Below are 57671 nucleotides of genomic sequence, written 5' to 3'. Positions count from 1 at the left end.
GCTGGAACCCAATGGGTTCCGGCCGTTGGCGCGGGCGATGCACGGCGAACGGGCACTGGGGCCGCTGCTTGCCAATCTGGTGAAGGTAGGAGCACCGCTCGAAACCATCCTTACCCTGGCGCGCGGTGCGCCTGAAAGCGACGATCCCGAACAGACGGTGTGGCGCAAGCTCTTGCTACAGCGTCTGGTCGGCGAAGGCCGCTACACCGAGGCGCGACGCCTTTGGGGCGATTTCGCGAACCTGCCTGCCGCCGCGCGGAACCGTCCGTTGTTCAATCCGGGGCTTTCGCCTTCGCCGGCACTCGAACCGTTCAACTGGGGATTTGCCGGTGAAACCATCGGTGCGGTCGACCTTATGGGCCGGGGAACCGCATCGGTCGTCTATTTCGGTCGTGAAAGCGGACCGCTACTGACCCAACTCCTTACCCTTGCGCCGGGCAAATACCGGTTCCGCTACGCTGCGGAATCCGGGCGCAGCGCCGAAGGTGATGCGTTGATCTGGCGCATACGATGCGTCACCCCGGGCGGTGCCTCCGAAGGCAATTCTTTAGCAGAAAACCCGGTCCGGGCCGACAAGGCCGGCAAGAGGGCTTCGACCATGCAATTTACGGTGCCGCAGGCATGTCCGGCCCAATGGTTGTCGCTAAACGGCGTTTCGACCGAGTTCCCGACATCGCGCAACGTCGAGATCAGCGGCCTGACGCTCGTACAGGACCAGGGATCATGATGACGTTGTCGAGCAAGCGGCGTACCCAGATCCTGCAGGCCGTCATTCCAGCCTATCTGGTGCTGTGCGTCATCTTCGGCGGCAGCAGCATCGTCGGGCCGCTGGCCAACGGTTTCTTGCAATTGCTTGCCATTCCGTTGCTTTACGTCGCGTTGACGGTGCGGATGAACACCCCGTTGACTGCATCGGGGCGGCAGATGACATTGTTCGTTCTGCTGGTCCTGTTGCTGTTTGCGATCCAGCTTATCCCGCTGCCCGCATCGCTATGGACCCGGCTTCCGGGGCGCGAGACCTTTGTCGAGGGCTATCGGCTTCTCGGCATTCCTCTACCGTCCGCTTCGATCTCGTTGATGCCGAACCGGACGCTTGCCGCGTTGTTGTGGCTGCTACCATCGTTCGCGGTGCTGTTCGGCATGCTGCGTTGGGGCGCGTTCAATACGCGGACGTTGATCCTGTCGCTTGGCGCGGTCGCCTGCACGTCGGTCCTGCTGGGAGCGGTGCAGTTGGCAGGCGGTGACCAGTCGCCTGCCTATCTATACGAACAGAACAGCACCGGCGTTGCGACGGGGTTCTTTACCAACCCCAACCATTTTGGCACGTTGATGCTGATGGTCATTCCGATGTTGGCAGCCTTGCTGGCCGATGAGTTCGACCGGCGCGGCAACCGCAAACAGGCTTCCGCAACCGTCGTCGTCGTGATCGCCATGATCGTGTTGCTGCTGGTCGGTATCGTGATCACGCGGTCTTTGGCTGCCATTGGTCTGGCAATCCCCGTTGCCGCCGCCAGCATATTCATCATCCATTGGCGCAAGCGTCGCATGCCGATCTGGATTGCGCCGGCAGTCGGCGCAGTCGTCCTTGCGGTGCTGGCGACAATCGCCATGCAGCCCTCCAATAATGATCTGACGTCGTCGGGCGCACGGACCGACCAGCTGTCACGCTACACAAAATATGTGACCACGTTGCGGGCTATCGGCGACTTCATGCCCGTCGGGACCGGCATGGGTACCACACCCTTCGTCTACCACCTGTATGAAAATCCGACCACGATCATTCGGACACACGCCAGCCATACCCATAGCGATCCGCTGGAAATTGTACTCGATGGCGGCATCGCGGTGCTGATCCTGACCGGACTGTTCCTGATCGGTTGGGGCTGGCGGGCGATGATGATCTGGCGCGCGCCGGAAGCGGACGGTTTTGCTCGGGCAGCCACGATCGCCTCCGCGGCCGCGATGGCGCACAGCCTGGTCGACTATCCGCTGCGTACTGCAGCGGTCGGCGCGGTGTTCATGGCGACGCTGGCGCTGATGGCAGGCGCACGGGAACGCAGTGCCGCAAGTCGCCAGCACAAGCGCGACGCCGTTCGCCACCTCGCTGTCTGAACCGGCGGTCGGATCTTTCCATGAAAATTCTGCATATCATTACCGGCCTTCGTACCGGCGGCGCCGAGATGATGCTGCATCGCCTGGCAACCGCACCTACCCCCGGCACGGTGCACGAGGTCATTTCGTTGCGCGGGTGGGGCACGGTGGGGGCACGGCTTCAGGAAGCGGGCGTACCGGTGACCAGCGTCGACATGTTTGGTGCATCGACCCCGTTGGCGTTCCTGCGCCTGGTCGCGGCAATTCGGCGCAGCAAACCCGACCTGGTCCAGACCTGGCTGTATCATGCCGATGTCATGGGCGGGCTGGCGGCCAGGCTGGCCGGGGTGAAGCGGATCGTCTGGGGCATCCGTACCGCCGATATCCGTGTCGGCATCGGCCTGTCGCGTGGTGCGGGACTGATGTTGCGTGCCGCCGCCCGCATGTCGCGCATCCTGCCCGAACGGATCGTCTACGTCGCCGAAGCCGCTCGTATCGCGCACGAGGCCTGCGGCTATGATCCGGCGAAATCGCTGGTCATTCACAACGGTTTCCGACTGCCGGACCCCGCCGACTGCGCCCGTGGCCGCGCATCGGTCCGCCAGGAGATCGGCGTGTCGCCCGATGCCCTGCTGCTGGGAACTGCCGGGACCTTCAACGCGCAGAAAAACCAGGTCGGCTTCGTCGCCGCCTGCGCGCCGCTACTCGCCAGGCGGGCGGATCTACACGTCCTGCTGATCGGGCGCGGCAACGATGCCGCCAGCCCCGAACTGGTCGACGCGGTCCGTGCCACCGGCCATGCCGACCGAATCCACTTGCTGGGTGAACGCCGCGACGTGTCCGACTGCCTCGCCGCGCTCGATATTTTCTGCCTGGCCTCACGCGGAGAAGGCTTTCCCAACGTGGTCGGCGAAGCGATGGCGGTCGGCACCTCCGCCGTCGTCACGGATGTCGGCGATGCGGCGCTGCTGGTCGCTGATACCGGAACCGTCGTTCCGGTCGACGATCCGGCGGCGCTAGCCGCGGCACTGGCGGGGCAAATCGACCTGCCGCGCACCATACTCGCGGAACGCGGGCAGGCGGCGCGCGACCGCATCGCCCGCGATTTCACCATGGATCAGGTCAAGGACCGCTATCACATGCTATATCATTCCCCCTCCATCCGCGGGATCCATAGCTGATGTGCGGCATCGTCGGATTCCTTCGCCGCAATCCGGTTGCGGATGCTTCCGCCGAGAACGCGGTCGTGGGCCGCATGGCAGCCTGTATCCGTCGCCGCGGCCCGGATCACCAGGCAACCTTCGTCGATCCCGCGATCGGCCTCGCACTCGGGCATCTCCGCCTCGCGATCGTCGATCTGTCGCCATCGGGCGAGCAGCCGATGCGGTCGGCCGGGGGACGGTTCACGATCGTCTACAACGGCGAAGTCTATAACCACATGGCGCTGCGGCGCGAACTGACGGCGGCCGGGCTGGCCCCGGAATGGCGCGGCCATTCGGATACCGAGACGCTGCTTGCCGGGTTCGAGGCATGGGGTATCGAGGCGACGTTGCGCCGGGCGATCGGCATGTTCGCGTTCGGCGTATGGGATCGTGCCGAGCAGGCGCTGTTCCTTGGCCGCGACCGGATCGGTGAGAAACCGCTATATTATGGCTGGCAGGGGCGCGGCGGCGACCGCACCTTCCTGTTCGCGTCCGAACTCGACCCGTTGACCCGACATCCGCAGATGACGGCCGAGGTCGATCGCCATGCGCTGGCTGCCTATTTGCGGACCGGCTATGTGCCCGCCCCGCAATCCATCTATCACGGCATCGCCAAGCTTCAGCCGGGTACCGTGGCGCGCATCGCCGCCGATCGGGACGAGGTTCGGATCACGCCCTATTGGCGGGCGATGGACGCCGTCGCCGCCGGCAAGCGCGATCCCTTTACCGGCAGTCCGACCGAGGCTGCCGACGCCCTCGAAACATTGCTGCGCGATGCGGTCGGGCAGCAAATGATGGCGGATGTCCCGCTCGGAGCCTTCCTGTCGGGCGGGGTGGATTCCTCCACTATCGTCGCGTTGATGCAAGACATGTCGACCCGACCGGTCCAGACCTTCACCATCGGTTTTAACGAAGCCCGGTTCAACGAAGCGGACCATGCCAAAGCGGTCGCCGCGCATCTCGGCACCGAGCATACCGAACTATACGTCACGCCGGCCCAGGCGCGCGACGTTATCACGCAGCTGCCCGGCATCTATTCCGAACCGTTTGCAGATTCGTCGCAGATCCCGACGTTCCTCGTGTCGCAGCTTGCCCGCAAATCGGTAACGGTGTCGTTGTCGGGTGATGCCGGCGACGAGCTGTTCGCAGGCTATACGCGCTACGACATCACCCAGAAGTTGTGGCACAAGCTCAGCCGCATACCGCAACCGATGCGCGCCGCCGCCGCGCGGCTGCTGACCACGCTGTCGCCGATGGCGTGGCAGCGCATCGCGGACTCGGCCAAGCATATTGTGCCGCCGCTCGGAAGATTCTCCAATATCGGCGACAAGATTCACAAGGGCGCCGCGGTCCTGCCGAGCCGCGACGGCGATCAGCTATATCACGGACTGACATCCTACTGGCTCGATCCGGTATCGGTCGTGCGCGGCGCGGGTGCCGAAACGACATCGCCCTATGCGGCACTCGACGTCCCGGCGGGACTCAGCGACGTCGAGCGGATGATGGCGTTCGATCTGGTCACCTATCTTCCCGACGATATCCTGACCAAGGTCGACCGGGCCGCGATGGCGGTTTCACTGGAAACGCGCGTGCCGATGCTCGACCATCGCATCATCGAATTCGCCTGGCGCCTGCCGCTATCGATAAAGACGCATTGCTCCAGCCCCAAATGGCCGCTGCGGGAAGTGTTGTACCGCCATGTGGCGCGGTCGTTGATCGAGCGGCCCAAGACCGGGTTCGGCGTTCCCATCGGCGAATGGCTGCGCGGACCATTGCGCGACTGGGCCGAACATCTGCTCGATCCGACGCGTTTGAAGGCGGAAGGCTATCTGAACGCCGCCGCGATCCGTCAGGTCTGGGACCATCATCTGTCGGAACGGAGCAACCGCCAATATGAGCTTTGGAGCGTGTTGATGTTCCAAGCCTGGCGCGAGGCGCAGCCTTCGGCGGACACGCCCCGATAACGACGAAAGGGCGACCCGATCGGATGATCGGGCCGCCCTTTCGCTGCCGGGACTGCGCCGGGTGCGGATCAGTTCAGGCCGTGATACGACTTGTACCATTCCACGAACCGCGGCACGCCGTCGTCAATGGTCGTGGTCGGCATGAACCCCAGGTCGCGCTGGATCGCGTCGATATCGGCGAAGGTCGCGGGAACATCGCCATCCTGGATCGGCATCAGGTTACGCTGCGCCTTCTTGCCGCACGCCGCCTCGATCAGGTCGATCATGTGGCCCAGTTCCTCGGACCGGTGATTGCCGATATTGTAGATGGCGTGCGGCCCGAAACTGCCGCCCGCCTTTTCGGAACCGTTGTCGGCCGGCGGATTGTCCAGACAGGCCACGACCCCCGTCACGATGTCGTCGACATAGGTGAAGTCGCGCTGCATCTTGCCGTAGTTGAAGACGTCGATCGGACGCCCTTCGAGGATCGCCTTGGTAAAGATCCACATCGCCATGTCGGGACGGCCCCACGGGCCATATACCGTGAAGAAGCGCAACCCGGTCTGCGGCAGGCGATAGAGATGGGCGTAGGTTTCGCTCATCAACTCGTCCGCCTTCTTGGTGGCGGCATAGAGCGAAATCGGATGATCGACCCGGTCGTCGACCGAAAACGGCGCCTTCTTGTTGCTGCCATAGACGGACGAGGACGATGCATAGACGAAATGGGCACTGCGACGGTGGCGCGCTACTTCCATCATGTTCAGATGCCCGACGAGGTTCGACTGGACATAGGCGCGGGGGTGTTCGATTGAATAGCGGACGCCGGCCTGCGCCCCCAGATGGACGATGCGGTCGAAGTCGACGGGCGCCAATGCCCGCTCCAACGCATCATGATCGGCGAAATCGACCTTCAGGAACGTGAAGCCTTCACGCCCGGTCAGGCGCGCGAGCCGGTCCTGCTTCAGCTGGACCGAATAATAATCGTTGATGTTATCGATGCCGATGACCGTATCGCCCCGGTCGAGCAACCGATGCGCCAGGGTCGATCCGATGAACCCGGCGACGCCGGTGACCAATATCTTCATGAAATCGAAATCCTTACAGTCGCCAGTAATTGGCGATGTGCGAAGGCATCGCCGTATTCGGGAAACAGTTCTTGAAATCGGCGAACGTGCCGCCTTCGGTGACCAGTGCGCCCAACCGGTCCACGCCCATATTGCGATAGACCTGATGCGGTACGGCCAGCACGACCAGCGCATATTGCCGGTCCAGCGCGGCACCATCCAGGGTCAGGCCATATTCATGGGCAGTTTCCGCCGCATCGGCATGGGGATCGTGCACGGTCACGTCGTGGCCCAGATGCGACAGCCGCGCCACCAGGTCTGCGACCTTCGAATTGCGGATGTCGGGTACGTCTTCCTTGAACGTCAGCCCCAGCACCAGCGCCTTGCCCGCCTTGCCGCCGGCGGCGGCATGGATGACGTCGCCGGCCCAATCGGCCATGCCGTCATTGGTGGACCGCCCGGCCAGGATCACCCGCGGATCATGGCCAAGCTCCTCCGCCCGGAAGCTGAGATAATAGGGATCGACGCCGATACAGTGCCCGCCGACCAAGCCGGGCTGGAACTTCAGGAAATTCCATTTCGTCCCGGCGGCTTCCAGCACGTCCCAGATCGAAATCCCCATCCGGGCAAATATCTGGGTGATCTCGTTCATGAAGGCGATGTTGATGTCGCGCTGCGCGTTCTCGATCACCTTGGCCGCTTCCGCGGCCTTGATCGATGTCGCACGGAATGTCCCGCCGGTCGTCACCGCGTCGTACAGCTTCGCCACCTTGTCGAGCACTTCGGGCGTCTGGCCCGACACCACCTTGGTGATCCGGTCGATCGTATGTTCGCGGTCACCCGGATTGATGCGCTCGGGCGAATAGCCGACGAAGAAATCCTTGCCGCAGACAAGGCCGGACAGCTTTTCCAGTTCGGGCGCGCAAATCTCTTCGGTCACGCCGGGATAGACCGTGCTTTCGTACACGACGATCGACTGGCGCTGGGCCTGCAGCATCGCCGCCACCGTCCGCGTGGCGCTCATCACCGGACGAAGGTCGGGCCGATTGTCGTCGCTGACCGGGGTCGGGACGGTCACGATGTAGAAATCCGCCGGCGGACAGGCGCTGGCATCCGACGTCAGGGCGAGCGACGACGCGGTCAGCCGGTCGCGATCGATCTCACCGGTCCGATCATGGCCATCCTTGAGCTCGGCAATACGCCCGCCGTCAATGTCCACGCCCCATGTCGGGAACGTCTTCGCCAGCGCTACCGCAAGCGGCAGTCCGACATACCCAAGTCCGATAACGACCACCGTTGGCGCTTGCGCTTCCACACTTCACTCCCTGTTCCCGAACATCGGGATATGCATTGTGCGCCGAATGCTGGAGCGGATTTGACCTGACAGGTCAACCGCAGCAGCGTCAGCGCGCGCCGAACCCGTTCAACATCGTGCTGATGGTCCGCAGCGTGATGAGTACATCGATCCAGGCGGAAAAATTCTGAATGTAATAGAAATCATAGCCGAGCTTGTCCGAGACGGACTCGATGTCGCTCACATGCCCCTGATTGACTTGGGCCCATCCGGTAATCCCCGGACGCACGATGTGTCGGTAAAAGTAGAATGGTATTTCCTGTTCGTACCATACCGATAGCGGTACCGCCTCTGGACGCGGGCCGATCCAGCTCATGTCGCCGGCAATGATGTTCAGCATCTGGGGCAGTTCGTCGATCCGGCTGTGCCGCAGGAAGCGGCCCAGCTTCGTAATGCGCGGGTCATTGTCGCCGGTCATCGCTGCTGTCCGGCTGTCCTCCGGAATGTCGACCTGCACCCGCATCGTGCGGAACTTGAAAATGCGGAACGGGCGTCCGCGATATCCCATCCGTTCCTGTCGGAACAGGATCGGTCCGCGGGAGTCCAGCTTGATGAGCAGCGCAACGACCAGCAGCAACGGCATCAACAGCGGCAGAGCGATAAACGCCGCGATCAAGTCGATGGCTCGCTTTACCTTGCGATAGGCGAGGTTGGGCAACAAGGATCCGAAACTGTTCTCGGAAATATGCTCGATCGATACGCGGCCCGTAAGGGATTCGCGCAACTGCTTGATGTGGTACACCGGGTAACCGGCGACCGCGGCATGGGCCAGCATCTGCTCCCATGCCTGTTCGTGGTCGAAGCGCAAATCGGCAACGATGATCGCCGATGGATCATCCGGGATGCGCGGCTCGTCCATCACGATCCATTCGGTACTCGGCGCACGAAAGGCGACCTGGTAGCGTCCGAACGGCACCAGATAGAACCGACGGCCCCCCCGCCGCAGTACGAGAAACGCCGAAACGATCGCGACCATGAGCGTCAGGGCGAACGACAAGGCCAGGAGCGGTCGATTATAATCGATCCGCATGGCCACGATCGCTGCCAATACAAAGGCGAACGCCCCGGAATAGGTCGGCAGAACGTATCGGAACGCCCGAATGCCCGGAAAGGAGGTGACGCGGCGATACATGACGATGGCGAGCACGACGGCGACCACCGCTGCAATCGCACTGCTCTGAATGCCTGCGATGGTAATCGCGTCGAGACGACGTGTAGGAATCACGATTACCAGCGGCAGTAACACGCCAATAATCAGACCAAGGACCAACTGGTACCGCATGCGCTCCAAGAGCAAAATGCGGGTTGCCGGGGTTGATGCGATACGGGTCAAAATCATATAGTCGCCGTGTAATCCAGTCGTTCCCTGCGGCACGATCCGTCGACCATAGCGCGTGGGACGCGCGGCCATGCCCGCTTTCAGCCGCCTTTAGCTTCCGAAAGCCGAAAGCACTATAGCAACCCGTTAGTAATTGTACGGCGTGCGCCGCCGGAACTGTCTGGCCGCCATGGCATAGGCCATGGCGGCGAAAGCTGACACAGGTGACGCCGGTCATCCGTCATCGCGCTGTGCGGGTCCGCGTCGATCAACCACGCTCGACGAAATGATAGCTGATCGCATACTCGGCCGGCGACAGCGCGATACCGGCGAAATAGACTCTGAAGAAGTTCGGTTCGATCATCGACCATGTCGGTTGCGGGATGGCTGCGACGGCATAGCCGGGTAGGAGCCGCCGGACGGCGATGGCGATATGCACCTTGCCGATGTCGGTCACGTTCACTGCCGGAAACAAATTGGCATATGTGTTACGGCCATCCACCTGCGGAATGACCTGCCCGACCGATTCCTGTGCGATACCGGGCCGCGTTGCCACCGGCACAGGCGAAAGCCGGACCATGGCCGACAGACGGACGTTGCCAAGGATCGTGCGCGACGACGACGGTCCCGATACGCTGATGCTCCCCCCGTTCCAGCGGACCGTGGCGTTCGACGTCTTGACTCCGATCGCCGCCGCGGACCCCGCAACAGGGCGCTGTCCGATCGCCGTGCAACCGGTGCATTCGACATCGCCTCCGGTGACTTCCATCGCCGTCGCACCATCGAACTCGGTCTGTACGAACGATCCCTCGACGTTGAACAGCGATGCGCCGATCCCGCCGGGAGCGGAAAAGGTCGAACGCGATACCCTCAGTCCCTTGACGAGCAGATTGCCGGCAGGCACTGCCAGGGCGACACCGCCCTCGTTCGTCAATGCATAATGGCAATCCTCGACCGTTATCGTGTCGAGCGGCGCGATATTGGCCGCGACATCCCACCCCGCCGGCGTGGCGCCGCGACCGCGGCAGCCACGATAGGAAATGTTGCGCGAACCCAGCAGGGGATGGACCCATGAAAGGCAGGGAATGTCGCCGTCGCCGTCTTCCTGCGTACAATCTTCGTAGACGCTGCCATCCGCAGCCTGCGCCTCAAGGTGAATCTGCGCATTGAACGTCGTCAGCCGGCGGTTGTTGCTGCTGGGCGGAGCCGAGAAATCCTCGTTGCCGCTGTCGTAGACCGCATAGCCGGTGCAGTTCCCGACCCGTACATCCTCGCGGATACAGTCTCGCGCACCGTTCAGGACGGTAATGCCATTGATGCGGTCCGTCGAGGCGCCGCCCAGCCCGACCTTGGCCGCGTCCACGGTGCCGCCAAACACGCCGGCGCCGTCGCCTTCGAGCAGAACGATATGGTTGCGCCCTTCCGTGATCGCGAAGGTCGGCAAGGCGCGCAGGACCGTGTCCGACCGCAGGACTAGCGATTTTCCCGCTGGAACCCTGACCGTATATCCGACCCAGACGATGCCGGGGGGCAGCAAGATGCGGGTCGCCGCAGGATCGAGCAATGCCGCGTTGAGGATAACCGACTGATCCTCCGGCACATCCGCCGCGACCGCCGCGATCAGACCATAGGTCGACAGGGCCGACACATCGGCAATCCGCGCCTCCACGACGGCATCATCCCCGACACGCCGGTACAGCGCCAGCGCCACCGGCCCGTCGCCTGCGACACTGAAATAGGCTCCGTCCGCCGATCCGGCGATCCCGTCCGCCACGGAGCCGAACAGCCGTCCGGTCGCGAGGGCGGCATCGCGCGCTGCCACCGCACGCGCCGCGGCGGCGGCGGCATCGATGGCCGCCTGTTCGGCGCGTTCCACCAAAGGCTCCAGATCGTCGCCGTCGCCATAGGCGATCGTCACTTCGCCGTCCGGCCCCACGACAATCGAAATGCCAGGGAACGGTGCCTCAACCCCCGGTGCCACGAGCGTCAACCAACCGCTGGCCATTGCTTCTCCCTCGACCAGCAAAGCATAGCCAAGGCGTGGCGTGGTGGTGCCCGGCGGCACCAGAGCGCCAATCGTATCCGCACGCAACTGCACACTTACGTCGTACAGTGGCGCGTCCGACTGTGTTCCCATGGAAATCGCGTACAGTCCGTCGACATTCGCATCCGTGACGGTCGTGAACACCGTCAAAGGAACGCCCGTGATATCGATCGTTTCATACAATGCCAGTGCAAGTGTAGAACCGATAATATCCAGCCCGGCAATACGCAGCACGATCCGGTAGATACTTTCGTCATCCTGCGGGGCAAGTAAGTCCAGGCGAGCATTGCCGACCATGTCCGTTCCTTCATTCAAACATCCATGAAGATGTCATGGATATTGAACACACTGGTCATGGAATGGCGGAATTATCTCCAACAAATTAATAAATAAGGATTTTATATTATATCCGGGATATGGTTACGTTCGGGAAATCGTCGTGCCGTTGACGACAAGGCTACCGGCGATGGTTGATCCACCGATGTCCACTTTGCCGCGCACGACGGACCGGCCCGACCATCTGCCCCGGGGATAGGCGGTCGTGGCGGATCGCTGTTCCATCGTGCAGGAATCATAGATGGCAGCGGTACTCCACGGCAGCCGCCCCGATCCGCGCAGGGTAAAGGTACATGTCGAGAAGCGTACATTGGGCGCGCTGGAAACATCGACGATCGGGCCGCCGGCGGGATCGCCCAGGAAGATGCGCGTCGGCCCGTCCGCCGGCGGCACGTCGGTGAACGTACACCCCTCGAACAGGGTAGCGTCGGCGGGCTTGCGATCACCGTAGCAGTTGCTGGTCGCGCCGATGAAGATGCAATCCTGGAACCGGTACCTGGGGGCGTTGGGCCACGCGGCCCATGCCGTCGTTCCGATGAACACCGACCCGACACAGGTCACGTCGCTGCTGCCTTGTCCGCCGGTCAACAGACCCGGACCGGCATTGTCGCTGAACCGGCATCCCGTGAACCGGAGATTTCGTACCCGGCTTTCGTTCTCGGGCTCGATATCCACGCCCGCACCGGGCGCGCTGCCGAGCGGACCGCGTCCGGTGCGGGAAAATTGGCAGTTCTCGAACACATAGCCGCCACCGCCAACGATGCTGCATCCCTGGCGACCATTACGGTCCATGACGACGTTGCGCAGCCGGCGGACGACATCGGGGGTGTAGGGCACCCCGTCGATCATGATCCCGTCGAGCGGATGATTGCGGCACACGACATTGTCGATGATTTCGGCACCGGCGTTGTTCTGCAAGACGATCCCACTTCCCGCGATCTGCCATCCGGTGTCGCCCCAGCGTCCGCCCAGGATCATGGTGTCGACATTGCCGTCGAGTACCAGATCGCGGATCACCACACGGCCCCGGCATCGCTCGGCTCGCACCATCGCTTCATAGGGCGCGGCCCGGGACTTGCGCTCGTAGAAGGGAAGCTTCGGGTTGAACGACCGACGCGTGTCGGGATCGAACACCCCGTACCGCAACCCGGATGCACTGCGCAGCGTCGCGCCATTTCCTTCGATCACCACGTCATCGGGACATCCGACGAATGCCAGAATCGGTTGAGGAGCCAAGAGATAGCCATCGTTGCCGGGATCGTGCCGCTGGGCGCCGACGACATACACCGTCTTGCGCAGCACGACCGTTCCCCCGCCGACGCGATTGAGCGCTGCCGACAAGGCCGCGAACGCGGCGGTATCGTTCGTCCGCCCATCGCCGCGTGCACCATATTCCTCGGGACGGAAAATCGGCGCATCGCCCGGCGACTGGGCATGACATGCGCTCGAAACGCCCACCGCCGCCAACATGGCCAATGTTTCGCGGCGGGACACTCCGGCGCCCCGACGGGTCGCCGATCCCATATCAGCAGTTGATCGTTTCGGTACCAACTGGCAACTCCGTGCAGCCGCGCATCAGTTCTTGGTGAAATAGGTGTAGTACGGAACCCAATATTCCGCGTGGGACGCGAAATTGAGCCATACGAACTGAATGAACGCCGAATAGACGATGACCGTACCTATCAGGAGGCCGTTCTGCCTGCCGTTCCGCGGAAATGCCAGGGGCAGCCGGGACAATACCACGATCTGCAGCGGCATCAGGTACAGCGAAACGCGGTCGATGATCGTCGACGACGAACTCACGGCTAGACCCACCACCATCAGCAGAGAAGCAATCGCAAAATTGCGCCACAACACCCGTTCCTGTTCGTTGATGACGAACCGGTTCTGCGCCAGCATGTAGATGAATGCGGGAATGGCGATCATGGCGACGCGGATGCCGGCACCGTCCGAATTCATCTCATGGTTGACGTAGTTGTCGACCATCGCATCCAAGAAGGTGCTGATGAACACGAGGAAGATGGCGCTGCCCATGGCGCCGGCGGTCGCCCAGATCAGGAACCGATGCCGCACTGTGGACAAGGCGATCAGGGGAATCGCCGCGACCACCGTCTTGTGAAACATCGCTGCGAAGATGATGTAGAAGAAGAAGGTGACGTATCTGCCGCGCTGGAATGCCGGGATCGCTGCCAGCATCAGACCGATCGCCACGCCTTGTCGCGTATATCCCATCGCGACCACGATCACCATATACGGTATCGCGATCAGCACTGCCAGCCATGGATTGGGCTGATCGTTGGCGAACTTTGCCAGTCCCCAGCAAAACAACGCACCACAAACCAGGTTTACCGGCCACATCTCGCCATTGAACGTGCCGCTGAAACGATTCAGCAGCATGTAGGCTGGATCGTTCTGAGCAAGTACATCCGACCAGTCCGCATCACGGACCATGTCGTACATTAACAGATATGGCTTCCAGTCACCGCCTACTTCGTACCGAAGCCCGATGAACATCACCAAGAATACCATGGCAACCAGGAACAACGGCGGCAGCGCAGTCGCGTTCCTTCTTAATTTGCCGATGCTTCCTACGGCAAAAATCGAAAATATAAGCCAGTAGGGAAACAAGAAACCTCCATCCGCAAACCTTGCGGTGATCGTGCGAATACCGTCAGGTCAGGGGAGTGGCAAGCTTGACAGCCCGGCACCTTGACGTGCTTAAGCCGCCCATGACCAGACCAACCATCGTCATTTCCGTGAATGCCGCATGGAACCTCGTCAATTTCCGCAGGTCGCTGCTACAAGGTCTAGTCGCGGGCGGATACCGGGTAGTGGCTCTCGCGCCCCCCGATGGCCGCGAGAGCGAACTCGCAGCGCTAGGCGTCGAATTCGAACCGATCACGATGAACGGTCGCGGCATGTCGCCGGCTGAGGACGCACGACTGCTGCTATCCTATCTGCGCATCCTGCGGCGGGTCCGGCCGCAGGCTTATCTCGGCTTTACGATCAAGCCGAACGTCTATGGCGGCCTTGCATGTCGCCTGCTGAACATTCCGCGGATCGCCAATATCGCCGGTCTGGGCACCGCGTTCCTGCACCGGGGGATGCTCAACCATCTGGTCCGTCGCCTGTATTCGACAGGGTTGCGGGGGGCGGACTGCGTCTTCTTTCAGAACCCGGACGACCGGCAACGCTTCTTGTCGGAAAGGATCGTCGATCCGGGATGTGCCCGGCTGTTACCGGGTTCAGGCGTGGACCTGACGCGCTTCGCGCCGCAGGAACGGGTGTCCGATGGCCGGACGGTATTTCTTCTAGTGACGCGACTGCTTTGGGCAAAGGGGGTCGCCGAATTCGTAGCTGCCGCACAGGAATTGCGCCGGGTTCATGGCACCTCCGTGGTCTGCCAGATTCTCGGCATCCGCGACTATTCCCCCGGCGGCGTCGACGCGGACACGCTGGAACGGTGGCGGTCCGAGGGCCAGATTGAACTACTGAACGCCGTAAGCGACGTCCGCCCCGCCCTCACCACCGCCGATTGCGTCGTTCTGCCGAGCTATTATCCTGAAGGTACGCCGCGATCGCTGCTCGAAGCAGCCGCCATGGGCAAGCCGATCGTCACGACCGACATGCCCGGATGCCGCGATGTCGTGGAAAATGGCGTGAACGGCTATATCTGCCAACCGCGCGACAGCGCCTCGCTGGTCGAGGCAATGACACGCTACCTTGCGCTAAGCGCCGAGGAACGTAGCGTCATGGGACAGAAAAGTCGCAGGAAAGCAGAGCGCGACTTCGACGAAAAGATCGTGATCGACGCCTATCTCGAAAGATTGTCACACGTCATCCGTACGAAATGATCGCACCACTGCATATTACCCTGTCCCGGAAAGGCCGCGACTGCGAAGGGGTTGCGGTCGTTCCCTCGACTGACTAGGGCGACACGGTCGGGAACTGACGTTTCGAACGTCTGCGGAGGGCGAATGCGTATTTTGGTTACCGGCGGGGCCGGCTTTATCGGCTCCAACCTCGTACAACGCCTATTGAACGCCAGCGATCACCATGTCGTCAACATCGACAAGCTGACCTATGCTGCCGATCCGGCGGTCGGCGCGATCGATCATCCGCGATATCATTTTATCCAGGCCGATATCTGCGACCTCGAAACAGTCCGCAATATTCTGTCGGATCACGATATCGATGCCATCATGCATCTTGCGGCGGAATCGCATGTCGACCGGTCGATCGATGGTCCGGGCGACTTCCTGCAGACCAACGTCGTCGGTACCTTCACGCTGTTGCAGGCGGCCCTGTCGCATTGGCGACAGTTGCCCGCCGATCGCGCGAGCCGCTTCCGGTTCCATCACATCTCGACCGATGAGGTATATGGCGATCTGGACGTCGACGATCCGGCGTTCACCGAAACCACGCCCTATCATCCGAGCAGCCCTTATTCCGCTTCCAAGGCAGCATCGGACCATTTCGTGCGCGCATGGCAGCGCACTTATGGGCTGCCGGCGCTGGTTACGAACTGTTCGAACAATTATGGCCCGCGGCAATTCCCGGAAAAGCTCATTCCGCTGATCATCCTGAACGCGATCTCCGGAAAGTCGCTGCCGGTTTATGGCGATGGCGGCCAGGTCCGCGACTGGCTGCACGTCGACGACCATGCCGATGCCCTCATCACCGTGCTGGAAAACGGCGTTCCGGGCGAGACGTACAATGTCGGCGGGCGCAGCGAGCGCCGGAACATCGACGTCGTCCACAGCCTGTGCCGGATCCTCGAGGACGAACATCCCGACAAGCCGGCGGGCGTGGCTCATTATACCGATCTGATCGTGCATGTGACCGATCGTCCGGGGCACGACCGTCGTTACGCGATCGACGATCGCAAGCTTGCCGCCGAGTTGCATTGGACGCCGGCCCGCACCTTCGAACAAGGGCTGCGGGAAACGGTCCGCTGGTATCTCGACAATCTCGACTGGTGCCGACGGGTCAAGGATGGCGGTTACGACGGCCAGCGCCTCGGCACGTTCGCCGCGGGAGCCGCACAATGAAGGGCATCGTCCTGGCCGGCGGGACCGGCAGCCGCCTCCACCCCATCACGCTTGCGCAATCGAAGCAGTTGCTGCCGATCTACGACAAGCCGATGATCTATTATCCCTTGTCCGTGCTGATGCTGGCGGGGATCCGCGAAATCCTGGTCATCACCACGCCGGAGGATGCCCCGTCCTTTCAGCGGCTGCTGGGAGACGGGTCGCAATATGGGCTGTCGCTGAGCTTCGCGACCCAGGACAAGCCCAACGGTATCGCCGAAGCATTCCTGATCGCCGAGCCGTTCCTGGCGGGCGAACCGGTCGCGCTAGTGCTGGGGGACAATATGTTCTTCGGCCAGGGCTTCACGCCCAAGCTGGTCAGTGCGGCGGCACGGCCCAGCGGCGCCACCGTCTTTGCCTATGAAGTACATGATCCCGAACGCTTCGGGGTCGTTGCGTTCGACCAGGACATGCGTGCGCGGTCGATCGAGGAAAAGCCTGCCGCGCCGCAATCCAACTGGGCCGTCACCGGCCTGTACTTCTACGATGGCGACGTCGTCGACGTCGCGCGGTCGATCAAGCCGTCCGCGCGGGGTGAACTGGAGATCACCACGGTCAACCAAGTCTATCTGGAACGTGGCGACCTGTACGTCGAGATTCTCGGCCGTGGCTTTGCCTGGCTGGATACCGGCACCCATGACAGCCTGATCGAAGCGTCGCATTTCGTGCAGACGGTCGAAAAACGACAGGGCTTCAAGATCGCCTGTCTCGAGGAAATCGCCTTCCGCGCCGGGTGGCTGGACCATGATGCGGTACGCCGGTCTGGCGAAGCGCTGGGCAAGACCGGCTACGGACAATATCTGCTGCGCCTGATCGAGGATCGACGCTAACGCGTCGATACGGATGACGTCGTGTTAAAAGCCGTTTTCGTAACGAGTGGCGCACGCGTCTATTCCGTCGCGGTGTCGATGATCGCGCTGGTCCTGACTGCGCGGTGGCTGGGTCCCGAAGGACGCGGTGCCGCAGTGGTTCTGGTGACTTGGGCCAATCTGTTCGCATCGGTCGGCTATCTCAGCCTTGGTCAGGCCTGCCTGCATCGTGCCAGCGTAGATCGCGACCTGACCTGGCTGGGCGAAGCGGTCGGCGCATTGCTGGTCATGACTCTGGCGGCGACCGGCCTGGGCTGGATCGTCGTCGCGCTGTTATGGCTGCTCGATGGCGAAACGATCTTCGGCACAGCCGACTTCACCCTTGCGCTACTTGCCTTCGCCGGCCTCCCCTTCTTGATCTGGGAGCAGTATAACAGTGCGCTGCTGACCATGGTCGGGCGGTTGAAGGTCTACAATATCAACCAGCTGGTGGGCCGTTCGGTCACGCTGATCCTGCTGGCGGCGACCATCCTTGCCTTTGGTTGGGGCATTCACGGCTTTCTGGTCGCGACCCTGGTCGGGCAGGCGATCGTCGCCATGGCGGGGATGGGCATTCTCCTGCGACGGGCGGGCAATGTCCGCACCTCGCTTCCGGCGATCGGCCGGCTCGTCTCCAATGGTGCGAAGCTGCACCTCAACGCGATCGGCGTCCTACTGTTCAGCAGTGCCGACATCCTGATGATTCAATATTTCCGCGGTGCCGCCGAAGCCGGTATCTTCCAGTTCGCCAGCCAGATCTTCATGGCGCTGCTCATCGTACCGCAAGCCGCGCTGCTGGTGCTGAACGGTCGCCTGACCGTGCTCGAACCACCCGCCTTCTGGCGGGAACATAGGCGCATGATCGGGATCATCATGGGGCTGATGGGACTGGTCGCCATCGTCGTGGCGCTACTGGCCAACTGGATCGTCCCGCTGGTCGCGACGCCCGCCTTTAGCCAGTCCGGCCCCATTCTGCAGATATTCTGCCTGGGATCGATCGCCGCCACGCTGAATACGATGATGGGGCTGCAGTGGATCGTGCAGGGGCGATTCCTGGCGTCGTCCTTCCTGACCCTGGCGACCGGGGTCGGCAACTGCCTGCTGAACCTGTTTCTCATCCCCCGGTTCGGCGCGATCGGTGCCGCCTGGGCGACGGTCATCGGAATCTACATGATCCCTTTCACGACCAATCTGATATTGATGCATCGGACGAACCGCCGATGGAGCGAGGCGCAATGAACCCAGTCTCTTCCTCCGCCACGCCGCGAGTCACCATTGTCATGCCGTCGTACAACCACGCCGGTTATATCGAACAGGCGATCCGATCGGTGCTCGACCAGGACTATCCTGATATCGAACTGATCGTCATCGACGATTGTTCGACCGACGGCAGCCAGGAAACCATCGCCGCGCTGCAGCGCGAACTCGGCTTCCGCTACGTCCAGCATGAACAGAATAGCGGACTTAATCCGACCCTCATGGAAGGTTACCGGACGGGTACCGGCAAATACACCACGATGCTGGCATCGGACGATGCGCTGTTGCCTGGCAAGTTGCGCAAGCAGGTCGCCTATCTCGAGCAGACCGGCAAGGACGGTGTCTATGCGAACGGCCTGAAACTATGGGACGATGGCAGGACCGAGGCCATTGATCTCGAACCCGTTGCCCGTCGCTTCCGCGAGGGCACGATGCGCGACTATGCCTATGTCAACGACGTCCAGGCACCGCTGTTTCAGTCCGGACTGTTCCTGCGCACCGCGATCCTCGATCTTTTCTCCTATCGCACCCGGTACAAGTCCGACGACTGGATCATCCTGATCCGCCTGCTCGAAGATTATGACGTCGGTTTCATCAACGAACCGATGTTCCTCTACCGGCAACATGGCAGCAACTCTTTCCGCCGCTATTGGGACATGTTCCCCGCGCGGATCGACATCGCCGCAACGGCGATCCCCGATGATTTCCGGGCGGAATCGCTGTCGAACATCATGTATTCGCAGGCCCAGTATCTTCTGGTCGATGGCCGCTACCTGATGGGCGGCAAGATGCTGCTCGCCGCATTCGCCCTGAAACCGCGATTGTCGATGATCTCGCAAACCACCGGCGCAGCGCTTCGTCGCGTCTTCCGTTCAAAGAAAAAGGCGAACTAGCGTTGGCTACGAAGCTGTGCATTGCAGGCAAGAACCAGATTGCGGTCGACGTCCTCGAAGCGGCGACCGCGCTTCCCGACGTCACGCTCCTGTGCCTGCCGACCGCCGTCGACAAGGGGTATGAAGGCTGGCAACCGTCACTGTTCGCCGCTGCGCAGCGGTTGAACGTGCCCGTGGTATCGCTCGAAGACCTCTATACACAGACCGACCTCGTCTTCCTGTCGGTGGAATATGATCGCATCATCAGACCCGATCGGTTCCATCCCACGGCGCGCCTGTTCAACCTGCACTTTTCGCTGCTGCCGAAATATCGCGGTTGCAACACCGCGATCTGGCCGATCCTGAACGGCGAGGTGGAACATGGTGTGACGCTCCACGTGATCGATCCCGGGGTGGACACCGGCGACATCATCGCTCAACGCTCGTTCCCGATGGGTGAAAAGACGGCACGCGATCTGTACTTCACCTGCATGTCGCTGGGCTATGAACTGTCCCGCGACTATCTGCCCCGGCTGCTGAGCGGAGACTATAGCGCGACCGCGCAGGATCCCGACGGCGGATCTACCTATAAGCGGCGCGATCTGGATTTTTCGAAGAAGTTCATCGATTTCGACCAAACGACCGTCGAGGTTCTTCGCCACATCCGCGCATTCACTTTCCCGGAATATCAGTTGCCCGTCGTCGACGGCCTGTCGATCGTCGGTGCCCGTGCGGTATCGCCGGACGACGCGCTCAACGGTGCGGACGATATCATCCGGCGGCAAACCGCGGACGGAATGGTCGAATTGAAGGTGACGGCAAATCCACCGCCGCCGATCGCGCTCCAGCAAAGCGGTTATTGAGATGACCCGCGCCATGGAGCAATCGCCGCCGCTCGTCAGCGTGGCCGTGATCGTCTACAATCAGGAAGAATATATCGAGGCCTGTCTCGATTCCATTCTGGCCCAGACGTATCGGCCGATCGAGATCGTCGTCGCCGACGATGGGTCGACCGACCGGACGCGAGAGATTGTTCGCCGGTATATCGACGCCCATCCGGGCATGATCGTGCCGGTATTCGCCGAACGCAATGCGGGCGTGACCGCCAACTCCACCGCCGCCCATCGCGGCTGCACGGGCAAATATATCGCGTGGCTGGGCGGGGACGACATCATGGCGCCCGACAAGATCGCACGGCAAGTCGCGGTGATGGAAAGCGACAACGACATCGCGCTTTGCTATCACGACCTAGACGTGTTCGATTCCGAAACCGGCCAGACATTGCGGCGGTTTTCCGAACTTAACCGGCCGCGCGAAGGCGATATCGGCACGGCGATCCGTTACGGGACGTTTAATGGCGGCAGCGCGACCATGGTGCGTCGCGATCAGGCGCCGGACGGCTATGATCAGCGCATTCCCGTAGCATCGGACTGGCTGTACTGGGTCCAATGCCTGCGCACCGGCGGACGGATCGTCTATATCGACGCAATCCTCGGTCGCTATCGCCGGCACGCGCGCAACGTGACGAGCGAGAACGCCGCTACCCGGCGCCTGTTGCTCGATCACCTGCTGACCTGTGCCATCATCCTGGTTGCCATGCCCCATCATGCCGGCGCGGTCAGCCACACCGCTGCGCGGCTGCTGGTCGGGATCGCCCGCCGCACCAAGGTCGGGCGATACCGGCTGCTGGTCCTGGCCGCCGCGACCCTGTCGGCATCGCTGATGATGTCGGCCATGGGGATGTTCACGAAGAAACGGGAACTGTTCCATGCATGACGGCCGCCCCCTTGTGCACACGCATGCGCTGGTCGAATCCGACGGGATCGGCGAACGCACCCGCATCTGGGCCTTTGTCCATATCCTGCCGGGCGCACGGATCGGGACCGACTGCAACATCTGCGACCATGTGTTCATCGAGAACGACGTTCGCGTCGGCGATCGCGTGACCATCAAGAGCGGCGTACAATTGTGGGATGGCGTCCGACTGGCCGATGACGTCTTTGTCGGTCCCAATGCGACCTTCACCAACGACCTGATGCCACGGTCGCGCAATCCGGACTTCATTCCGCTGGAAACCCATGTCGAGGCAGGCGCCAGCATCGGCGCCAACGCCACGATCCTGCCCGGACTGACCATCGGTGCGCGGGCGATGGTAGCGGCCGGGGCGGTCGTGACGCGCGACGTGCCGCCGGATACGTTGGTTGCCGGGAATCCCGCACGTATCCTTCGCACACTCGACAAGGATGCGGTCGCCTGAGGAATATGCCACAGGGCCTATCCTGTGGCAGAGCCGTCAGCGCACATCATCCGTATCGCACAGGAACCTGATCCGTGAACGACAAGCAGTGGTATTCGATCGAGGATTGCACGATCCTCCCGTTGAAGCAGTTCAGCGACGACCGGGGGTCGTTGGTGCCGATAGAGTGCGGCACGGACATGCCGTTCGTTCCGCAACGCGTGTTCACGACCTTTGCCGTTCCGGGGGGCACGACGCGTGGCGAACATGCCAATCTGGAAACGCACGAATTCATCGTCTGTCCGTCGGGCGCGCTGACCGTCTGGATCTATGACGGCACGCACGAGAAGAGCATTCGCCTCGACCGCCCCGATCAGGGGTTGATCGTACCGCCCACGGTATGGATCGAACTGCGCGAATTCGTCGCGGACAGCTGCATCGTCGTGCTCGCGTCGCATTCCTACAACGCGAAGGAATATATTCGCGACCTTCCCTCGTTCGAGGCATTTCGCAAGGGGCAGAACCAGTGAAGGTTCCTTTTCTCGACATCGCGGCCGCCCATGTGGAACTGCGCGGCGTCCTGGACGCCGCATGGCACCGGGTCGTCGACAGCGCCTATTTCATCACCGGTCCCGAAGTGACCGCGTTCGAGGCGGCCTTCGCGCAATATTGCGGCACCAAGCATTGCATCGGGGTAGGCAACGGGCTGGACGCGCTCAGCATCCAGCTGCGCGCCGCCGGCATTGGCGAAGGCGACGAAGTCATCGTTCCCAGCCATACCTTCATCGCGACCTGGTATGCCGTCAGCCATACCGGCGCGACGCCCGTTCCGGTCGAGATCGATCCGGCAACCTATAATCTGGATCCCGCACGGATCGAACGGGCCATCACGTCCCGTACCAAGGCGATCATGCCGGTCCATCTCTATGGCCAGCTGGCGCAGATGGATGCGATCATGGACATCGCACGCAATCACGGATTGCGGGTATTCGAGGATGCCGCACAGGCGGTCGGCGCGCGACTGAACGGCACTATAGCCGGACAGTTCGGCGACGGGGCCGGGTACAGCTTCTATCCGGGAAAGAATCTGGGCGCGTTGGGCGACGGCGGTGCCATCGTCACCAATGACGACGAACTGGCGGAACGTGCCCGCGTGATCCGCAACTATGGTTCGCGGCAGAAATACCACCACGAACTCATCGGGTATAATACCCGTCTCGACGAACTCCAGGCGGCGTTGCTGCACGCCAAGCTGCCAGTCATCGACGCGTGGAATGCGCGGCGGCAACAAGTGGCCGCGACCTATCTGGATCGCCTTTCCGATCTCGATATCGTGCTGCCGACGGTACCTGCGGGACATGCGCCGGTGTGGCATTTGTTCGTGATCCGCCATCCGCGTCGCGACTGGCTACGCGAACAATTGCTGGCGGAAGGCGTTGAGACGATCATCCATTATCCGATCGCTCCCCTCCAGCAACCTGCCTATGCCGATATGGTCGCCCACAGCGCCCCTGTCGCCGAACAGGTGGCCGGGGAGGTGCTGAGCCTGCCGATCGGTCCCCATATGAGCGACGCACAGGTCGATCATGTGGTCGCATCGTTGCGAAAGATTCTGTCCTGACCGTGGACATGTCGAACGACATCCTCCAGCGAATCCGGCTTGCCGGGTGATGTTTCCGTAGCTGCGGGGACAAAGGGCGGCATCGGATAACGTTACCGACAAAGTATTGTCATTCAGCGCGATCCGCAAAAAAACGCCGGCCACGGGCTCCCTCCCGTGACCGGCGTCCCTGTTCAGGACGGAGTGCGTTACTCCGCCTGATCCTTCGCGGCGCGCTTCACCTGGCCCTCGCCCATCGCCGACACCAGCACGCCGCCTTCGACGCTGAAATTGTCGGCGGGGATCGTCGCCACGCGGCGGCCGACCGCCATCGTCACCGATTCCACCCGGCCGGCGGCGTTGCGGCGGACCGACTGGACGCGGCCGATCGCTTCGCCACGGGCGTCGCGGACGGTCTGGCCGGGGTTGAGCGCGGGGATCGCGCCGCTGCCGATCAGCGACAGCGAGCCTTCGCCCGAGCCGCTGCCCGAGGCCGAGCCGTTGCCGATCGCGCCGTTCGCACGGCCCGAAGCGCTGCCGCTGGCTGCACCGGTCACGTTGCCGGCACCGTTACGGACCCGGCCGACCGCACCGGTTGCCCGGTCACGGGCATTGCCCACCGTACCGGCCGCCCGGTCGCGGGTGGTGGCGACGCCGCGCTGCACCCGGTCGCGCGCCGCGCCGGCGGTGTCGCGCACCGCATCGGTGCCGATCAGCTGCGCATCGACGCTGCCGCTGGCGCTGCCCGAGCCGCTGCCCGATCCGCCGAGCGTGCCGCCCAGCGTCTGGGCAGTACCGTCGACCGCGCCGTTACCGCGCGCCGATCCGCCGCCGCGCACCCGGCCGCTGCGCCGGTCGACCTGACGCTCGGTGGTCACCTCGCCGCCGCCGCGCCGCGCGGTGCGGGCGGTGGTGTCGGCACGGTCGCGCACCCGCTCGACGGTCGAGCCGAGCCCGCGGTCGAGGGTCCCGCCAGTCGCGCCGCCGATCCCGCCGCTGAGGCTCCCGCCCAGCCCGCCGGTCAGCCCGCCGCCGCCACCGCCGCCCAGCAGCTGCGCCGAGGCGGGGGTCGCGATCGCGGCGGCAAGGGCCGCACCCATCAGGAACATGGTCTTCATGGCTGTTCTCCTTTGTCCGTGCGCCGCGAGGAGCGCTTCGTGAAGGAGAACGGGTGCCGTTTGCGGTTTAATCCCGGCGGGTGCGATTTTTTTCGACGGGCGGATCGGACAGGAGCCGATACCGGCAAGGATCGCTATCGAACCTCGCTTCGGGTTCGGGTATCGGCCGGTCGCTTGTCGTCCCACATCGTCCGCCCGGCCCATAACCGGGTGCGTCCAGAACGTGTCAGGAGGGGTCGGTGGCAGGTATTGCGCATCGGCGGTAGCCGTGCGCCGGGGCGGCGCATCACATACCGTGCCTGGGGTACGGGGCGTTTCGGACGTTCCGTGGGGGGCGCCGCCTCACCCGGACGCTACCAGGACGGGCCTCCCCCTACCGCGTGGTCCGGCACGCCCCGCACAGCACGCCGCGCCCGGTGCGGCCGGTGCCGCGCTTCGCCTCGCGGTCGAGCGCCTTGATCGCCGCCGCCGCATCGCCCACCCACACCGCCGACAGCCGCGCGGCGACCAGCGGGGCGGCGAACGACGTGCCGCGCACGCCGCGCGCCTGTCCGGCGGCGTTCAGCGCCAGCATGTCCGCGCCTGGTGCGGCATAGTCGAGGTGGCGGGCGCGCCCGGCCTCGACCAGCACGCGGCCCCGCCCGTCGACCCCCGTGACGGCGATCGCCTGGGGGTAGCTGGCGGGATAGGCCGGCGGGGCGGCGGGGCCGTTATTGCCGACCGCCGCGACCACCACCGTTCCCCGCGCCCGCGCCGCCGCGACGAAGCGGCCGAGCAGGGCATTGTCGGGTCCGGCGAGGCTCATGACGACCACCGGCACCTTCGCCTGCACCATCCACGCCAGCGCGCGGGCGAGTGCGCTGGCGCTGCCGCCCGCCGGATCGCTGCCATAGACATCGGCGACGTGCAGCGCCGCGCCGGGCGCGCTCGCGCGGATACCGCCGCCGCCGGTCAGCAGCGACGCCACCGCCATGCCATGGTCGCTGGCGCGCGGGGCGCCGCTCGCAAAACCCTGTTGCGCGGCCAGCCCCGGCGTCCCCCCGCCCACCCCGCCGTCGATGATGCCGATCCGCTTGGGGCCGGCACCGGGGGCGAAGCGACCCACGCCCCGTACCCCGGCGAAGGCCGGGGCCCAGTTGGGAAGGCCTTTCGATAGAGTGCCGACGTCCCCCAGCTGGACCCCGGCCTTCGCCGGGGTACGAGTGGGAGAGGGAACGGCTCGCCCCACCACCAAGGCGTTGGTGATGGCCATGGCAGGGTCGGGCATGGCCACCCCCACCCCGCTCGCACTGTACAGCGGATCGAGCGTCACCCGGTCGCCGCCGACGATCCGGCCCAGCACCCGCGCCGCCTCCACCGCCGACAGGCCGGCCGGCGCGCGCAACTGGGCGAAACCGATGCCGAGATCGTCGTACCGCTCGCTCTCGATCACCGAAAAGCCGGCGCGGGCCGCCAGCGCCAGCAGCGCCGGATCGGGATCGGCCAGCGTCACCTCGCCCGCGCGGACGGGGTTGTTGTCGCGGTCCAGCTCGATCCGGTCGGGAAAGCGGCGGGCGAGGTCGCGGGCACGCGCGATCGATTGCCGCACCAGCAGGCGTGCATCGCTCACCGCATCGTCGATCGGCAACGCGCCGGCGATCCCGCCGACCGCCTCCCCCACCCGTCCGGGCAGCTGCGGCAGCTGCGGTGCGGCGGGCAGCAGCTGCGCCGATGCCGCCGTCGGCAGCGCCAGCGCGAGCGCGGCCCAGCGCAGGAATCTGGTGCCGGCCATCACGCTTCGCCCCCTGCATCGCTTGTCGCTCGCATCGATACGCCGGCATGACGGGTAGCCGGAAGGAAAACGGGTTCACGCGAAGGCGCGGAGACGCGAAGGGGGTGCGCGACAGGAAAGCCCGTCCGCGCCAGCGGCCTCCGCTCATGCGGTCCGCGAAGGATGTCGTCTCCCGATCGCAGGAGGTTGCCACGGACGCAACCCCTCCGCGTCTCCGCGCCTTCGCGTGAACCCAACACTTCTTTCCCTTCCCGGCGACCGCCCCAAAACCGTATCCGATCGGCTCTATGATTTTCCATCGTCATGCCGGATGAAACGGGCGACGCCATCCGTTTCATCCCTGAAGCCCGGAAAGGACCGTTTTGCGCTTCGAAGACGAATTGCTGTCGCATCTGCCCCGGTTGCGGCGTGTCGCCCATGCGCTCGCCCGCAACCCCGCCGATGCCGACGACCTGTTGCAGGCGGCGGTCGAACGTGCGCTGACGCGGCGGGATCAATGGCAGGCGGGCACCAGGCTAGATGCCTGGGCGATCCGCATCCTGCGCAATTTGTGGATCGACACGGTCCGGGCACAGGCAAGGCGGCGCGAAACCTTCGTGGCACCGGACGAAGGCGATACCGTGGGACGGCAGGGCGAACAGGAAATGACCGTGGAAATGCACAATATCGGCCGGGCGATGGCCAAGCTGCCGCCGGAACAGCGCGAGGTGATCGCGCTGGTGATGGTGGAGGGCTTTGCCTATCGCGAGGCGGCGGAGATCCTCGACGTGCCGATGGGCACGCTCACCTCGCGCCTGGTGCGCGGGCGGGAGGCACTGCTCGGCCATCTGGGAGAAGCGGCATGACGATCGACCCCGAAACGCTCGCCGCCTATGCCGATGGCGAGCTGGACCCGATCAGCGCGAAGCGGGTCGAACGGGCGATGGCCGACGATCCGTCGCTTGCCGCAGAGGTCGAGCGCCACCGTGCGCTGACCGCCCGGCTGCGCGGCGGTTTCGCGGCCCTCGACGCACAACCGATGCCCGCCGGGGTCGAGGCGCTGTTCGCGCGTACCGATAACGTCGTCGCCTTCCCGACGCGCAAGCCCGCGCCGAAACCGCAACGCTGGTGGGGCGCTGTCGCCGCCAGCCTCGTCGCCGGGCTGCTGCTCGGGCAGCTGGTGCCACGGTCGGGCGGCGAGCTGGGCTTCGAAGGCGGGACGGCGGTCGCGCAAGGGAAGCTCGCCCGCGCGCTCGACATGCAGCTTGCCTCGACGCAGGGAGCGGACGCGCCGGTCAGGATCGGCATCACCTTCCGCGACCGCGCCGGCGCGCTGTGCCGCACCTTCGAGACCGGTACGACCGGCGGCATCGCCTGTGCCGGCAATGGCGGGCCATGGCGGGTGCAGGCGCTGCAGGGCGGGGGGCAAGCGACCACCACCGCCTATGCCCAGGCCGGATCGCCGATGGCGGCGGTGCTGGAACAGGCACAGGCAATGGCGGCGGGCGACCCGCTGGATGCCGCGGGCGAGGCGGCGGCGCTGAAGGGGCGGTAGAACAGCGCTGGCGTACCCCCGCGCAGGCGGGGGTCCAAGGTCGCAGGCGTTGCGCCCCGCCGCTCTGGACCCCCGCCTGCGCGGGGGTGCGCGGTTTTCTACTCCCCCGTCATTCCGGCGAAGGCCGGAATCCATTGTGTCGGGTGTTCACGATCGAAACGCGACGTTACCCCATCCATGGATTCCGGCCTTCGCCGGAATGACGGGTGGGGGATGCAAGAGATGCCCCCCTCGCCGCGAACGTCATCCCAGCGCAGGCTGGGATCTCCCCATTGGGACACGGCGCGCGTACCACAGGGATACCCCAGCCTGCGCTGGGGTGACGAATGGGGTGAGGTCCCCCGCCCCGTTCGGTTCGAGCAGCTTCGAGCCTGTCGAGAAGCGTCCGTCGAGAACCCGCTATCCCCGATGCCGCCTCCAGCGCAGACTGACCGCCACCTCGTCGAACAGGTGCCGCCCCAGCATCACCAGCGCAGCGCCGCTGCTCGCCGCCATATAGCCGACCGCGCCCAGCCCATAGGCGAACAACCCCGCCGATTGCGGCGGCACATGCAGCGCAGTCAGCCAGCGCAACGCCACCCCCGCCACCGCCAGCAACATTAGCCCCGACAGCCGCAAGGCCCGGTCGGCCCGGCGGGTTCGCCATCGCTCCATGCCACGTCTCCTCTTGCAACGTGGCACACCAGCTATCGGGCGCGGCATAGCAAGACGAGAGCGATTTCCGCCTTTCGCATAGCGGCGGCATAATCGCCGCGCCGCACTATGCGCGCGCTATGCAATTGTCTGGAATCGCTCTCGAAACCCAATGCGGCGGGGCATAGCTGGACGGGGCGGACGCACGACGTCCGACCGCAAGAGACGATTTCCATGGCAAGCGACCCCATCCCGGAGCCTGACGAACCGGCGACCATCTATGTCGGACAGGACGCCGCCGGCCACTGGCTGGTGCAGGACAGCCGCCACCGCCTCGAAGGGCGGTTCGTGTCGCGCGATGCCGCGATCGGCTATGCCCGCGGCGAATGCCGGATGCACCATGCCTGTCTGTGCATGGCGACCGCGCCGTTGGTCCCGTGCGTGTCCTTCGCGCCGCTGAGCGATGGCGAGCGGGTGGCGGCATGAGGACCGCCGCCCGCATCGCCCCCGCCCCGCCCGCCATGCGCGCGCGTCCGGTACCCGTCCGCCGCAGCGTGCGCGCCGATCCGCGCTGGCCACAGATCGTCGCCGCATTGCAGGGCCTGCGCGACGCCCATCGCCATGCGGTGCGGATCGTCGATGCCGATTGCGCCTGCGGCACGCTGCTGATCGAGGTCGGACGCCATGCCCGGGCGCTTGGCTTCACCGCGATCGAGGGGCGCGGCATCGACGGGTCGCCGGCGCTGATCGGCCGCGCCCGCGCCGCCGCCGCACGGCTGCACGATCCCGCCATCGGGCTTTCGTTCGACATGGCCGATATGCGCACGGCGCTCACGCAGGAGGCGGAGGCCCCCGCCGACCTGCTGCTCTGGCCGGGCGCGCGGCCCGTCGACGCCACCGGCATGGCGGCGGTGCTGAGGGCGGCGGCAACGCTGCTGATCGCCGACATGGAGCAGCACGCATGACCCGGCGCGACCTGCGCTGGAAGGCGGCCGGGCTGGCGCTGTTCGGCCTGTCCTGCGCCATGGCGGCGGCGCTCGACGGATCGGCGCTGACCCTCGCCTTCTTTCCCGTAGCGCTGCTGGCGCTGCCGCTGCTGGTCCATGGCAAGCGGGTCGGGCAGATGGTGCGCGCGGGATGGCGCGGGCATGGCCGCACCGTCGACCTGCTCCACGCGGCACGGCTGCGTCGTGATTCATTCGCTCGATCGAAGTCCCCCCGCTGATTCAAACAATCCGCAGGACAAGCCCGCGCGCCCGCGCGATATTGTGCCCATGGAGCTGCCCTTCCTGCCGATCGAGCTGACCGCCCGCGACCCCGCACGGGGGATCGCCCGGCGCTGGCGCGTGGTCGTCTATCGCGACTTGTTCGGGATGCTGCTCGTCGAGACGCAATGGGGCCGGATCGGGCGTGCGGGGCAAAGGCTGGTGCGCGCCTTTGCCGACGATGGCGCCGCGCTGGCCCATGTCCGCGCACTGCTTGCCCGGCGGGCGCGCGCCCCCCGCCGGATCGGGGTCGGCTACAAGCCAAACTAGGGCGCACTAAATTCCTACGCTATTGCTGGACTTATACGCCTGCGCCATTCTCCCATCAAAGGACAGGGAGATTACGCATGGCATTGTCGTTGGCGCTGATATTGGCGCAGGTCGCAGCGCAAGCCTCGCCGCCGCCCGAACCGGTCGTGCAGGTGCCGGAGGAAGAAACCCGCACCGACACCGGCCGCCTCGCCCCCGCCGATACCGGAGAGATCGTCGTCACCGCCCGCCGCCGCGCCGAAACGGTGCAGCAGGTGCCGATCGCCATGTCGGTGATCGGCGGCACGACCCTGGCCGATACCGGCGCGTACAACGTCAACCGCCTGACCCAGCTGCAGCCGACGCTGCAATTCTATTCGACCAACCCGCGCAACAGCGCCGCCAATATCCGCGGCCTCGGCGCGCCCTTCGGCCTCACCAATGACGGCATCGAACAGGGCGTCGGCATCTATGTCGACGGCGTCTATTACAGCCGCATCGCCTCGGCGACGTTCGACTTCACCGACACCGAACGCATCGAGATCCTGCGCGGGCCGCAGGGGACGCTCTACGGCAAGAACACCACGGCCGGCGCGATCAACATCACCACGCGCAAACCCAGCTTCACCCCCGAAGCGCGCGTCGAACTGACCACCGGCAATTACGACTTCATCCAGGCCAAGGCGTCGGCCTCCGGCCCGCTCGTCGGCGATACGCTGGCCGCGCGCATCTCCGCCTCGGTCACCTCGCGGCGCGGTACGATCCGCAACACCGCGCTCGGCGGCTATGCCAATGCGCAGGATAACCAGAGCGTGCGCGGGCAGCTGCTGTGGAAGCCGGCCGCGAACCTCGATATCACCCTGTACGGCGATTACGGCCACCAGAACCCCGATTGCTGCGCGCAGATCTATGTCCGCACCGGCACGACGCAGCGGCCGCTCGCCCGCCAATATGCCGCGCTGGCCGCCGCCTTCGGCTATCGCCCGCCCTCGACCGACGCGTTCGACCGGCTGACCGACCTCGACACCCCGCTTCGCGCGCGACAGGAGCTGGGCGGCGTCTCGCTGGTCGGCAATCTCGATCTGGGCGCGGCGACGCTGACCTCGGTCAGCGCGTGGCGCTTCTGGAACTGGGACCCGTCGAACGACCGCGATTTCATCGGCCTGCCGATCACCACCGTGTCGGCCAATCCGTCGCAGCAGCGCCAGTGGAGCCAGGAACTGCGCATCGCGTCGAACGGCAAGCGCGCGATCGATTACGTCGCCGGCCTGTTCTATTTCCACCAGACGATCGATACGCAGGGGTTGCAGGTGCAGGGGCCGGCCGCGTCGCGCTTCCTGCTCAATCCGACTGGCGCCAATGCCGGCAACCCGGCGGTGCTGAACGGCCTGACCTCGCGCAACACCATCGGCTTTGCCAACACCAGCGCGGCGGTGTTCGGCAAGCTGACCTGGCACCTGACCGACGCGCTGTCGATCGCGCCGGGCGTGCGGGTGAATTATGACAAGAAGACCGGCGATTACGTGTCGGTCGTCACCACCGGCACCGGCGCGCTACTCAACTGTTCGGCGGCATCGCAGGCCGCCAGCAGCGTCACCCGCGACCGGTGCGGCGTGCTCGCCCCGCAAAGCTATCGCCCCGATTTCGACGACTGGAACGTGTCGGGCGACGTCACCCTCGCCTATGATGTCGCGCGCGACGTCCATGCGTACGCGACCTATGCCCGCAGCTATAAATCGGGCGGCATCAACCTGTCGGGCCTGCCCTTGGACGGCAACAACAACCCGATCCTCGCCGCCGCGCAGGTAAAGCCCGAACGGGTCAACCATTACGAAGTCGGCGTGAAGACCCAGTGGCTCGACCGGCGCATCACCGCCAACCTCGCCGCCTTCTGGACCAACATTAGCGATTATCAGGCGACGGTGACCAACGGGCAGCTCGGCGTGCTGCGCGGCTATCTCGCCAATGCCGAGGCGGTGCGCACGCGCGGCATCGAACTCGACACCGCCTTCCGCCCGACCGAGCGGCTGAACCTCTACGCCAACGCGGCGTACACCGATGCGAAGTACGTCCGCTTCACCGACGCCCCCTGCCCGCCCGAACTGGCCGGCGGCACGGCGGCGGCGGCGGGCCAGAGCCCCAGCGCGCCGGGCACCCCCGGCGGGATCAGCCCGACCGCGTGCGACGTATCGGGACAACGCCTGCCCGGCATCTCGAAATGGGCGTTCTCGTACGGGGCGGAATATAGCCTGCCGGCGAAGCTCGGCACGACCGACGGCAATGCCTATCTCGGTTTCGACGGCAGCTATCGCTCGCGCTTCTCGTCCAACCCGTCGCCCTCGGCCTACACCTATATCGACGGGTACAGCATCACCAATTTCCGCCTCGGCTACCGTGCGGACAAGGGGTGGAACGCGTTCCTGTGGCTGCGCAACGCCTTCGACGAGAATTATTACGAGCTGCTGGCGACCCAGTCGGGCAATACCGGCCTGATCGTCGGCCAGCTCGGCGACCCGCGCACCTATGGGGTCACGGTGTCGGCGTCGTTCTGACGGGAGACGGTTATCCCTTTCGGGGCGCGATCGTGCCGCAAAAGGGATAACCCAGTCACCGCCCGGTCAGTGCATATTCCTGTACCAGCACCCCGGCCGGAACATGCCACGCCTCCGAAATCGCCCGGATCATCGGCAGGGTCAGCGGCCGTCGACGGTTCAGGATTTCACTCGCCCGCGATTGCCCGATCAAGGCGGCCAGCTGAGCACGGGTATAGCCGTTCATCTCCATCGCCGCCTCGATCGCGCGCACCGGATCCAGTCGCTCGATCGGCCAGCGCCGGCGCTCATAGGTTTCGACCAACGTTACCAGCACGTCGAGCCGGTCGCCCGCCTCGGTCCCTTCCTCGGCACCCCACAGCGCCTCGATCTCGCGCAGCGCATCTTCATGATCGGCATCGTTGCGGATCGGGCGGATAGCCATGGTCGCGTTTCCTTCCATCAGAACAGGCTCACTGTCAGTGTAGGTCTGGGTCGGATCGACGGACCATAATCGCCTCTTACGCCACCACCTCGGATCGGACCGGGAAAATCAAATGCCTTTTACTCGCTATACCACTTACCTTGCCGGTCGAGTGTTGATCGATTCCGGAATCTGATCCAGCCTTGCTGACCACAACGTCATCCCAGCGAAGGCTGGGATCTCCCTTTGATGGCGCACCGCAGAAGCCGCACGAGGCCCCAGCCTTCGCTGGGGCGACGTTTCCGGGAAAATGGATCTGGTGCCCTGTCGCACGTCCCCCACCCCTTCGGGCACCCATGGGAACCACCGCCCCGCCCGCTCGCTCCACTCCCATGACCGACGAACCCCTTCGCCCCGGCCGCGCCGTGCCCAGCGGCCGTTTGTCGCGCCTGTCCGGTTTCGGGCGTCTCGCCGGCGGGATCGCGGGCGGGATGCTGGCCGAGGGGGCGCGGCGGATCGCCAGCGGGGAGCGGCCGCGCATGGGCGACCTGATCCTCACCCCCGCCAATGCCAAGCGCATGGCCGACCGGCTGTCGCACCTGCGCGGAGCCGCCATGAAGCTCGGGCAGATGATCTCGATGGATGCAGGCGACCTGCTCCCGCCCGAACTGGCCACCATCCTCGCACAATTGCGCAATCAGGGGCAGACCATGCCCCCGGCCCAGCTCGACCGGCTGCTGATCGCCGAATGGGGGCCGGACTGGCGGACCAAGCTCGCCAAGTTCGACGCGCGCCCGATCGCCGCCGCCTCGATCGGGCAGGTTCATCGCGCCGAGCTGGCCGATGGCCGCCGCCTCGCGATCAAGGTGCAATATCCCGGCGTCCGTGAAAGCATCGACGCGGACGTCGACAATGTCGCCACGCTGCTGCGCGTCTCCAACCTGTTGCCGCGCGAGCTGGACCTGAAACCCCTGCTCGCCGAGGCCAAGCGCCAGCTCGCCGACGAAGCCGATTACGCGCGCGAAGCCGATGCGATGCGCCGCTATGCCGACCGGCTCGACGGCGACCCGCGCTATGCCGTGCCCCGCCCGGTCGAGGCGCTGACCACCACCCGCATCCTCGCCATGGACTATATCGACGGCACGCCGATCGAGGGGCTGGCGACCGCGCCACAGGCCACGCGCGACGCGGCGATGACCGCGCTGATCGACCTCGTGCTGCGCGAGCTGTTCGAGTTCGCCGAGATGCAGACCGACCCCAATTTCGCCAATTATCGCTGGCAGGCGGATAGCGGGCGCGTCGTCCTGCTCGATTTCGGCGCGACCCGGCCCGTACCGCCCGACACCGCCGACGCGTACCGTCGCCTGATCGCCGCCGGCCTGGCGCATGACCGCGACACCATCCGCGACGTGGCGGTCGAAACCGGCTTTCTCGGCGAAGCGGCGGTCCGCGCCCACCGCGCCGCCGTCGACCGGATCATCGCCGCGATCGACGAGGCGATGGCGCGACCCGGCCCGTTCGACTTCGGCGACCGCGCCTTCGTGCCGGTGGTGCGCGAGGAGGCCAAGGCCCTCGCCGCCGACCGCGCGACGTGGCACGTGCCGCATGTCGAAACCCTGTTCGTCCAGCGCAAGATCAGCGGCACGGCGCTCTTGGGCGCAAGGCTGAAGGCGCGGGTCGATGTGCGCGGCATGGCGGCGCAGGCGACAGGTCGACGTGTCGACATGTAGATAAACGGCCCGTCAGCCGTGCTGGACGAGCCTTTCGATCGTTTCAGGTTCGGCACCGATCAGTCCCAGCAACACCCGTGCCGGGGCATCGGGCTGGCTCCGGCGCTGTTCCCAATCCCGCACCGTTCCCACCGGCAGGTGATAGGCACGTGCGAATTGCTGCTGGGTCTTTCCAGTCCGTTTGCGGATTGCTGCCACATCGATGGGTGCGGCGACCCTTCCCCGGTTCGCTTCACCATCGGCATGGGCGATCGCATCCTCCAGACCGGCTGCGATCTTGTCGAAGGCACTCTTCATCGCTGTCTCCCGAGGCTATCCGCCAGTGTCTTGGTCAAAGCGGCCAGCGCATTGCGCTCGCCTTTGGTAAGGTTGATCTTCTCGTTCTTGCCGAACACCGTCAGCAGGAACGTCGGCACGCCGGTTCCGGCGTAATAGGTGATGACCCGATATCCGCCGGACTTGCCGCCGCCCGGTCGGGCAAACCGAAGCTTTCTCGCCCCGCCGCACCCTGGCATGATCTGGCCAGCTTCCGGGTTGGCCGCGATCAGGTCGACCACCGCCTGTTGCTCATCGACGCTCATGCCTGCATCTTTGGCCGCTGCGAGATAGGCATTGGTTTCGATGACCGACTGCATGCCGATAATATACGGATTACCCGTACACGGTCAAGCCGATATACGGAAAATCCGTACACAACGATCCGACAAGGTGCCAAACCGCTTTCCTACACGCCGCCGCCCCGTCACTGTCGCTCCGCCCACGCCCGCCCCGTGTCGGGACGAGCGGGAAAGCGAACGGTGCGCAAACCGCGCGCGAGTGTGAACTTCGTGAACTTTGGAGCCTGGTCTGTCAGTCCGACCCGAAGATATCCCGGGTGAACAGCCGTTCGCCGATATCGGCGAGTTCGGGTGCGGCGCGGTTGGCGATCACGACGTCGCACTCGGCCTTGAACGCATCCAGGTCCCGGACCACCCGCGACCCGAAGAAGCTGTCCTCGTGGAGCGAGGGTTCGTAGACCACGACCTCGATCCCCTTGGCCTTCACCCGCTTCATGATCCCCTGGATCGACGACTGGCGGAAATTGTCCGACCCGGCCTTCATCGTCAGGCGGTAGACGCCGACCCGCTTGGGACGCCGCGCGATGATCTGGTCGGCGAGGAAGTCTTTCCGCGTACGGTTCGCATCGACGATCGCGCGGATCAGGTTCTGCGGCACTTCGGAATAGTTCGCCAGCAGCTGCTTGGTATCCTTGGGCAGGCAATAGCCGCCATAGCCGAAGCTGGGGTTGTTGTAGTGCATCCCCACCCGCGGATCGAGGCCGACGCCCTCGATGATCTGGCGCGTGTCCATGTCGCCGGCGATGGCGTAGCTGTCGAGTTCGTTGAAGAAGGCGACCCGCATCGCGAGATAGGTGTTGGCGAACAGCTTGATCGCCTCGGCCTCGCGCGTGTCGGTGAACAGGATCGGCGCATCCTTCTTTTCCGCGCCCTGCAGCAGCAGGTCGGCAAAGATGCGCGCGCGTTCCGACCGTTCGCCGACGATGATCCGCGACGGGTGGAGATTGTCGTAGAGCGCCCGGCCCTCGCGCAGGAATTCGGGGCTGAAGACGACGTTCGGCGCGTGCAGCCGTACGCGCACGTCGTCGACGAAGCCGACCGGGATCGTCGACTTGACGATGATCGTCGCCTGCGGGGCGTGTTCGGTCGCCAGTTTGATGACCGCCTCGACCGAGCCGGTGTTGAACTTGTCGGTCTCGACATCGTAATTGGTCGGCGTGGCGACGATCACATAGTCCGCCCCGGCCAGCGCCTGCGCCGCATCGGTCGTCGCCGTCAGGTCGAGCGTGCGTTCGACCAGGAACCGCTCCAGCTCGGCATCGACGATCGGCGACTTGCGGTCATTGACCAGCGCGACGCGCTCCTCCGAAATGTCGACCGCCACGACCGCATTATGCTGCGCCAGCAACACGGCGTTGGACATGCCGACATAGCCCAGGCCAAAAACCGCGATCTTCATCGGATATCCTTCGTCCGCCCGGCCCGCTGCCGCACGGTACGTCGCCTAGCCGCTGGGATAGGCCGGCAACAATCCCCCGTGCGCGATACGGCGGCGATATCGGCCCGATACCGGTCGAATTGCTGCCCGCCGCCCAAAGGTTCCGTGCCATTCCGGCTTCGTACCGAACGTACCGCTGGTACCGGTAACCTTTGGCGATAACATTTCGTTTAGCAACGCAACCGTACCGGCAGGACGAATGGAGTCCGCCATATGCGTTTTCTCACCTGCCTGACCGAAGAACATGATCTGGCCCTGGTCGGGCTGGCGGCATGGTTCTGCCTGGTCGGGTCGATGATCACCATCCGGTTGCTCGACCGTATCCGCCATGCCGGACCGGGATCGCGCATCGCCTGGGTGTTCCTCGGCGGGGCCGCCACCGGCGCGACGATCTGGTGTACCCATTTCATCGCGATGATCGCCTATCAGCCCGGTGTCGAGGTCGCCTATGAGCCGCGCCTGACCGGATTGTCGCTGCTGGTGGCCATCTTCGGCAGTGCCGCCGCGCTGCACCTCGCGACCCGACGCTGGCGGGGGTCGGCGGCGCTGGGCGGCGCGCTGTTCGGGCTGGCGGTCAGCGCGATGCACTATCTGGGGATGCAGGCGTTCGTCGCGCACGGCATGGTGCGCTGGTCGCAGGGCTATGTCGCCGCGTCGGTGCTGTTCGCGGTGGCGCTGGGCGCGCTGGCGTTCGACCGGGCGCAGGGCCGTGGGCGCTTTGCCGGACAATGGTGGGCGACGGGGCTGATGGTCGCCAGCATCGTGCTGCTCCACTTCACCGGCATGGCGGCGATGGTCGTCACCCCCTTCGCCCCCGGCATCGGGCAGGTCGGGTCCAGCACCGCGACGATCGTGATGGCGATCGCGGTCGCCGGGGTCGGGACGCTGGTCGTCGGCACCGGCCTCGCCACCTATATCCTCGACGCGCAGGCGCGCAGCGATACCCGCCGCCGCCTGCGCGAGCTGCTGGAGAGCAATGTCGACGGCATGGCGATCGTGCAGGGCGGTGCGATCACCGCCACCAACGCCGCCTTCGCCGCGCTGGTCGGCGACGGTGCGCCGATCGTCGGGCAGCCGCTGTCGCGCTGGATCGCCGATATCGCCACCGCCGCCCGGCCCGACCGCCTCACCCAGCTGACGCTGACCGCGCTGGACGGAAGCGAGATCCCGGTCGAGGTGACGATGCGGATCGACCCGCGCAGCAGCTGTCCGCAGACCATCTATTCGATCCGCGACCTGCGCGCCCGCATCGCGCAGGAACGCCGCATCGCCCATCTGGCGCGCAACGACAGCCTGACCGGGCTGCCCAACCGCACCTCCTTCCTCGAATGGCTGTCGCGTCAGACCGGTCCGGACAGCCCGCACCGCGCCGTCGCCTTGCTGTCGATCGACCTCGACCGGTTCAAGGAGATCAACGACATCCATGGCCATGCCGCCGGCGACCGGGTGCTGACCCGCATCGGCGAACGGATGAAGGCCGCGCTGTTGCCCGGCGAGTTCATCGCGCGCCTGGGCGGGGACGAATTCGTCGCGGTGATGCCGGTCGCCGAACCCGACGATGCGCTGCAGCTGATCGACCGGCTGCGCGATGCGATCGGCGCGCCGGTCACCCTCGATGCGAGCGGGATCGAGGTCGCCTGCGGCATGAGCGTCGGCGTCGCGCTATGGCCGCGCGATGCGACCGAATTGTCGGCGCTCATCAACAATGCCGACCTGGCGATGTACCGCGCCAAGGCGTCGATCGCGGTCGATGCGTGCTTCTACGAAGAGGAAATGGACAAGACCGTCCGCATCCGGCGCCAGATGGTGCAGGAACTGCGCACCGCGATCGATCGCGGCGAACTGGCGGTGCACTGGCAGGTGCAGGAAGCGGTCGGGACCCGGGCGATCACCGGCTATGAGGCGTTGCTGCGCTGGACCCGCGCCGATGGCAGCAGCGTGTCGCCCGCGCACTTCATTCCGCTGGCCGAACAGTCCGGGCTGATCCTGCCGATCGGCGAATGGGTGCTGCGCACCGCCTGCGCCGCGGCGGCCAGCTGGGCCGAACCGTACCGGATCGCGGTCAACCTGTCGCCGGTGCAGCTGGGCCATGTCGACCTGCCGCGCCTGGTGCAGCAGGTGCTGCTCGACACCGGCCTGTCGCCCGCCCGGCTCGAGCTGGAGATTACCGAGACGGCGATGATCACCGATCCGGTGCGCACCATCCACATCCTGCGCCAGCTCAAGGCGATCGGCGTATCGGTGGCGATGGACGATTTCGGCACCGGCTATTCGTCGCTGTCGACGCTGCGATCGTTCCCGTTCGACAAGATCAAGCTCGACCGGTCGTTCATGGCCGAACTGAACGGCGCGCCGCAGTCGGCGGCGATCATCCGCGCGGTACTGACGCTGGGCGAAAGCCTCCATATTCCGGTACTGGCCGAGGGGGTGGAGACGCCCGAACAGCTGGCCTTCCTGCGCGAACAGGGCTGCGACGAGGCGCAGGGCTATCTGCTCGGCCGCCCGGGGCCGTTGCCGGTGCGCGTCGAGGACGCGCCGGAGCGGTTGGCGGGGTAGCGCCGACAAGCATCAGGCAAACCGTCACTCCACCCGCGGCAGGAACCGATAGACCGTGCCGCGCGAAATCCCCAGCTCGCGCGCGATATGTGCCGGGCGCATGCCGCCTGCCGCCAGCGTCCGCACCTTGTCCGGGTCGATGCGCGGCTTGCCGCCCTTGTAGACGCCGCGCGCCTTGGCCGCGGCGATCCCCTCCGCCTGGCGTTCGCGGCGCAGGTTCGTCTCGAATTCGGCGAACACGCCCAGCATGTCGAGGAACGCCTTGCCCGCCGCCGTGCCTGTATCGATCGGCTGTTCGGTAGCCTTCAGCGCGACGCCCCGCCCCTTCAGCTCATGGACGATGTCCTGCAGATCCTTCATCGACCGCGCGAGCCGGTCGATGCGCGTCACGACCAGCGTGTCGCCCGCACGCAGGAAATCGAGCAGGACCTGCAACTCGCTGCGCCCGGTCCGGCCGGTCGCGGATTTCTTTTCCGACCGGATCGCCTGACACCCCGCCGCGCGCAACGCGCTTTCCTGGATAATCAGGTCCTGATCGTCGCTCGACACCCGCGCATAGCCGAACAAGGCCATTGGCCCCCCTTTCTGTTCGATCAGGCTCTAGACCCTCTGCACGAAGTGTTCAATCTGCCTGCAAACGACCCTGATCGGACGATGGCAAGCGTTCTGATTGACTGTACTATTGGGGTATACCCTCATTATACGCATCAAATGACATCATGACAACTATCCGCCTTATTGGTACTATTACCGCATTTGGTACCAATATCGAGAATAGGTCTATGGAAGCACAAAGAGTCCGCATCGTTGAAGGGGGCAAGCTGGTAATACCGGCCATAATGCGCCGCGAATTGGGAATTAGTGCCGGCGATACCGTTCTGGTCGATATCGACCATGGCGAGCTTCGGGTCCGTTCGATCAACAAGGCGCTTGAGAATGCCCGTGCCATTCTCCGCCGCTATGTACCCGAAGGGGTCAGCCTGTCGGAAGAATTGATCGCCGACCGTCGTGCCGAGGCCGAACGTGAATAGCCCGATCGTACTCGATGCATCCGCCCTGCTCTGCCTGTTGAACGACGAAGCCGGCGCGGACCGGGTCGCGACCATCCTGACCCGGTCGGTGATCGGCGCGACCAATCTGGGCGAGGTCGTGTCCAAGCTGCGCGAACGGGGCCTTACGCTTGCCGAGGTTCAGGAAGTGTTGGGCGGACTGCATCTCGACGTGCGGCCACTGTCGGCCGCGCAGGCGATGACGATCGGTGACCTGCGACCGGCCACGCGCGCGCTGGGCCTGTCGCTCGGCGACCGGGCCTGCCTTGCGCTGGCGATCGAGCTGGGGGCCGAACTCTATACGACCGACGCGGCACTGGCGCGGGCGGAGGTCGCGATTGCCATGACCAACGTCCGCGCCTGACGGCGGAAGCGGGGATCAGGCCGGGAGCTTGCCCGTGCCGGTCCGAATCACATCGACGACGAGTGTTGATGCCAGGGCGGGCGGAACCCCTTCGTCCAGCAGCATCGCAAAAAGCGCGTCCTCGGCCGGTTCGGGACATATGGCATCGATGACGAGATTATGACGTGCATCCCGGTCGTCCTCGCGCCACTGCGCGATCTGGTCGGGCGTTCCCCGCTCGAAATCCATCGCACGGATCTGCGCGCGGATCGCATCGACATCCAGCTGCATCCCGCCGATCTCCTTCCCTTCGCCCGTACGCCGACAGTCCTGACGCGGATCGCCGCCGCTCGCTTGCGCGACATCGTGTAATACAATGAACGCAGCATCCCCTATCCTGCCATCGAACATTCCCCACCAATCTACCCCCTTTGTCGTGGCCCGAGCCACGACATTCGCCGCCGGCGACCAAGGGGAGAAAGGCGCGGAAGGGAAAGATTCGGCGATCATGCGCCGCCGTTCCCGCAAGCCACGATCGGGATGGCGCATCGCCATCCCGACCACACCCCACCCCCGATCAATCGTGCCGCAGCGCCCAGGCCGGGGCGGCGCGACTGGCGCGGAGCGACTGGCCCAGCACGGTCAGCACCGCGACCGCCACCGCCACCACGCTCGCGCCGAGGAAGAACAGCGGCGACAGCGCGATCGCATCCTCGAACCCGGCCAGCCATGTTCGCATCGCCAGAAACGCCAGCGGCCATGCGACGAGGTTCGCGATCAGCACGGGGCGCAGGAACTGCCCGACCAGCAGCTTCACGATGTCCGACGACGACGCGCCCAGCGTCTTGCGGATGCCGATCTCCCGCGTCCGCCTGGCGGTGTTGAACGAGGCGAGGCCCCATAGCCCGACGCAACCGATCAGCACGGCAAGGCCGGCACCGATCCCGAACAGCCGAGTGGCGCGGTCGTCGGCTTCGTAGAAGTCGGCGAGCCGCTGGTCGGCGGTCTGCGCATTATAGGGCACCTGCGGCACCATCCGCTGCCACAATTCCTCCAGGTTCTTCAGCGCGCTACGCGGATCGCCGGCCACGCGGATCGTCACGACCGAGGTAGCGATCGTCTCCGCCCGGCTGTTGTAGATATAGTAGGTCGGCGGCAGCGGCGCGCGCGGGCTGTCGAAGCGCATGTCGTCGACGACGCCGATGATGGTGCGCGGACGTTCGCCGCCCAGCGTCTTGCCGATCGCCTCCCGCGGCGTCCTGAAGCGCAGCGTCGACAATGCGCGGCGGTTGATGACGATGTTCGTGCCCTGCTCCGCCTTGCGACCGTAGGTGTCGTCGGCCCCATGGGCATTGTCGAACCAGCGCCCGGCCAGCAGCCGCGCGCCATGGGTTTCGAAAAAGCGCGGCGATACCAGCACCCAGGTCAGCGAGGGTCCCGGTCCGGCGACGCCGGGCAGCGGCATGTTGGTGTTGTTAGCTTCCCCACTGCCACCGATCGCGGCATTGGCGATGGTCGCGTCGCGGACCTGCGGCAGCGCGCGGATGGCGGTCAGGATCGACGCCTTCCGATCCTGCGGCACCGCCGGATCGACCATCGAGGTCAGCACCAGCAGCGATTCCCGCTGGAACCCCAGGTCGGTCGAGCGGACATGCCGGGTCTGCGCGACCAGCACCGCCGTCCCGATCATGAAGGCGATGGCGAGGCCGAACTGTCCGATCACCAGCAATTCGCGGATGCGCGTCCCGGCACGCCCGCCACCCGGCGAGCGCGACGATGCCAGCACGGCGGCGGCGGGAAAGCGCGACAACAGGATCGCCGGATAGACACCCGCCAACACCCCCACGACCAGCGACAGCACCACCAGCGCCGGTACGACGACGGCATAGGGGATGGTCAGCGACAGCCCGCCCGCCGCATTGACCAGCGGCAGCCCCAGTTCGGCGAGGATCAGCCCGCCCAGCGCGGCAATGGCGACGGTCAGCACCGCTTCGCCGAGGAACTGTCGCACCAGCACGCCCCGGTCGGCCCCCAGCACCTTGCGCATCGCCACTTCGCGCGCGCGCAGGCCGGACCGGGCGGTGGCGAGGTTGATATAGTTGATGACCGCGATCAGCAGCGTCAGCACCCCGACCAGCCCCAATGTGGCGACGGTCATCTTCGCCGTGCCGCTGTCCTGGCCCTGAGGAGCCAGGTGCAGGTCGGTGAGCGGCAGCAGCTTCAGATGCTGCATGTCCGACGCCTTGCCGCCCGGATTGGCCAGATCCTTGCCCCGCCGGTCGACGAACGCGGTCAGCTTGTCCTCGAACGCGCGGGCGGCTTCGGGCGTGTCGAAGCGCATGACGGTGCGCAGCGCCGAACTGCCCCAGTGATACCAATAATCGCTGGCCATTTCGCGGGTCAGCGGCACCAGCACCGACAGCTTGAACTCGGTATTCTTGGGCAGGTCGCGGAACACCGCGCTGACGCGGTAGGTCCGCACCTTGTCCATCGACAGGACCAGAGTTTGGCCGATCGGATCGCGGTCGCCGAAGAATGCGCGGGCGGTCTTTTGATCGATCGCGGCATTGCCCGGCTGTGCGAGCGCCGTCGCCGCATCGCCCGCGACCAGCGGCAACGGCATCACCTGAAAGAAATTGGCGTCGACCTGCGCCGCATCGACCCGCGTGCCGCGCCCATCGGCCAGGATCGTCCCCGCCCGGTCGCCGCCATTGATGCGGGCACCGACGACACCGGGAAAATCCTCACGTATCTGGTCGATCAGCCCGCCCATCGTCCATGGAATAGGGCCGCTCACCGGGCTGTCGGGGATGGTCCATACCGTCTGCACGACATAGACCTTGTCGTAATCGGGCAGCCATTTCTCGTAGCTGGTCTCGAACCGGACATAGAGGCCGAGGATCAGGAACACCGCGATCCCGACGGCAAGCCCGCCGATATTAAGTGCGGCATAGAGCTTGTGGCGCACAAGCGAGCGATAGAGCGACAGCAACGCGAACCGGTTCATGGCCTTCCCCCTCTTGCCCGTCAGCCGCAGGTGACGCGGGCCATGCCGCTCTTCGCGACCGAACAGGCCGGACGCCCGGTGACGGTCACCCGCGCGATGCCGCTGGCGTCGATCCCCGCCGGGCCGCTGGCCTGCGCGCGGACCGATCCCGTGCCGCTGGCGCGCACCGACAGCGCGTTAGTGGCGAGTGTCGAGGTGTCGACATGTCCAGTGCCGCTGGCATCGATCGCCAGCGCACCGGCACGGCCGTCGGCGACGATGCGACCGGTGCCGCCAAGCTTCAGCGACAGGCGCTCGGCCTGTACCCCCTTGAGCGTGGCGGTGCCGGTACCCGACAGCGTGACGTCCCCGCGCGACGTCCGCAGCCCGTCGATCGACAGGTTGCCGGTGCCGCTCATCCTTGCGGCGAAGGTCGGGCTGTTCAACGCGGCGATGCGGACCGATCCGGTGCCGCTCGCCTCGATCGCCTGCAACCGTGGCAGGGTGATGGCAATCGTCGCGGCGGGCTTGCCCGCGCGGCTGTCGCAGCTCCCTTTCGCGCGCAGCAAGGTCAGCACCCGGCCGCGCACCGCGACGCCGATCGCGGCCAGCGATCCCGCCTGCCCCTGCGCCCGGACCGAAAAGCCCGCGCCGAAGGTGATGGCGACATGGTCGCAGCCCTGCACCGCGATGCGGTCGAACCCGGCGGCGGCGAAGCTGCGCGTGTCCTGCGCCAGTGCCGGGGTGGGAACGAGCGTGGCGAGCAGGGCGAGAGGAAGGAGTTTCATGGGGAGGTCTCCGGTTGGGAGGAAATGGGGAAAATCTCAGGCCGTACCCCGGCGAAGGCCGGGGCCCAGTTGGGGGACGCCCGTGCAAGGCAATGATCGCTCCGTAGCTGGACCCCGGCCTCCGCCGGGGTACGGTATCGGGTAGGTCCGGGACCGCATCACATCGCCCGCATCGCGCTGGCGACGATGCGCCCGTCGAGCATGTCGATGCGCCGCTTCGCCATGTCGGCATGGGCGGGCGAGTGGGTGACCATGACGATGGTCGCGCCTTCGCCGTTCAGGCCCATCAGGATGTTCATCACCTGCTCGCCATTGGCGGTGTCGAGATTGCCGGTCGGCTCGTCCGCCAGGATCAGCTTCGGATCGCCGACGATGGCGCGGGCTATTGCCGCGCGCTGCTGCTGCCCGCCCGACAGCTGGTGCGGGAAGTGGCGGGCGCGGTGGGCGATGCCGACCTTGTCCATCGCCGCCGCGACCCGGCCCTTGCGATCGCCGGCATCGCCGCGATAGGCGAGGCCGAGCGCGACATTCTCCTCGATGGTCAGCTCGTCGATCAGGTTGAAGCTCTGGAATACGAAGCCGAGCGTCGATCCCCGGAACTTGGCCAGCTCGCTCTCGCCCATCGTCGCCAGGTCGCGGTCGCCGAACAGGTACTTGCCCCCGGTCGGCCGGTCGACGGTGCCGAGCGTGTTGAGCAGCGTCGACTTGCCGCAGCCCGAGGGTCCCATGATCGCAACGAACTCGCCCGCCTCGACATGGAGGTTGATGTCGGAAAGCGCGGTCGTCTCCACTTCGTCGGAGACATAGCGGCGCTGGATATTTTCTAGCCGGATCATGGGCTTCCCCCTATCGGATGTTGATGGCGTCGCCCTTCACGGACGACAAATTGCTGGTGACGATGCGCTCGCCGGGGTTCAGCCCCGACAGGATCTCGACCGCTTCCGGGTTGCGCCGGCCAAGCTTCACCGGCCGCCGCGTGGCGTGGGTGCCGTCGGCATCGACGACGAAGGCGAACGCGCCATTGTCCGCCGCCAGCCACCCGCCGACCGGCGCGACCACCGCCTTCGACGCGGCGCCAAGGGTAATGCGGATGTCGAGGGTCTGCCCCCGGTTGAGGTTGGGCGGGGTGGCGTCGAAGGTCAGCTCCACCCGGAACCGCCCCTCCTTCACCGCCGGCAATACCTTGCTGACGGTCAGGGTCGCGCCTTCCGCACGCGCCTTCTGCCCGACTGCCACCCGGCCGAGATAATATTCGTCGACATCGGCGGTCAGCTTCCACGACCCCTCGCTGTCGACCTGCCCCGCCGGATCGCCGGGTTTCAGCGTCTGGCCCGGTTGCAGCGTGAAATTGGTCAGCCGCCCCGCCGCCGGCGCGCGGATCGTCAGCGCCGACAGCCCGCCGCGCACCGCCGCGAGATTGCCCGACAGCCGTGCCTGCGTATCGGCCAGTCGCCGTCCCTGGGTCGCAGTGATCCGCGCCTCGGTCCCCGCCCCGCTGCGCAGTTGGGCGAGGCGGCGGGCCTGATACTCTGCCTCGGCGCGATAGCCGGCGACCCCCGCCTCGCTCACGATGCCCTTGTCGAACAGCTGCTGGCGGATGGCGAGGTCGCGCCGCGCCTTGATGAGGTCGTATTCCGCCTGCGCCACCTGGGCCGAGCGGTCGAGCCGGCTGCGCTCGATCCCCAGCCCCTCACCCGCAATCGCCCCCAGCTGGCTGGCGATCGCCGCCTCGCGGGTCAGCACGTCCAGTCGCAGTTCGGGATTGGCGAGCGTGGCGAGCGGTTGGCCGGCGGCGACCATCGCCCCGTCCTGCACCAGCAATTGCTCGACCTGCCCGCCGGCCAGCACCCCGACCAAGGTGGTCAGCCGCGGGGCAACGGTGGCGCGCACCGGCAGGTAATCGTCGAACGCGCCGCGCGTGACCTCGCCCGTCTCGATCGCGCTGGCGGCGATATCGGTCGATCCGGCGGCGGGCAGCCAGCGCCACAGCGCAACCGCCGCCAGCACCGCCGCGACTACCATCCACGTCACGCGCCGTTGCCACCATGCACGACGGGGCCGCGCGATGCGCTTGTCCATCGCCGCGCCGGGGGGTGTTTCGGTGGTGCTTGCGCCCTGTGTCGCTTCGGTCATCATGGGACCAGTGTCACCGATCGGGGCGAAAAATCCTAAGTGCCTGAACCATCAGCATATTTCACTGAATGTGCACCGGGTGACCGTCCGGTCGTGGACAGCCTGTCCGAAAATGGACAGTCACCGGCGGCGTCAAGCGGCCTGTCGGTGCTGCTGATCGACGACAATGCCAGCGTCGCCGAATCGATCGCGCTGGCGCTGCGCCTCGGCCGCCACCGGATCGACTGCGCCGCCGGACCGGAGGAGGCGCTGTCGCGGCTTGCCGCCACCCGCTACGACGTGATCCTGCTCGACATGAATTACGGCGCGAACCGCACCGACGGGGCGGAGGGGCTGGCGCTGCTGGCGCGCATCCTGTCGGACGATCCCGGCGCGGCCATAGTGGTCATCACCGCGCATAGCGGGGTACGGATCGCGGTGGAGGCGATGCGGGCGGGCGCACGCGACTTCATCATGAAGCCGTGGCGCAATGCCGACCTGCTCGCCCGCATCGCCGCCGCTGCCGCGCCGCGTGCGGTGGCCGCGCCCGCCGCCCCTGCGCCCGTGGAACCCGCGCGATTGCTCGGCGACAGTGTGGCGATCGAGCGGTTGCGCGCGCTGGTCCGGCGGATCGGGCCGACCGGGGCCGGGGTGGTGGTGACCGGGCCGGCCGGATCGGGACGCGGGCTGACTGCCGCCGCGCTCCACGCCGCATCGCCCGATGCCGCCACGCCGATGCCGGTGATCGACCTGCGCGACGATGCGGCGTGGGGGATGCTCGACGCGCCGGCACGCACGCTGCTGCTGCGCCATCCCGACCGGTTGGGGGAGGTGGCGCAGGCCCGCCTCCTTGCGCGGATCGCCCCGGCGACGCGCTGCATCGCCATCGCCGACGATGCGGGCAGCATCTTGCCCGCGCTCGCCCGCCGCATCGCCACGGTCGAGATCGCGGTGCCGCCGCTGGCCGCGCGGGAGGGCGACGCGCTGCTGCTCGCCCGCCATTTCGCAAGGGTGGCGGCGGGGCGCTACGGGCGGCCGGTGCCGGGCTTCACCGCAGCGGCGGAGGCGCGCATCCTTTCGGGACCATGGGTCGACGAGGTACGTGGCCTCGGCGCGGCGGTCGAACGGGCGATCCTGCTGGGCGAAGGCGACATGATCGATGCGACCCTGCTCGCCCCCGCGCCGGTGGTGGCGGCAGCGGAGGCCCCCACTGCCCGCTTCGACCTCGACGAGAACGAACGCGCGGTGATCGAGGCGGCACTGCGCGAACATCGCCACAATGTGTCCCATGCGGCGGCGGCGCTGGGGCTGAGCCGTGGGGCGCTGTACCGGCGGATGGCGCGCCATGGGTTGTAGGGTGATCCGGCCCCTGCCCATCGCCCGGATCGTCACCCCAGCGCAGGCTGGGGTCTCCTGCGGCTCCTGTCCCGCGCCATTACCGGGAGGCCCCAGCCTTCGCTGGGGCGACGATGGTGGCAGGGGCGTTTCATCGCTCCCACCCCGTATCCCCGCGCAGGCAGGGATCCAGTGCCCCACAGAACCACCTGCGCTCGGAACCCTAGCCCCCCGCCTACGCGGGGGTACGGCCGATGCGGCGATAGCGCGCTTTGCCGCCCGTACCCCGGCGAAGGCCGGGGTCCAGTTGGGGGACGTCACTGCGATGCGGATAGGCCTTTCCACCTGGACCCCCGCCTTCGCCGGGGCACGGAGGCGCTGCGGGGCGACGGCACCATGCTGACCCCCGAACGCCGCCGCGCGCTGGCTGCGCTCGGCTCCGGCGTCACGCTCACCGCCGGGGGCGTCGCGGCGGTCGCGGCGGCGCAGGCGGGCATGTGGGGAGCACTGGTCGGCACGGTCGGGGTGGTCGCATGGACGCTGACGCTCGGCTGCTGGGTCGCGGCGCGGCGGGGGACGGCCCCTGCCCCGATGCCGTCGCGCGCCAGCGACTGGCCGATCGCCGCGCTGCTCGACCAGGTACCGGTCCCGCTGCTCAGGATCGAGGGGGAGCGGGTCCATGCGCTCAACCGGGCGGCCCGCGCGCTGTTCGTCGCCGACGACCGCATCCCCGCCCCGCCGCGCACGCTGACCGATCCCGCCACGCGCCACCTGCGCCATGCCGGACGGCGCTGGCGGATCGATGCGGTGGCGCTGGACGAGGCCCACCGCCTCGCCGCACTGATCGATATCGATGCCGAGGAACATGCCGCGCAGGAGCGCGCGCAAGACGAGATGATCGATATTCTCGGCCATGAGCTGCTCAACGGCCTGTCCCCCATCGTGTCGCTGGCCGACAGTGCGGTGACGGCGGCGCAGCAGGGCGATGCGATGCTGGGCGATATCCTCGCCACCCTGTCCCGCCGGGTCGAGGGGCTGGAGGGCTTCACCCGCGCCTATCGCGAGCTGGCGCGGCTGCCCGATCCGGTGGCGGCACCGGTCGCACTGGACGCGCTGGCCGGCGATCTGGCGCGGCTGTTCGGGGGGCGCTTCGGCGACCGGGTGGCGCTGTCGATCGACGCGAGCGGTACCGCGACCCTCGACCGCGACCAGATGGTGCAGGCGGTCTGGGCGCTGCTGCAGAACGGCGCGGAGGCGGCGCTGGCCGCCCCCGCCCCGCCCCGCGTCACCCTGTCGATCGCGGGTGGCGAGCGGGTGACGATCGAGGTCGCCGACAGCGGCCCCGGCATCGCCGCCGCCGACCGGGCACGCATCTTTCGGCCGTTCCACACCGACAAGCCCGGCGGGTCGGGTATCGGCTTGACGCTGGCCCGCCGCATCGCCCGTGCGCATGGCGGCGAGCTGGTACTGCTCGACACCCGTGGGACGCGGTTCCAGTTGACCGTGCCGGCTTGATCGACATGTCGACAGGTAGAGGAATCGACATGGCTATCCCCCTTGCCGTACCCCCGCGTAGGCGGGGGTCCAGGGTAACAGGCGCAGGCCGTTGGTCCGTGCGGCTCTGGACCCCCGCCTGCGCGGGGGTACGGTGGAGCGTGGCGTGCAGCACGGATCAGGTCAACATGACGACATGTCGACACCTCAACCTGTCGGATCGTCGATGAACGACCCCAGTCATGGCTGGGAAGCGGTCGCCGAGCGGTTCGCCGCGATGCGCAGCGAGGTCGGCGCGGACGTCGTGCGGCGCTGGGCCGGGGACCTGCCGGCGGGGGGCAGCGTGGTCGATATCGGCTGCGGTACCGGGCGGCCGATCGCGCTGGCGCTGGCCGGGGCGGGGCTGGCGGTGTCGGGGATCGACCCCTCCCCCACCCTGCTCGCCGCGTTCCGCCATGCCCTGCCCCACGCGCCGGCGTCGTGCGAGACGGCGGAGGATAGCGGCTATTTCGGGCGGCGGTTCGACGGCGCGGTGGCGATCGGGCTGCTGTTCCTGCTGCCGCCCGCGACGCAGGCGGTCGTGATCGACCGGGTCGCAAGGGCGCTGCGGCCCGGCGGGCGGTTCCTGTTCAGCGCGCCGGCGATCGCGTGTTGCTGGACCGATACGCTGACCGGGCGCGTGTCGCAGTCGCTGGGCGGGGAGGGATATCGCGCGTTGCTGGATCAGGCCGGGCTGCGACTGACCGACGAATATGACGATGCGGGCGGCAATCATTATTTCGCGGCGGTCGGGCCGGGCGTCGGCGCGGATGGGCCGGACAGGCTCGTACCGATCGTCGCAGGCAAGAGGCGGGACCCCGGATCGAGTCCGGGGTGACGGCGGGGGTGGTCGATCGGTTCTCCCAGAAAGACGTCGAAATCGGGCAAAGTTCACAAAGTTCACACTCGCACGCGCTTTGTAGCAGGGCGCGCGGGGGCGGAGGGGCCATGACGATGGGACAGAGCGTGGCGCGAGCCTGTCATGGTGTCGCCGTGTAGGAAAGGGGGGTCCGGTTGCGGGTTGCGACGGTTGGTGAAAGCTGGCCTGCTGGCGTCCGATCTAGAGCCGATCGGCGTTCAGCGCCCATCGCACATTCTCGTCATTCCCGCGCAGGCGGGAGTCCATAAGCGCCAACGTCACGAAGCAGGTCGAAACTTCAGCGGCTATGGATTCCCGCCTGCGCGGGAATGACGATGGGAATGGCACGACGAATGTCGATAGGTCCCAGCTTACCGGAACCGTCGTCCCGGCGCGGGCCGGGACCGCGCACGGAGCCTGTCCCGTGCTGCAACCGGGAAATCCCAGCCTTCGCCGGGATGACGTCTGGTTCGAACGCCCGAAGGCCCCGCCCTTTCAACGGACCATCGGCCCGCCATGCTTTGCAGTTCAGGCAGGACGGTCTGTCGGGTGCGGAGGTGAATTACCGACACTATCATGTCGACAGGTCGACCTGTCGACAACGCACCTAGTGGCCGTAGCGCTTGATCCCGCGCTGACGAAGTTTGCGGCGTTTGCGGCGGTGCAGCATGACGCCGAGCGCCGGCCCGCCGACCAGCAGCACGACGCCGATAATGGCATAGGCCAGGAGTTCGCGGGAGAGGTCCATGGCGGTTTCTTGCAGTCCGTTTCACGGATTGTCCATGCAGGACATTAACTTTTGGTCAGGAAAATCGGCCGTTCGCCGCCAAAATATCCTGCATCACGGCAAGACGTGTCGACAGGTCGACAGGCCGACAGGTCGCTCCTCAATCGCCGATCGGACTTTCCCCATATTTCCGAAGGACATCGTTGAACGCCTCGGCCATCAGCGCCTGCAGGCTGCGATCCTGTCGCCTAGCGAGCATGTGCATGGCGAGCGACATGTCGGGGGTGAAGAAACCGGCGATCTGCTTGCGGCCCTGGCGGCTTGCCGGGCCTTTCGCCTCGGTTTCGGCCGTCGGCGCGGCAGTAGTGACCTTGGCGGGCGCGGGGGCAGGGGCGGCGGCGGCGCTGCGGTCGCGCAAGTTGGCGAAGGACGGCTTGCGGCTCATGACGCGATCTTTCTGAAACGGGGGGCAGGCATGTCGAGCTGTCGACATGTCCACTTGTAGAGTTCACGCACCTCCTCCGCCGCCTTGCCGGCGGGTTCGCTTTCCATGACGGTCCGCCCCTCCGCGCTGGCATGGCGATAGGCCGCGCGATCGGGCAGCAGCACGGGGCAAGGCGGCGTGCCGAAGCCGTCGACCAGTTCGCCCGCTTCCTGATAGATGCGCGGCGCATTGGGCGGACCGGCGGTGAACACGACATAGGCCGGACGGCGCAGCAGCTGCACCAGCTTCGCCGTGGTCTGGATCGCCGACAGGTCGAAGGCGCTTGGCCGGCACGGGATCAGCACCAGGTCGGCGGCCTCCACCGCCGCGCGCGCCGCGCTGTCGGCGTGCGGCGGGGTGTCGATCACGATCACCTCCGCCCCCTGTTCCTTCGCCGCCGCGATCTTGGCGGCCAGGCGGGGCGGGGGGCTGTCGATCACCTCGGGCGGAGCCTCGTTGCGCCATGCCGCCCATTGGCTGGCGGTGGCCTGCGGATCGGTATCGACGACCAGTGCGACCCGGCCCGAGGCCTGGGCGGCGGCGGCGAGATGCAGCGCGAGCGTCGTCTTACCCGCGCCGCCCTTCTGACTGATGATGGCGATGGTCGGCATGTCGGCTCCTCTACGTGTCGACATGCCGACAGGTCAAGCTGTCGACGCTCGGCGCCCGCCACCTGCACCAAAGGACATATTGACCCTTGCTGAGGCTGTATTGGTGTTACCACGAAAAACGGACGAAAATGCATCGATAGTCTTTTGGTTCCCATTATTTTCGACGGCAATTTCTTTGACCAAAAACCGATATACTGTGTGCGATCGGCACCGGATTCTCGGAAAAAATTAACGAATTTCCGTATACCCATTGGTCCGCGACCGGCGGGACCGATGCCGGGGCGGCGTGCCCGGTCGGCGACCGGACGCGGCGGCCCGTCCGTCATCCCGCTGGAAACCAACGATATCGTCACAGCCCAGCCCGTCGTGCCGTGCGACAACCATCTACGGGATGCAGCATCATGTCCTTCTTCGACAATCTTTCCATGCCCCGCAAACTGGCATTCTGCCTCGGTATCCTGCTGATGCTGTCGCTGGCGGCCAATTTCGTTATCTTTGCGAAACAAGATCAGGTGAGCGACACCACCGCGATCAACGAACATACGCACAATGTTATCGCCGCATCGAACAAGATGGTCGAAGCAATGGTGAACCAGGAAACCGGGTTTCGCGGCTATCTGTTGACCGGTAACCGCGACTTCCTGGCCCCCTATACCCAGGGGCAGGCGGACTTCGCCCGCGCGCTGGGCGAAGCGCGGACGCTGACCGTCGACAATCCGGGGCAGCAGACCCGCCTCGCCGATGTCGCGGCGCTGGCGACGACGTGGCGCGACGACTTCGCCGGGCGCGGCATCGCGCTGATGGATCGGCCCGATGGCGCAGCGGCGGCACGCACGGCGGTGAGCGGGGTGCAGGGCAAGCAGCTGATGGACCGCATCCGCGCCCGCGCCGGCGAGGTGATCGCCACCGAACAGACCCTGCTGGCCGAACGGCAGGCGTCGCAGGCCGCCGCCTTCGCCACCATCCGCCATGCGATCATCGGCGGCATGGTGTTGAGCCTGCTGGCGTCGATCGCGATCGGCATCCTGATGACCCGCGCCATCGCCCGCCCGCTGGAACGGGTGACGGCGATGCTCGGCCGGCTCGCCGATCCGGTCGCGACCGGGCGCCGCGATGAAATCGGCCGGATGGAAGGCAGCGTGCAGGGCGTCGAGGCGTCGTTCAACGACTGTGCGCGCGTGCTGGGCGCGGTGGCCGAGGGCAATCTGTCGGTGCGGATGGAGCGCGACCATGGCGGACAGAGCAGCCAGTTCCGCGCGACGCTGCACGGCATGATCGACCGGCTGAACAGCGTCATCGGCGATGCCAATGGCGCGGCGCAGAATGTCGCATCGGCCAGCCAGCAGCTGTCGTCCTCGTCGGATCAGGTGAGCCAGGGCGCGACCGAACAGGCGGCGGCGACCGAGGAGGCGTCCGCATCGATGGAGCAGATGGCGGCCAACATCAAACAGAATGCCGACAATGCCGCGCAGACCGAAAAGATCGCGCGCCAGTCGTCGCACGATGCCGAGGCGAGCGGCGCGGCGGTGGCGCAGGCGGTCGATGCGATCCGCACCATCGTCGACCGCATCGCCATCGTGCAGGAAATCGCGCGCCAGACCGACCTGCTGGCGCTGAACGCCGCGGTCGAGGCGGCACGGGCCGGCGAACATGGCCGCGGCTTTGCGGTGGTCGCCGCCGAAGTGCGCAAGCTGGCCGAACGCAGCCAGAGCGCGGCGGGCGAGATCGGCGGCATGTCGGGCGCGACCATGGCCGCCGCGACGCAGGCCAGCGACATGCTGACCAGGCTGGTCCCCGATATCCGCCGCACGACCGAACTGGTCGCCGAAATCAGCGCGGCGTGCCGCGAACAGGATATCGGCGCGACCCAGGTCAACCAGGCGCTGCAACAGCTCGACCAGGTGATGCAGCAGAACGCCGCCGCCGCCGAACAGATTTCGGCGACGTCCGAGGAACTGGCGAGCCGCGCCGAGGAGCTGGAGGGCAGCATCGCCTATTTCCGCGCGGAGAACGCCGCCCGCCCGGCAGCACCGACGAAGCGCACCGCTCCGACCCCGGCCCCGCGCCTGCACGGCGTGGTGCGCGGCGCGGCCGATGCCGACGACAGCCGCTTTTCGCGCGCGGCGTGAGGGCGGCATATCGCAAGACGTTGTGAATAGGGCTTTCTATAGTAAGTATGTCGACACGCCTACATGTCGACGCGATGCGACCAGGATCGTTCGATAGTCGGTGCCCATCGCACAACCTCGTCATTCCCGCGCAGGCGGGAATCCATAGCCGCTGACGTTTCAGCCGGATTCGTGACGCAGGCGCTTATGGACTCCCGCCTGCGCGGGAGTGACGATGGGAATGGAACGCCGCATGTCGATCGGTTCCGATATGGCTGTTCCGTCCTTTCCTCGACAAGGAAGGGGAACGGACTGTCGCGGGATGCGGGGGCCGGCGCAACCGAACCGCCCTCCCGTCACCCGCGCCATGTCGGGCGTCCCGGCAGCCCGTGATCGGTACTGGCGACGCTGCGGCGCGGGTTGTAGCATCGCGTCCACGATGCCTCTCCGCCCCCACTGCCAGTGCGGTGGGGCAAGGGCGTCGACGTGTCGACATGTCTGGATATCGAGGTAGCGACATGGCTGGCAGGGCGTGCCTCCTGACCCTTCTCCTCCCGCTCGTCGCGGTGGCACCCGCCCCGGCGACCGGCGTCCGCTGCCGCATCGCTATCGAGGGCGGGCCGGTGACGGGGGGCTGGGCCGGAACGTGCCGCGCGGGGCTGGCCGAGGGGTCGGGTGCCGGGCGGGTGCGCTTCGCGGACGGCGAAACCGGGGTGTTCGCCGGACGGGCGCGGGGCGGACAGGGCGTGTCGGGGATCGCCCTGCTGGACCGGGGCGGCTTCAGGTTGGTCGCCATGACGCCCGAACCGGCAGGCCCGACGATGGACCAGGCGGCGGCAACGTCCGAACGCGCCTTCCAAAACAGCTTCGCCGGCGCGGCCGCCGCCGCCGAGGCGCATCGCCGCGCGGGCAATGCGCCGTCCGCGCTTTATTACCGGCAGCTGCGCGCACGGTTGATCGCCGGGCAACCGGAATAGGTGCGGCCCCTCACCGGAACAGGTTCGCCCGGGCCAGTTCGATCACCTCGTCGCCGCGCCCGCTCATGATCGCGCGGAGGGTATAGAGGCTGAAGCCCTTGACCTGCTCCGCCTTGATCTTGGGCGGCATGGCCAGTTCCATCGTCTCGGTCACGACATCGACCAGCGCCGGGCCGTCATGGGCAAGCGCGGCGCGCAACACGCCCTCCAGCTCTTCGGACCGCGTCACGCGGGCACCGAAAAAGCCCATCTGTGCCGCGATCGCGCCGAAATCGGGGTTCTTCAGCGCGACATTGGTGTCGACATAGCCGGCCGCCTTCTGCTCGAGCTCGACGAAACCCAGCGTCGAATTGTTGAAGACGACGATCTTGATCGGCAGTGCCATCTGCACCGCGGTCAGCATGTCGCCCATCAGCATCGTCAGCCCGCCATCGCCCGACAGCGACACGACCTGCCGCTCGGGGAACGCCGCCTGCACGCCCAGCGCCTGCGGCATCGCATTCGCCATCGACCCATGGTTGAACGAACCGATCAGCCGCCGCCGGCCGTTCATCGTCAGGTAGCGCGCCGCCCAGACCGCCGGCGTGCCGACATCGACGGTGAACGCCGCATCGTCGGCGGCAACCGCATCGAGGACCCGCGCGACATATTGCGGGTGGAGCGGCTTGTCGCCGTCGCGCGGGGTGGCGAGATCGTCGAGGCCTTTCCGCGCCGTCGCATAATGGTCGCGCGCCTTGGTCAGGAACACCTCGTCGCGACCCGGCGCGATCAGCGGGGTCAGCGCCGCCGCCGCTTCGGCCACGTCGCCGACGATGCCGATGTCGATCTGCACCCGCCGCCCGAGTGCCGACGGGTCGCGGTCGACCTGCGCGACCTTCGCCTTTTCGGGATAGAAGTTGCGATAGGGGAAATCGGTGCCGAGCATCAGCAGCGTGTCGCACTCCATCATCGCGTGATAGCCCGACGAAAAGCCGATCAGCCCGGTCATGCCGACGTCGTACGGATTGTCCCACTCGATCCACTCCTTGCCGCGATAGGCATGGACGATCGGTGCCTTCAGCTTCGCCGCCAGCGCGACGACCTCGTCATGCGCGCCCGCCACGCCCGCGCCGCACAACAGGGTCACCGCCTGCGATCCGTTGAGCAGTTCGGCGAGGCGCTCGATCTCTTGCGGCTGCGGCACGATGCGCGGGGGGAGGGGGGCGGCGAAATCGGCGCGGGCGGTCTTCGGTGCCTCCTGCAGCGCGACATCGCCCGGGATCACCAGCACCGCCACGCCCTGCTTGCCGATGGCGGTGCGCAGTGCGCGGTGGAGCAGTTCGGGGAGCTGTTCGGGCGTCTGCACCATCTCGCAGAAATGGCTGCATTCGCGGAACAGCTCGGTCGGGTGGGTTTCCTGGAAATAGTTCAGGCCGATCTCGCTCGACGGGATATGCGCGGCGATGGCCAGCACCGGCACGCGGTTGCGCTGGCAATCGAACAGCCCGTTGATGAGGTGGAGGTTGCCCGGCCCGCAGCTGCCCGCGCACACCGCCAGCCTGCCCGTAGCGGCGGCCTCGGCTCCTGCCGAAAAGGCGGCGACCTCTTCGTGGCGGACATGCATCCAGTCGATCTGCCCCGACCGGCGCAGACTGTCGTTGATCGCGTTCAGGCTGTCCCCGGTCACGCCCCAGATGCGCTCCACGCCGGCGGCGATCAGCGTGTCGGTGATGAGGTCGGCGATCTGCATGGGGGAACTCCCGAAAATTGGTTCGGGAGGGGTAACCAGCGGCGGCGCGATTGGCTTCGTGGGCGTGGTTGCAATGATGGCAAGCCGGGTTTCGCCGGGGGAGGCTCCGGCGATACGGCTCGGTGCCTTGCGTTACTGCACGGTGGTACCGGCGATCGCCGCTTCGGCCACCCGCCCGCGACGCCGTTCGAGCATCTGGCGTTCGGACAGGCGGTTGCCGATCGCCGCCCGGTCCGCCGACCGGGTATCGATCCGGTCCTCGACATAGCCGAGCGCGACCATGGTGCCCAGCACGGCCGCGCCCAGTGCGCCGGCGGCGAGATATCCGTTACGCTTCGTCATGGCACCTGTCCCGCTACGGAAGGAAAATTCCTCCTGAAAACAGGTGCCGGCCGGTTTGGCTCCGCGCGCGCCGCGTTGGTCTGAGGCGGACGCTCCGGCCGTGGCGAACGGCCGGAGCGCAGGATCAGCGTCCCCCGGCAACCCGAGGGACGCATAGCCCTTACGCCAGCGTGCGCACCTTCGGTTCGCGGTCCCAGTAGCGCTGCTTCGCCGCCTCGACGAAGCCGGCAAGGTCGGTGACGCCCTCGTCCGGCTCGACCCCGGCCTTGTCGAGCAGCGGTTTGGCGTCGGCATTGTGGCCGATCGCCTTGAGATGCCCGAACGCGTCCATCACCCACTGGACCGCCGCGCCTTCCTTCACCAGTTTCGCCGTGGCGTCGGCCGACAGCAGCACCGCGCAGGCATCGACCGTGACCGAGGGCTGGCCGAACAGCTGGGCGTCGGCGGCGATGGTCGATCCGTCGGACAGCGGCACCTTGCCGACCTTCGGCGCGATGGTCATCGCGTTGCCGCCCGCCGCCTTGATCGCGTCCTTGAGCGACTTCAGCTCACCCGCATCGCTGCCAT

53 protein-coding genes and 3 pseudogenes (1 of these 56 running past the window's edge) are annotated in these 57671 nt (G+C 66.1%); 31 read left to right on the top strand and 25 right to left on the bottom strand.

The features are described from left to right. The 4 genes in view from MF609_RS18845 to asnB are tightly spaced (at most 20 nt apart) and all read left to right on the top strand, a layout consistent with a single transcriptional unit that may run on beyond the window. On the top strand, nt 1-727 hold the 3' portion of the coding sequence (locus MF609_RS18845; protein WP_242417619.1) for a tetratricopeptide repeat protein. It extends 494 nt beyond the left edge of the window; only the last 727 of its 1221 coding nucleotides appear in the window; its start codon lies beyond the left edge, outside the window; its stop codon occupies nt 725-727. Beyond that, nucleotides 634-2112: an O-antigen ligase family protein gene (locus tag MF609_RS18840; RefSeq protein ID WP_242417618.1), complete on the top strand. Its 1479-nt coding sequence runs from the start codon at nt 634-636 to the stop codon at nt 2110-2112. The genes MF609_RS18845 and MF609_RS18840 overlap by 94 nt, the downstream gene beginning before the upstream one ends. A gap of 20 nt (nt 2113-2132) precedes the next feature. Then, complete coding sequence (locus MF609_RS18835) at nt 2133-3272, top strand: glycosyltransferase (RefSeq protein ID WP_242417617.1); 1140 nt, start codon at nt 2133-2135, stop codon at nt 3270-3272. Further along, on the top strand, nt 3272-5257 hold the full coding sequence (gene asnB, locus MF609_RS18830) for an asparagine synthase (glutamine-hydrolyzing) (protein ID WP_242417616.1): 1986 nt from the start codon (nt 3272-3274) through the stop codon (nt 5255-5257). The genes MF609_RS18835 and asnB overlap by 1 nt, the downstream gene beginning before the upstream one ends. Before the next feature lie 68 nt (nt 5258-5325). On the opposite strand, the gene MF609_RS18825 is transcribed toward asnB, so the two are convergent. The 6 genes from MF609_RS18825 to MF609_RS18800 form a co-directional block, all read right to left on the bottom strand. Next, on the bottom strand, nt 5326-6321 hold the full coding sequence (locus MF609_RS18825; protein WP_242417615.1) for an NAD-dependent epimerase: 996 nt from the start codon (nt 6319-6321) through the stop codon (nt 5326-5328). Nucleotides 6322-6334: 13 nt separating this feature from the next. Further along, nucleotides 6335-7615: a nucleotide sugar dehydrogenase gene (locus MF609_RS18820; RefSeq protein WP_242417614.1), complete on the bottom strand. Its 1281-nt coding sequence runs from the start codon at nt 7613-7615 to the stop codon at nt 6335-6337. Between the two features lie 88 nt (nt 7616-7703). Beyond that, nucleotides 7704-9065, bottom strand: coding sequence for an exopolysaccharide biosynthesis polyprenyl glycosylphosphotransferase (locus MF609_RS18815; protein ID WP_242417613.1), 1362 nt, complete (start codon nt 9063-9065; stop codon nt 7704-7706). A gap of 175 nt (nt 9066-9240) precedes the next feature. Next, nucleotides 9241-11313, bottom strand: a complete 2073-nt coding sequence (locus MF609_RS18810) for a hypothetical protein (protein WP_242417612.1) — start codon at nt 11311-11313, stop codon at nt 9241-9243. Between the two features lie 123 nt (nt 11314-11436). Then, the gene (locus MF609_RS18805; protein ID WP_242417611.1) at nt 11437-12810 is read right to left on the bottom strand and encodes a right-handed parallel beta-helix repeat-containing protein; all 1374 of its coding nucleotides are present in this window, start codon (nt 12808-12810) and stop codon (nt 11437-11439) included. 117 nt (nt 12811-12927) lie between these two features. Then, on the bottom strand, nt 12928-13980 hold the full coding sequence (locus MF609_RS18800) for an EpsG family protein (RefSeq protein ID WP_242417610.1): 1053 nt from the start codon (nt 13978-13980) through the stop codon (nt 12928-12930). 101 nt (nt 13981-14081) lie between these two features. On the opposite strand from MF609_RS18800, the gene MF609_RS18795 reads away from it, so the two are divergent. The 10 genes from MF609_RS18795 to MF609_RS18745 all read left to right on the top strand — a co-directional run bounded on the left by MF609_RS18795 (nt 14082) and on the right by MF609_RS18745 (nt 23276). Next, the gene (locus tag MF609_RS18795) at nt 14082-15206 is read left to right on the top strand and encodes a glycosyltransferase family 4 protein (protein WP_242417609.1); all 1125 of its coding nucleotides are present in this window, start codon (nt 14082-14084) and stop codon (nt 15204-15206) included. 123 nt (nt 15207-15329) lie between these two features. Then, nucleotides 15330-16403 (top strand): dTDP-glucose 4,6-dehydratase, encoded by a 1074-nt coding sequence (rfbB, locus tag MF609_RS18790; protein WP_242417608.1) that lies wholly within the window; start codon nt 15330-15332, stop codon nt 16401-16403. After that, nucleotides 16400-17272, top strand: a complete 873-nt coding sequence (rfbA, locus tag MF609_RS18785; protein ID WP_242417607.1) for a glucose-1-phosphate thymidylyltransferase RfbA — start codon at nt 16400-16402, stop codon at nt 17270-17272. The genes rfbB and rfbA overlap by 4 nt, the downstream gene beginning before the upstream one ends. A gap of 21 nt (nt 17273-17293) precedes the next feature. Further along, nucleotides 17294-18529, top strand: a complete 1236-nt coding sequence (locus MF609_RS20000) for an oligosaccharide flippase family protein (protein ID WP_242417606.1) — start codon at nt 17294-17296, stop codon at nt 18527-18529. Next, nucleotides 18526-19440 (top strand): glycosyltransferase family 2 protein, encoded by a 915-nt coding sequence (locus tag MF609_RS18775; RefSeq protein WP_242417605.1) that lies wholly within the window; start codon nt 18526-18528, stop codon nt 19438-19440. Before MF609_RS20000 ends, MF609_RS18775 begins: the two co-directional genes overlap by 4 nt. Nucleotides 19441-19442: 2 nt before the next feature. After that, nucleotides 19443-20282 carry a formyl transferase gene (locus tag MF609_RS18770; RefSeq protein WP_242417604.1) on the top strand — a complete coding sequence of 280 codons (840 nt, stop codon included), beginning with the start codon at nt 19443-19445 and terminating at the stop codon, nt 20280-20282. Between the two features lies 1 nt (nt 20283). Further along, nucleotides 20284-21195, top strand: a complete 912-nt coding sequence (locus MF609_RS18765) for a glycosyltransferase (RefSeq protein WP_242417603.1) — start codon at nt 20284-20286, stop codon at nt 21193-21195. A 13-nt stretch (nt 21196-21208) separates the two neighbouring features. Beyond that, a complete protein-coding gene (locus MF609_RS19925; RefSeq protein ID WP_336945264.1) occupies nt 21209-21676 on the top strand; it encodes an acyltransferase in 468 nt (155 codons plus the stop codon). A 74-nt stretch (nt 21677-21750) separates the two neighbouring features. Further along, nucleotides 21751-22185: a sugar 3,4-ketoisomerase gene (locus MF609_RS18750; RefSeq protein WP_242417602.1), complete on the top strand. Its 435-nt coding sequence runs from the start codon at nt 21751-21753 to the stop codon at nt 22183-22185. Next, nucleotides 22182-23276 (top strand): DegT/DnrJ/EryC1/StrS family aminotransferase, encoded by a 1095-nt coding sequence (locus MF609_RS18745; protein ID WP_242417601.1) that lies wholly within the window; start codon nt 22182-22184, stop codon nt 23274-23276. The genes MF609_RS18750 and MF609_RS18745 overlap by 4 nt, the downstream gene beginning before the upstream one ends. Before the next feature lie 188 nt (nt 23277-23464). On the opposite strand, the gene MF609_RS18740 is transcribed toward MF609_RS18745, so the two are convergent. Beyond that, on the bottom strand, nt 23465-24373 hold the full coding sequence (locus MF609_RS18740; RefSeq protein WP_242417600.1) for a hypothetical protein: 909 nt from the start codon (nt 24371-24373) through the stop codon (nt 23465-23467). Between the two features lie 373 nt (nt 24374-24746). After that, nucleotides 24747-26144 (bottom strand): S8 family serine peptidase, encoded by a 1398-nt coding sequence (locus MF609_RS18735; protein WP_242417599.1) that lies wholly within the window; start codon nt 26142-26144, stop codon nt 24747-24749. Nucleotides 26145-26506: 362 nt separating this feature from the next. Between MF609_RS18735 and MF609_RS18730 the strand changes: the two genes are divergently transcribed. Both MF609_RS18730 and MF609_RS18725 read left to right on the top strand, forming a co-directional pair. Continuing rightward, nucleotides 26507-26989, top strand: a complete 483-nt coding sequence (locus MF609_RS18730; protein WP_242417598.1) for a sigma-70 family RNA polymerase sigma factor — start codon at nt 26507-26509, stop codon at nt 26987-26989. Then, complete coding sequence (locus MF609_RS18725) at nt 26986-27678, top strand: anti-sigma factor family protein (protein WP_242417597.1); 693 nt, start codon at nt 26986-26988, stop codon at nt 27676-27678. The genes MF609_RS18730 and MF609_RS18725 overlap by 4 nt, the downstream gene beginning before the upstream one ends. A gap of 399 nt (nt 27679-28077) precedes the next feature. Here MF609_RS18725 and MF609_RS18720 read toward each other — a convergent pair whose 3' ends face one another. Continuing rightward, nucleotides 28078-28332, bottom strand: coding sequence for a hypothetical protein (locus MF609_RS18720; RefSeq protein WP_242417596.1), 255 nt, complete (start codon nt 28330-28332; stop codon nt 28078-28080). A gap of 213 nt (nt 28333-28545) precedes the next feature. Between MF609_RS18720 and MF609_RS18715 the strand changes: the two genes are divergently transcribed. The 5 genes from MF609_RS18715 to MF609_RS18695 all read left to right on the top strand — a co-directional run bounded on the left by MF609_RS18715 (nt 28546) and on the right by MF609_RS18695 (nt 32377). Continuing rightward, nucleotides 28546-28797, top strand: coding sequence for a hypothetical protein (locus tag MF609_RS18715; RefSeq protein WP_242417595.1), 252 nt, complete (start codon nt 28546-28548; stop codon nt 28795-28797). Beyond that, nucleotides 28794-29276, top strand: coding sequence for an SAM-dependent methyltransferase (locus MF609_RS18710; protein ID WP_242417594.1), 483 nt, complete (start codon nt 28794-28796; stop codon nt 29274-29276). The genes MF609_RS18715 and MF609_RS18710 overlap by 4 nt, the downstream gene beginning before the upstream one ends. Continuing rightward, entirely contained in the window at nt 29273-29536 is a 264-nt protein-coding gene (locus MF609_RS18705) for a hypothetical protein (protein WP_242417593.1), read from the top strand. The genes MF609_RS18710 and MF609_RS18705 overlap by 4 nt, the downstream gene beginning before the upstream one ends. A gap of 49 nt (nt 29537-29585) precedes the next feature. Next, on the top strand, nt 29586-29846 hold the full coding sequence (locus MF609_RS18700) for a WGR domain-containing protein (RefSeq protein ID WP_242417592.1): 261 nt from the start codon (nt 29586-29588) through the stop codon (nt 29844-29846). A 77-nt stretch (nt 29847-29923) separates the two neighbouring features. Continuing rightward, on the top strand, nt 29924-32377 hold the full coding sequence (locus MF609_RS18695) for a TonB-dependent receptor (protein ID WP_242417591.1): 2454 nt from the start codon (nt 29924-29926) through the stop codon (nt 32375-32377). A gap of 55 nt (nt 32378-32432) precedes the next feature. On the opposite strand, the gene MF609_RS18690 is transcribed toward MF609_RS18695, so the two are convergent. Next, entirely contained in the window at nt 32433-32801 is a 369-nt protein-coding gene (locus MF609_RS18690) for a helix-turn-helix domain-containing protein (protein ID WP_242417590.1), read from the bottom strand. A 371-nt stretch (nt 32802-33172) separates the two neighbouring features. Between MF609_RS18690 and MF609_RS18685 the strand changes: the two genes are divergently transcribed. Further along, on the top strand, nt 33173-34510 hold the full coding sequence (locus MF609_RS18685; RefSeq protein ID WP_242417589.1) for an ABC1 kinase family protein: 1338 nt from the start codon (nt 33173-33175) through the stop codon (nt 34508-34510). Nucleotides 34511-34522: 12 nt separating this feature from the next. Here the strand turns inward: MF609_RS18685 and MF609_RS18680 are convergent, their stop codons facing one another. The 3 genes from MF609_RS18680 to MF609_RS18670 all read right to left on the bottom strand — a co-directional run bounded on the left by MF609_RS18680 (nt 34523) and on the right by MF609_RS18670 (nt 36526). Further along, the gene (locus MF609_RS18680) at nt 34523-34807 is read right to left on the bottom strand and encodes a helix-turn-helix domain-containing protein (RefSeq protein ID WP_242417588.1); all 285 of its coding nucleotides are present in this window, start codon (nt 34805-34807) and stop codon (nt 34523-34525) included. Beyond that, on the bottom strand, nt 34804-35145 hold the full coding sequence (locus tag MF609_RS18675) for a type II toxin-antitoxin system RelE/ParE family toxin (RefSeq protein ID WP_242417587.1): 342 nt from the start codon (nt 35143-35145) through the stop codon (nt 34804-34806). Before MF609_RS18675 ends, MF609_RS18680 begins: the two co-directional genes overlap by 4 nt. Nucleotides 35146-35359: 214 nt before the next feature. Continuing rightward, nucleotides 35360-36526, bottom strand: coding sequence for a nucleotide sugar dehydrogenase (locus tag MF609_RS18670; protein ID WP_242417586.1), 1167 nt, complete (start codon nt 36524-36526; stop codon nt 35360-35362). 252 nt (nt 36527-36778) lie between these two features. On the opposite strand from MF609_RS18670, the gene MF609_RS18665 reads away from it, so the two are divergent. Next, nucleotides 36779-39121, top strand: a complete 2343-nt coding sequence (locus MF609_RS18665) for a bifunctional diguanylate cyclase/phosphodiesterase (protein WP_242417585.1) — start codon at nt 36779-36781, stop codon at nt 39119-39121. Between the two features lie 24 nt (nt 39122-39145). Here MF609_RS18665 and MF609_RS18660 read toward each other — a convergent pair whose 3' ends face one another. Continuing rightward, on the bottom strand, nt 39146-39694 hold the full coding sequence (locus MF609_RS18660) for a recombinase family protein (protein WP_242417584.1): 549 nt from the start codon (nt 39692-39694) through the stop codon (nt 39146-39148). A gap of 146 nt (nt 39695-39840) precedes the next feature. Here MF609_RS18660 and MF609_RS18655 point away from each other — a divergent pair, with 146 nt between their 5' ends. Together MF609_RS18655 and MF609_RS18650 are read left to right on the top strand one after the other, a co-directional pair. Then, the gene (locus MF609_RS18655) at nt 39841-40152 is read left to right on the top strand and encodes an AbrB/MazE/SpoVT family DNA-binding domain-containing protein (RefSeq protein ID WP_242417583.1); all 312 of its coding nucleotides are present in this window, start codon (nt 39841-39843) and stop codon (nt 40150-40152) included. Beyond that, nucleotides 40145-40534 carry a type II toxin-antitoxin system VapC family toxin gene (locus MF609_RS18650; RefSeq protein ID WP_242417582.1) on the top strand — a complete coding sequence of 130 codons (390 nt, stop codon included), beginning with the start codon at nt 40145-40147 and terminating at the stop codon, nt 40532-40534. Before MF609_RS18655 ends, MF609_RS18650 begins: the two co-directional genes overlap by 8 nt. Nucleotides 40535-40549: 15 nt before the next feature. Here MF609_RS18650 and MF609_RS18645 read toward each other — a convergent pair whose 3' ends face one another. The 5 genes from MF609_RS18645 to MF609_RS18625 form a co-directional block, all read right to left on the bottom strand. Beyond that, the gene (locus MF609_RS18645; protein ID WP_242417581.1) at nt 40550-41068 is read right to left on the bottom strand and encodes a hypothetical protein; all 519 of its coding nucleotides are present in this window, start codon (nt 41066-41068) and stop codon (nt 40550-40552) included. 22 nt (nt 41069-41090) lie between these two features. Then, a complete protein-coding gene (locus MF609_RS18640) occupies nt 41091-43520 on the bottom strand; it encodes an ABC transporter permease (protein WP_242417580.1) in 2430 nt (809 codons plus the stop codon). A gap of 20 nt (nt 43521-43540) precedes the next feature. Continuing rightward, nucleotides 43541-44287 (bottom strand): GIN domain-containing protein, encoded by a 747-nt coding sequence (locus MF609_RS18635; protein ID WP_242417579.1) that lies wholly within the window; start codon nt 44285-44287, stop codon nt 43541-43543. A gap of 158 nt (nt 44288-44445) precedes the next feature. Then, nucleotides 44446-45123, bottom strand: coding sequence for an ABC transporter ATP-binding protein (locus MF609_RS18630; RefSeq protein WP_242417578.1), 678 nt, complete (start codon nt 45121-45123; stop codon nt 44446-44448). 10 nt (nt 45124-45133) lie between these two features. Beyond that, nucleotides 45134-46423: an efflux RND transporter periplasmic adaptor subunit gene (locus MF609_RS18625; protein ID WP_242417577.1), complete on the bottom strand. Its 1290-nt coding sequence runs from the start codon at nt 46421-46423 to the stop codon at nt 45134-45136. 90 nt (nt 46424-46513) lie between these two features. On the opposite strand from MF609_RS18625, the gene MF609_RS18620 reads away from it, so the two are divergent. The 3 genes from MF609_RS18620 to MF609_RS18610 all read left to right on the top strand — a co-directional run bounded on the left by MF609_RS18620 (nt 46514) and on the right by MF609_RS18610 (nt 50105). After that, nucleotides 46514-47755: a sigma-54-dependent transcriptional regulator gene (locus tag MF609_RS18620; protein ID WP_242417576.1), complete on the top strand. Its 1242-nt coding sequence runs from the start codon at nt 46514-46516 to the stop codon at nt 47753-47755. Nucleotides 47756-48130: 375 nt separating this feature from the next. Next, a complete protein-coding gene (locus tag MF609_RS18615) occupies nt 48131-49249 on the top strand; it encodes a sensor histidine kinase (RefSeq protein WP_242417575.1) in 1119 nt (372 codons plus the stop codon). Between the two features lie 205 nt (nt 49250-49454). Then, entirely contained in the window at nt 49455-50105 is a 651-nt protein-coding gene (locus tag MF609_RS18610; RefSeq protein WP_242417574.1) for a class I SAM-dependent methyltransferase, read from the top strand. Nucleotides 50106-50733: 628 nt separating this feature from the next. On the opposite strand, the gene MF609_RS18605 is transcribed toward MF609_RS18610, so the two are convergent. The 3 genes from MF609_RS18605 to parA all read right to left on the bottom strand — a co-directional run bounded on the left by MF609_RS18605 (nt 50734) and on the right by parA (nt 51948). Next, complete coding sequence (locus MF609_RS18605) at nt 50734-50874, bottom strand: hypothetical protein (RefSeq protein ID WP_242417573.1); 141 nt, start codon at nt 50872-50874, stop codon at nt 50734-50736. 139 nt (nt 50875-51013) lie between these two features. After that, entirely contained in the window at nt 51014-51298 is a 285-nt protein-coding gene (locus MF609_RS18600; protein WP_242417572.1) for a ribbon-helix-helix domain-containing protein, read from the bottom strand. After that, nucleotides 51295-51948 (bottom strand): ParA family partition ATPase, encoded by a 654-nt coding sequence (parA, locus tag MF609_RS18595; RefSeq protein ID WP_242417571.1) that lies wholly within the window; start codon nt 51946-51948, stop codon nt 51295-51297. The genes MF609_RS18600 and parA overlap by 4 nt, the downstream gene beginning before the upstream one ends. Nucleotides 51949-52349: 401 nt before the next feature. Here parA and MF609_RS20125 point away from each other — a divergent pair. From MF609_RS20125 to MF609_RS18585, 3 genes and pseudogenes are all read left to right on the top strand, one after another. Next, nucleotides 52350-52874: pseudogene (locus MF609_RS20125) on the top strand (CHASE3 domain-containing protein); the annotation flags it as partial. Nucleotides 52875-53138: 264 nt separating this feature from the next. Then, nucleotides 53139-54077, top strand: a pseudogene (locus tag MF609_RS20120) (methyl-accepting chemotaxis protein); the annotation flags it as partial. 497 nt (nt 54078-54574) lie between these two features. Beyond that, nucleotides 54575-55033 (top strand): hypothetical protein, encoded by a 459-nt coding sequence (locus MF609_RS18585; RefSeq protein WP_242417569.1) that lies wholly within the window; start codon nt 54575-54577, stop codon nt 55031-55033. Nucleotides 55034-55043: 10 nt separating this feature from the next. Here the strand turns inward: MF609_RS18585 and poxB are convergent, their stop codons facing one another. From poxB to MF609_RS18570, 3 genes and pseudogenes are all read right to left on the bottom strand, one after another. Continuing rightward, complete coding sequence (poxB, locus tag MF609_RS18580) at nt 55044-56762, bottom strand: ubiquinone-dependent pyruvate dehydrogenase (protein ID WP_242417568.1); 1719 nt, start codon at nt 56760-56762, stop codon at nt 55044-55046. 132 nt (nt 56763-56894) lie between these two features. Then, nucleotides 56895-57104, bottom strand: a complete 210-nt coding sequence (locus tag MF609_RS18575) for a hypothetical protein (RefSeq protein ID WP_242417567.1) — start codon at nt 57102-57104, stop codon at nt 56895-56897. A 160-nt stretch (nt 57105-57264) separates the two neighbouring features. Continuing rightward, nucleotides 57265-57671: pseudogene (locus MF609_RS18570) on the bottom strand (catalase); the annotation flags it as partial.

The sequence above is a fragment of the Sphingomonas panni genome, assembly GCF_022664435.1.
Classification (GTDB): domain Bacteria; phylum Pseudomonadota; class Alphaproteobacteria; order Sphingomonadales; family Sphingomonadaceae; genus Sphingomonas; species Sphingomonas panni.
Note: the sequence above shows the minus strand (reverse complement) of the source record. Positions and strands in the feature narration are given on the sequence as shown.

Bases quoted from the DNA above. Each gene is read 5' to 3' on its own strand.
- MF609_RS18840 (WP_242417618.1), top strand. From the start codon at position 634: ATGGTTGTCGCTAAACGGCGTTTCGACCGAGTTCCCGACATCGCGCAA.
- MF609_RS18835 (WP_242417617.1), top strand. From the start codon at position 2,133: ATGAAAATTCTGCATATCATTACCGGCCTTCGTACCGGCGGCGCCGAG.
- asnB (WP_242417616.1), top strand. From the start codon at position 3,272: ATGTGCGGCATCGTCGGATTCCTTCGCCGCAATCCGGTTGCGGATGCT.
- MF609_RS18825 (WP_242417615.1), bottom strand. From the start codon at position 6,321: ATGAAGATATTGGTCACCGGCGTCGCCGGGTTCATCGGATCGACCCTG.
- MF609_RS18815 (WP_242417613.1), bottom strand. From the start codon at position 9,065: ATGGCCGCGCGTCCCACGCGCTATGGTCGACGGATCGTGCCGCAGGGA.
- MF609_RS18810 (WP_242417612.1), bottom strand. From the start codon at position 11,313: ATGGTCGGCAATGCTCGCCTGGACTTACTTGCCCCGCAGGATGACGAA.
- MF609_RS18795 (WP_242417609.1), top strand. From the start codon at position 14,082: ATGACCAGACCAACCATCGTCATTTCCGTGAATGCCGCATGGAACCTC.
- rfbB (WP_242417608.1), top strand. From the start codon at position 15,330: ATGCGTATTTTGGTTACCGGCGGGGCCGGCTTTATCGGCTCCAACCTC.
- rfbA (WP_242417607.1), top strand. From the start codon at position 16,400: ATGAAGGGCATCGTCCTGGCCGGCGGGACCGGCAGCCGCCTCCACCCC.
- MF609_RS18775 (WP_242417605.1), top strand. From the start codon at position 18,526: ATGAACCCAGTCTCTTCCTCCGCCACGCCGCGAGTCACCATTGTCATG.
- MF609_RS18765 (WP_242417603.1), top strand. From the start codon at position 20,284: ATGACCCGCGCCATGGAGCAATCGCCGCCGCTCGTCAGCGTGGCCGTG.
- MF609_RS18740 (WP_242417600.1), bottom strand. From the start codon at position 24,373: ATGAAGACCATGTTCCTGATGGGTGCGGCCCTTGCCGCCGCGATCGCG.
- MF609_RS18735 (WP_242417599.1), bottom strand. From the start codon at position 26,144: ATGGCCGGCACCAGATTCCTGCGCTGGGCCGCGCTCGCGCTGGCGCTG.
- MF609_RS18725 (WP_242417597.1), top strand. From the start codon at position 26,986: ATGACGATCGACCCCGAAACGCTCGCCGCCTATGCCGATGGCGAGCTG.
- MF609_RS18720 (WP_242417596.1), bottom strand. From the start codon at position 28,332: ATGGAGCGATGGCGAACCCGCCGGGCCGACCGGGCCTTGCGGCTGTCG.
- MF609_RS18715 (WP_242417595.1), top strand. From the start codon at position 28,546: ATGGCAAGCGACCCCATCCCGGAGCCTGACGAACCGGCGACCATCTAT.
- MF609_RS18710 (WP_242417594.1), top strand. From the start codon at position 28,794: ATGAGGACCGCCGCCCGCATCGCCCCCGCCCCGCCCGCCATGCGCGCG.
- MF609_RS18705 (WP_242417593.1), top strand. From the start codon at position 29,273: ATGACCCGGCGCGACCTGCGCTGGAAGGCGGCCGGGCTGGCGCTGTTC.
- MF609_RS18700 (WP_242417592.1), top strand. From the start codon at position 29,586: ATGGAGCTGCCCTTCCTGCCGATCGAGCTGACCGCCCGCGACCCCGCA.
- MF609_RS18695 (WP_242417591.1), top strand. From the start codon at position 29,924: ATGGCATTGTCGTTGGCGCTGATATTGGCGCAGGTCGCAGCGCAAGCC.
- MF609_RS18690 (WP_242417590.1), bottom strand. From the start codon at position 32,801: ATGGCTATCCGCCCGATCCGCAACGATGCCGATCATGAAGATGCGCTG.
- MF609_RS18685 (WP_242417589.1), top strand. From the start codon at position 33,173: ATGACCGACGAACCCCTTCGCCCCGGCCGCGCCGTGCCCAGCGGCCGT.
- MF609_RS18680 (WP_242417588.1), bottom strand. From the start codon at position 34,807: ATGAAGAGTGCCTTCGACAAGATCGCAGCCGGTCTGGAGGATGCGATC.
- MF609_RS18675 (WP_242417587.1), bottom strand. From the start codon at position 35,145: ATGCAGTCGGTCATCGAAACCAATGCCTATCTCGCAGCGGCCAAAGAT.
- MF609_RS18670 (WP_242417586.1), bottom strand. From the start codon at position 36,526: ATGAAGATCGCGGTTTTTGGCCTGGGCTATGTCGGCATGTCCAACGCC.
- MF609_RS18665 (WP_242417585.1), top strand. From the start codon at position 36,779: ATGCGTTTTCTCACCTGCCTGACCGAAGAACATGATCTGGCCCTGGTC.
- MF609_RS18660 (WP_242417584.1), bottom strand. From the start codon at position 39,694: ATGGCCTTGTTCGGCTATGCGCGGGTGTCGAGCGACGATCAGGACCTG.
- MF609_RS18655 (WP_242417583.1), top strand. From the start codon at position 39,841: ATGACAACTATCCGCCTTATTGGTACTATTACCGCATTTGGTACCAAT.
- MF609_RS18645 (WP_242417581.1), bottom strand. From the start codon at position 41,068: ATGGCGATGCGCCATCCCGATCGTGGCTTGCGGGAACGGCGGCGCATG.
- MF609_RS18640 (WP_242417580.1), bottom strand. From the start codon at position 43,520: ATGAACCGGTTCGCGTTGCTGTCGCTCTATCGCTCGCTTGTGCGCCAC.
- MF609_RS18635 (WP_242417579.1), bottom strand. From the start codon at position 44,287: ATGAAACTCCTTCCTCTCGCCCTGCTCGCCACGCTCGTTCCCACCCCG.
- MF609_RS18630 (WP_242417578.1), bottom strand. From the start codon at position 45,123: ATGATCCGGCTAGAAAATATCCAGCGCCGCTATGTCTCCGACGAAGTG.
- MF609_RS18625 (WP_242417577.1), bottom strand. From the start codon at position 46,423: ATGATGACCGAAGCGACACAGGGCGCAAGCACCACCGAAACACCCCCC.
- MF609_RS18615 (WP_242417575.1), top strand. From the start codon at position 48,131: ATGCTGACCCCCGAACGCCGCCGCGCGCTGGCTGCGCTCGGCTCCGGC.
- MF609_RS18610 (WP_242417574.1), top strand. From the start codon at position 49,455: ATGAACGACCCCAGTCATGGCTGGGAAGCGGTCGCCGAGCGGTTCGCC.
- MF609_RS18605 (WP_242417573.1), bottom strand. From the start codon at position 50,874: ATGGACCTCTCCCGCGAACTCCTGGCCTATGCCATTATCGGCGTCGTG.
- MF609_RS18600 (WP_242417572.1), bottom strand. From the start codon at position 51,298: ATGAGCCGCAAGCCGTCCTTCGCCAACTTGCGCGACCGCAGCGCCGCC.
- parA (WP_242417571.1), bottom strand. From the start codon at position 51,948: ATGCCGACCATCGCCATCATCAGTCAGAAGGGCGGCGCGGGTAAGACG.
- MF609_RS18585 (WP_242417569.1), top strand. From the start codon at position 54,575: ATGGCTGGCAGGGCGTGCCTCCTGACCCTTCTCCTCCCGCTCGTCGCG.
- poxB (WP_242417568.1), bottom strand. From the start codon at position 56,762: ATGCAGATCGCCGACCTCATCACCGACACGCTGATCGCCGCCGGCGTG.
- MF609_RS18575 (WP_242417567.1), bottom strand. From the start codon at position 57,104: ATGACGAAGCGTAACGGATATCTCGCCGCCGGCGCACTGGGCGCGGCC.